This window comes from Lachnoclostridium sp. An196 (genome assembly GCF_002160135.1).
GTDB classification, from domain to species: domain Bacteria; phylum Bacillota; class Clostridia; order Lachnospirales; family Lachnospiraceae; genus Hominiventricola; species Hominiventricola avistercoris.
The window spans coordinates 1-57,033 of the sequence record NZ_NFJZ01000011.1 but is presented as its reverse complement, the minus strand read 5'-3'; the positions used below and the strand labels follow the sequence as shown (position 1 = coordinate 57,033).

The following is a 57,033-nucleotide window of genomic DNA, read 5'->3' as shown; positions in this document are numbered from 1 at the left end:
GCTGGGCAGCAACAATGGTATGCTGATGGTGACTGCCAGCGGCACAGCGGTTGTTACAGATTAATTCAGAATATACGGCAGGATCGGGAAAATGGTCCTGCTGTATTTTTGTCTTGAAACAAACAGTATATAACAGTTGACAACAGCCGCAAACTGTTATATACTGTTTGCAACGAAGGAGGAGAGATATGAAGCTGATCATCAACCATTCTTCCATGCAGCCAATCTACGAACAGATCTCGGGACAGATCAAGGAGCTGATCCTGCATGGAGAATTAAATGAAGAGGAGATGCTTCCTTCGGTACGTTCTCTGGCAAAGGAGCTTCGGGTCAGTGCACTGACTGTGAAGAAATCCTACGATACCCTGGAACAGGAAGGGTTTATCGTTACTGTGCACGGAAAAGGGAGTTTTGTAGCCTGTGCCGGGCAGGAAATCCTGCTGGAGGAGAAGAGAAGAGAAGTGGAGACTGATCTGGAACTGGCCATCCGGAAAGGACGAAGCTGCGGAATGAGCAATCAGGAGATTGCAGATTTATTTCACATAATTCTGGAGGAGTAGAGATGTTGGTTCGATTGCATGAAGCGGAAAAGCGTTATGATTCATTCTGTCTGCAATGTTCCCTGGAAGTCAGGGAGGGATATGTCACCGGATTAATCGGCCCCAACGGGGCTGGAAAAAGTACCGCGTTTAAAATGATCCTGGGGTTGGTCTACCCGGATGCGGGAGAGGCGTCTGTGCTGGGAAAACCGGCCCGCAGCCTTACGGCTTTCGACAAAGAAGCTGTCGGCGCCGTCCTTCCCGGGACCGGATTCAGCGGATATCTGTCTGTCCGTGATATTCTGCCCGTATTAAAGAGTATGTACCGGGATTTTCAGGAGGAAGAGTTTGTAAAAAGGTGTGAACAGTTCGGCCTGCCTTTAGACAAGAAAATCAAAGAATTTTCCACAGGCATGAAGGCGAAGCTGAAGGTGCTGACTGCCATTAGCCATAAGGCAAAGCTTCTTGTATTGGACGAACCTACCGCCGGCCTGGACGTGATTGCCCGGGACCAGATCCTGGATCTGCTGCGGGAATACATGATGCCCGGAGACCGGTCCATCCTGGTCAGTTCGCATATTTCCAGTGATCTGGAAGGGCTGTGCGATGATTTTTACCTGATCGACGGCGGAAAGATCCTCCTGCATGAGGAGACAGACGTGCTGCTGGAAAGCTACGGGGTTCTGAAGATGACGGAAGAGCAGTACCGAACGCTGGACAGGGAATGGATTTTGAAAGTAAAAAAGGAGCCGTACGGATACAGCGCCCTGACCGGACAACGGCAGTATTACATGGAAAATTATCCGGAGATTACCATGGAAAAGGGCAGTATGGACGATGTGATCATGATGATGGTACAGGGAGGGCAGGCATGAAAGGTTTAATGATTAAAGACTGGAAGCTTTTGAAAAATCAGGGAAGATTTTACGCTGTGATTGTAATTTTCGCGCTGATCATTATGATTGCCAACGAAAGCGGATATACGTTTGCCGGATATTATCTGACGTTCCTGGCCTCTTTATTTACTCTGAGTACGTTCAGCTATGATGAAGAAAACGGAGGCACCGGCTTTCTTATGACGCTCCCTGCAGACCGAAAGACCTATGTGAAAGAAAAATTTTTATTCGGGATTCTGCTGACGGGAGGAAGCTGGCTGGTATCCTGCCTGCTGTCGGCTGTGTTCCTGATGATCCGGAAACCGGGTGAAAGCCCGCTGTCGCTTATGCCGCCCATGTTCGGCTTTCTGGCAGTTTTTTCTCTTCTGCTGTTCGCAGCGATTCCGATGATTCTGAGATTCGGCCCCGAGAGGGGACGTCTGGGCCTGGTGGGAGTGATCGGAATAGCTACCCTGCTGTTGATTGCGGTATCACGGACTGCAGGCGGTGCGGCAGAAGCATTAGGGTCGGTTCTGACACGTTATACAGCCATATTCGCAGTTATAGCCGTGGTTCTGTATCTGGCGGTTATACTGGCCTGCTACCGGATATCCGTGCGTGTCATGGAGAAAAGGGAGTTTTAAAGAGTCTCTTCTCGTTGACAAGCGCCCCTCCGGGAGACTATAATACAGATTGTTTGAAGAAATTCTGTAACTACGGAGGGAGAAAATGAAACGAGAGACTTTTGGGTCCAGGCTGGGCTTCATCCTGGTATCGGCAGGATGCGCCATCGGCCTGGGCAACGTATGGAAATTTCCGTACATATGCGGTGAATACGGCGGCGCCGCGTTCATCCTGATCTACTTGCTGTTCCTGGTAATCCTGGGAATTCCGGTGCTGGTCTGCGAGTTTTCCGTGGGCCGCAGCAGCCGCAAAAGTGTGGCCATGTGCTTTGAAGAGCTGGAGCCCCGCGGCACCGTATGGCACCGGCTGAAATACATCGGAATCGCAGGCTGTTATCTTCTGATGATGTTTTACACCACTGTGGCGGGCTGGATGCTGTATTATTGTTTCCGCAGCCTGAGAGGCGATTTTGTAGGCGCTTCTGCGGAAGCAGTGGAGGCGGCGTTTAGCGGCATGCTGGCGGACGCGCCGCTGATGACGTTCTGGACGGTACTGGTCTGCATCCTGGGATTTGTGGTATGTATTTTCGGACTGAACGGCGGCGTCGAGAAAGTAAGCAAGTTCATGATGGCGGCGCTGCTGCTGATCATGGTAGTGCTGGCAGTACATTCTGTGACGCTGGAAGGCGCGGGAGAGGGCGTGAAGTTTTATCTGATCCCGGATTTCCAGAGAATCCTGGAAAACGGCATCGGCACGGCCGTGTTCGCGGCGCTGAGCCAGTCCTTCTTTACCCTGTCGCTGGGTGTCGGCGCCATGCTGATCTTCGGAAGTTATCTGGACCGTTCCAGAAGTCTTACCGGCGAAGCGATCAGCATCACTGCGCTGGATACGTTTGTGGCGCTGACCGCCGGATTTATTGTGATCCCGGCCTGTTTCGCCTTCGGCATCGAGCCCGGATCCGGACCCAGCCTGGTATTTGTGACTCTGCCCAATATCTTTGCCCAGATTCCCGGCGGAGCTGTCTGGAGCGCTTTGTTCTTCCTGTTTCTGGCTTTTGCGGCGCTGACCACGGTAATCGCCGTATTTGAGAACATCATCGCGTTTTACATGGACGGACTGGGCTGGTCCCGCAAAAAAGGCGTCGTGGTGAACGCGGTGCTGATGATTATCCTGAGTATGCCGTGCGTGCTTGGATACAACCTGCTTTCCGGCATCCAGCCTCTTGGAGCAGGCACCACGATCATGGATCTGGAGGATTTCATCGTCTCCAACAACTTGCTGCCCCTGGGAAGTCTGGGGTATGTGCTGTTCTGTACCAGCAAAAACGGCTGGGGATGGAATTCGTTTATGGATGAGGTTAACGCCGGCGAAGGCCTGAAATTCCCGAAAGGCCTGAAGGCGTATGTATCTTACGGCATTCCGCTCATCATTGCGGTGATCTATCTGAAAGGATATTATGATTATTTCAGCGCGAAAGGACCGGTTATGCTGTGGGGATGGATGGCAGCGGCGGTCATCTTCCTGGTATTTATTTTCTACTGCGCGCTGAAGGGCGGCAAGAAAGCGGCAAAAAGATAGAGCAAAAGGTCACGACAAAGATCGTGACCTTTTTAATACATCATAAGATTAACATAATATTTTTATGTAAATTATCGTTCCTCTTTGACCAGTGACAGGAATATGATTCCGGCTGAAGAAAATCGAAGCTTACATAGATGTGGAGCAGGGACCGCCGGAGACTGTGCATTTTATTCTTTTCTCTATTTATCTTTTGAGAACAGCGCTGGATAACTCTCAGTAAAAAATCAGCTTGACAAATGCTCTCAGATTCTATAATATTTTGAATGTCAAAATATTTGAATTTCAAAGTTTTAAGAAGAATTTTTAATTGGAAAAGGGATAAGGAGAGCATGATGAAATTTGAAAATCTGATCACACTGATCAATACGGTATCTTCTTCGAAGCTTACTCAGTTTTCCATCGAGTATGAAGGGTGTAAAATTACTATGAAAGCGGACCGTGGTATGAAAATTACTGCAGTTGCGGCTCCGGAAGCGGCAGTGCCGGAAGAGACACCATCTGTGCGGGAAACAGTTCCGCAGGAGAGCCCGGAAGCGGAAGGAAATGTAGTGAAATCCCCTCTGGTGGGAACCTTCTATAATGCGCAGTCGCCGGATGCGGAGCCGTATGTGCGTATCGGCGATAAAGTTTCTAAAGGGCAGATCCTGGGTATCGTCGAGGCTATGAAACTGATGAACGAGATTACCTCCGAATATGACGGTACGGTTAAAGAAATCCTTGTGGAAAATGAACAGATGGTGGAATACGGGCAGCCGCTGTTTGTGATCGGTTAAGCCAGAAGAGTCAGGAGATGACAGATATGTTTGATAAAGTTTTAATCGCAAACAGAGGAGAAATAGCGGTCAGGATCATCCGTGCCTGCCGGGAGCTGGGAATCCGGACTGTAGCCGTATACTCTGAAGCAGACAGGGAGGCCCTGCATACACAGCTGGCAGACGAAGCCATCTGTATCGGACCGGCTCCGGCGGGCAGAAGTTATCTGAATATGGAACAGATTTTAAGCGCCACAATTGCCAGCGGAGCCCAGGCCATTCACCCCGGCTTTGGTTTTCTGTCTGAAAACAGCAAATTTGTGGATATGTGTGAAAAATGTCATGTAACTTTCATCGGGCCTTCTGCGGATCTGATCCGTCGTATGGGTGATAAGGCGGAAGCCAGAAATACCATGATAGCTGCCGGAGTCCCGGTGGTTCCGGGAACGAAGGAACCGGTGCTGGATGCGGCCAGGGGAAAAGAACTGGCAGAGGGAATCGGTTATCCGGTGATTATCAAAGCGGCTCTCGGGGGCGGCGGAAAAGGCATGCGTATCGCTGAAAATCCGGACGAATTTGAGATTCAGTTCAATATGGCTCAGCAGGAGTCGGAAAAAGCCTTCGGAGACGGCACCATGTATATTGAGAAATATATTGTGGAGCCCCGGCATATTGAATTTCAGATCCTGGCTGATAATTATGGCAATGTGGTGCAGCTGGGAGAGCGTGATTGTTCGATCCAGCGGCGACATCAGAAAATGATCGAAGAAAGTCCGTCCAGCGCCATTTCGGATGAGCTCCGGAAAAAAATGGGCGAGACGGCAGTTCGCGCGGCGAAAGCAGTGGGATATGTCAATGCGGGTACTATAGAATTTCTTCTGGATAAAAACGGACAGTATTATTTCATGGAAATGAATACCCGTATTCAGGTAGAACATCCGGTGACAGAGATGGTGACAGGCGTTGACCTGATCAAAGAACAGATACTGATCGCAGCCGGTCTGCCCCTGAGCATGACGCAGGATGAAATTCACATCCAGGGTCATGCCATTGAATGCCGTATTAATGCAGAAGATCCGGAACGCGGCTTCATGCCCTGCCCGGGAACGATTGAGAATATGCATCTGCCGGGCGGAAACGGCGTACGTGTGGAGACCGCCCTGTATCAGGGCTATACGATCCCGCCCATGTATGATTCAATGGTCGCGAAACTGATTGTGCATGACAGGAACCGCCGCAACGCGATTCGCAAGATGCAGAGCGCCCTGGGCGAGATGGTGATCGAAGGAGTTACCACAAATATTGATTTTCAGTTTGAGATCCTGAATGATCCGGATTTTCAGAACGGAAATGTAAATACGCATTTTATTCAGGAACATTACGGGGAGTAGGATAGAAGATGTTAAAAGAAATGTTTAAAAAGACAGGCCATATCCACCTGCCGGGCAAACTCGCGGAGCCGTCCGTTCCGGAGGGGCTCTGGATCAAATGCCCGAAATGCGGAGAAACCCTTTATAAAGACGATGTCGTAGGAAATCATTATGTCTGCTACCGCTGCGGAGGATATTTCCGCGTAAGGGCCCGCAACCGGATCCGTATGGTGGCTGATCCCAAATCCTTTGAAGAATGGGATAGGGGACTGGAGACTCCGAATCCGCTGCACTATGAAGGATACCAGGAAAAGATCGCAGGGCTGAAAGAAAAGACCAAGCTGGACGAAGCCGTTGTCACGGGAAAGATCCGCATCAATGGAGAAGAAGCGGTGATCGGCATCTGTGACGTCCGCTTCTTAATGGGCAGTATGGGGTATGTGGTAGGAGAAAAGCTGACCAGAGCGATCGAGAAAGCGACGGAGCTTCGCCTTCCCCTGATCCTGTTTACTGCTTCAGGAGGGGCCAGAATGCAGGAGGGAATCGTTTCCCTGATGCAGATGGCAAAGACCAGCGCCGCACTGAGGCGCCATTCTGACGCAGGCCTTCTTTATATCACAATATTGACCGACCCGACTACCGGAGGCGTAACAGCGAGCTTCGCAATGTTGGGAGATATTATTCTGGCAGAGCCGGGAGCTCTGGTCGGTTTTGCGGGTCCCCGCGTGATCGAACAGACGATCGGCCAGAAGCTGCCAAAAGGTTTTCAGAGTTCGGAATTTCTGCTGGAACATGGCATTATCGACGGCATCGTAGAACGTATGGAGCTGAAAGACACCCTGTACCATCTGATCTGTCTGCACAAGGAAGCCGTTCCGGGACACCCGGAGCAGTCTTTGGATGCATCAGAGGAGCTTTATGATAAAAAATCCGGGGACAAGAAGAAACGTCCTGCAAACGCCTGGGAGAGGGTCCAGGCGGCCAGAAGCGCAGAGCGTCCCACCAGTCTGGACTATATAGAACATTTGTTTGACGGCTTCATGGAACTGCATGGCGACCGGGCTTTCCGTGACGACGGATCGATCGTGGGAGGAATCGCATCTTTCCATGGGCTTCCGGTGACGGTCATCGGCCAGCAGAAGGGAAAAAATACGAAAGAAAATATCAGCCGCAATTTCGGCATGCCGTATCCGGAAGGATACCGCAAGGCACAGCGCCTGATGAAACAGGCGGAAAAATTCGGACGCCCCATTATCTGTTTTGTGGATACCCCGGGAGCTTTCTGTGGTATGGAGGCGGAAGAGCGAGGGCAGGGAGAAGCGATTGCCCGTTCTCTTCTGGAAATGTCAGGACTGAAAGTGCCGATACTTTCTATTGTGATCGGAGAAGGCGGCAGCGGAGGAGCGCTGGCGCTGGCTGTGGGCAATGAAGTATGGATGTTGGAAAACTCTACTTATTCTATTTTGTCTCCGGAAGGATTCGCGTCTATCCTCTGGAAAGACAGCAGCCGCGCGGAAGAGGCTGCCGGCAAGATGCGGCTGACGGCGGATGACCTGAAAGACCTGGGCATCATCGAGCAGGTGATTGGAGAAGAAGAGCCTGTCACTGCCGAGTCACTTCCTGAGGTTGCAAGGCGTATGGATGTAAGAATCGAAGAATTCATGGAAAAATACGGGAAAATGAGCGGGGAAGAGCTGGTGCGGCAGCGCTACGACCGGTTCCGCAATATGTGACGATAAAAGATCGACAGAATCCTTTCGGGACAGGGATATAGCTTCCTGGTTATCTGGAAGGATTTTTTATATTCCCTGATAACAAATATAAAATCGAACAAACTTTCGATTTTAATATTGACAAACACACGTTCGATTATTATAATAAAGTCATGCAAGAGAACAAATGTTTGGTTTTTGTTTGAAGGGAGTGTGTCAGAATGTACGCAGCAGATCGTTTGGCAAGGGAAGAGTTCCGGAAAAATCGGAGAGCGGAGACTGTCAGGCTGCAGAGAGCGCGCAGGACTTTTTTCTTTTTCCTGGCGCTGACTTTAATTGTTGTATTTGGGATCGGTTTTGGATTTGGAACTCTGATGACAAGAGCGGAAGAACCGGAGAAAGCGCCTGCTTATAAATATTATTCCAATATAGAGATTAAATCCGGGGACACTCTCTGGGATATTGCGGACACATATATGGACGGAGAGTATTATAAAACCAGATCCGATTACATCAGTGAAGTGATGGAAATTAACGGTCTTTCATCAGACACATTAATATCGGGGGAGAGCCTGATTGTCCCGTATTATTCAATGATTCAGCAATAGATTTTACAGATGCTGTCGTCCTGAAGGAGGCAGCATCTGCGATTTATAAAACGGTAACCGTCTGTATTAAGATTTCATGAAGATTCCTTTAAGATTTCCCCTCTTGGATTGTAGGTCAATATAAAATGTGTTACATTAGATGCAGTAGAGCAGCAATATCATTTTCAGATATTAAACTGCAGACAAAAGAGGAGGTTATTCATGAAAAACAGACTTTACTATTTACTGGCTGTTCTGTATGTACTGATGTTCGCCATCATTCTGTACATAAACGGAGCTTTTTCCGGGGAGTCCATATCTGTCAGCAATCTGGCGATTAATGTCGCTTTCCTGATTGTGATCGGGATTCTGTTCATTATTTCTTTTGTAAGCTTTTCCAGGTTGAACCGCGTGACGGATTCCCTTGTGGATACGGCAGAAGAGATGTCTGCGAAATATGAATCCGTACAGAAAAGCCTGTGGGACGAATACCGCACGAAAAAAGACACATTTTCCAGCCCTGTGCTGAACCGTCAGTTTGATCGGTATCAGAAAAGAATCGCCGCGTCTACAAACGCAAAAGGCACCATATCCCGGGTATGCTCCCTGGAAGAATATATCAATGAAGATTTGCTGGACAACGTGGTCAGCGCTCATTTTAATTCCGCAGTCGGCGGAACGTTGACCGGCCTTGGTATTCTGGGAACCTTTATCGGATTGTCCATGGGCATGATCTCATTTACCGGAAGCGACGTATTTACTATTTCCGATAATATTGCCCCGCTTCTGGATGGCATGAAAGTGGCTTTCCACACATCCGTGTACGGTATTTTCTTTTCTATAGTATTTAACTTTGTTTATCGGAGCCTGATGGCGGACGCCTATGGAAAATTATCCCGTTTTTTGATGACTTTCCAGGAATGTGCGGCTCCTGTGCCGGCGTCAGTGGACGAGAATACCAGCGCCATGCTGATCTACCAGGCGAATACGGCTAATGCTCTGAAACGGATTCTGGAGCTTCTGAAAGGGAATGCGGAAGAGCAGAGCAAAGGGCTGGACCGGGTTGTTCAGCAGTTTGTAAATCAGATGTCGGATGTACTTGGAGCTGATTTCGAACAGTTGGGACAAACTCTGCATGAATCCTGTGAAGCGCAGGGAACCTATGCCAGAAATTTCCAGAGGCTGGAAGAGAGCACCAGGCTTTTACTGGAATCCAGCCGCACTATGAATGAGACGCTGACCATGACGCTGGAACGACAGAAAGAGCTGGAAGAGAAGCTCTCCAGCACCTGTGACGATTTGAGCAATGAGCTTTATACCTTTCATCAGATGAGGGATTTATATGAGAAATAAGAGAAAGAACAGAGCGGTATTCGAGGCTCCCAGTTACTGGCAGTCATATTCTGATATGATGGCCGCGTTGCTTCTGATCTTTATCCTGATGATAGCCATCACACTTGGAATCTACCGGCAGAAGCAGACCGATCTGGAAAATACCCAGATCAGTCTGAATGCCACCAGATCAGAGTTAGAGACATCCCGGGAAGACCTGCAGGCATCCATGGATGCGCTGGAAAAAGCATACGCTCAGGCGAGCAGCACAGAAGCAGAACTTGCTGCGGCATACCGGGAGATTGATGAAGCGCAAGCTGAGCTTCGAGCCACCAAGAGTGAATTGGAAGATATCGTGGGTATCCGGACAGATATTATCAGGGCGCTTCAGGAGCGTTTCAGCAATTCCTCCATGCAGGTGGACTCCCAGACAGGATCCATCGCCTTTTCTTCGGACGTGCTGTTCCGGTATAACAGCTCCGTCCTGACAGAGAACAGCAAGGAGACCCTTCAGGAGATCATTCCCATGTACCTGGGGGTACTGCTGCAGGATAATTTCCGCCCATATATTGCGGAGATTATTATAGAAGGACATACGGATACAGACGGAGGATACCAGAGCAATATGACTTTGTCCTTCAACCGGGCAAATGCGGTTGCGAACTTTTGTCTGGATTCCGATAACGGCCTGACGGACACACAGATTCAGCAGCTCCAGGAACTTATGACGGTCAATGGCCGTTCCTACAGTGAGCCCATCTATCAGATGAATTCCACTGAGGTCGATATGGCTGCTTCCCGTCGCGTAGAGATCAAATTCCGCCTGAAAGAGGATGAAATGATTGAAAAGATCACGGAAGTATTGAATCAGGGATCCGCGGCCGAGGAAACAAGTAACTGATAATCTTGTTGAAATAAAAAGGGTACTTACATAAAACAAGCACCCTGTAGTATAATCTACTTAGAAAGGCAGTCGGAAAAATCCGATGCCCTCAGTAATTGGAATTTATATTAAGAAATAGCATCCAAACTGTGGCGGTAGGGATGCTGTTTCTTTTTGTTGTCTATGTATGTCAGAACAGCAAAAATCACGAGCACTAAATCATGAAGAATAAAAAACCTCCTTGAAAATAGATAAAAACAGTAGTACACTAACAGATATAGAACGCGTCGCAAAATCGCAGTTTTACGACATGATATAGCAAAAACACTTATAAGGAGACATTTTTATGGCATTAACTTATCATGAACAACTGGATCTGAAAAACACTGCTCAGCTCAGAGAACTTGTAAAGGAACTTCCAGCGTTCGCTTCTGATTTCTTTCGCGCCATGGAAATCAAAAAGGCCACCAACACCCGGCGTAATTATGCTTATGATCTGAATACGTTTTTTTATTTCCTCCGCACACAAAACCCATATTTTAAGGATAAGGATATCCGTACACTACCGGTATCCATTCTGGACGACATCCAGCCTGTGGACATTGAAGAATATCTGTCCTTTCTTACTTATTACGAAAGGGACGGTCAGCTTTATCGCAACCATGAGGAAGGAAAGGCGCGCAAACTGGCTACTCTGAATACCTTTTTCGGATATTATCACAAAAAAGGAATGATCGAAAAAAACGCTCCTTCTGTAGTAGATGTTCCCAGGGTCAAGGAGAAAAACATTATCCGTCTGGATGCCAATGAAGTGGCGCAGCTGATCGACAATGTGGAATCGGGAGAAAAACTGACAAAAGCGCAGAAACGCTGGCATGAAAAGACACGTGACCGCGACCTGGCAATCATTGTCACTCTCCTGGGAACGGGTGTTCGGGTCACGGAATTGGTAGGACTGGATATCGGTGATCTGGATTTCGACAATGGCGCCATGAGGGTGATCCGTAAAGGCGGAAACGAAGACATGGTATATTTTGGCGAGGAGGTAGAGGAAATGCTCCGAAATTATCTGGATGAACGTCTGGAAATGACTCCGGAGCCTGGACATGAGAACGCTTTATTCATCTCCCAGAACAATACTCGGATCACAGTGCGTTCCGTAGAACGTCTGGTAAAAAAATACGCTTCTACAGCCACGGCCAAAAGAATCACGCCTCACAAATTAAGGAGTACTTACGGGACCGCTTTATATCAGGAAACCGGAGATATTTACCTTGTAGCGGACGTCCTGGGACATAAAAATGTAAACACGACCCGTAAGCATTATGCGGCCATGAAGGAAGAAAGAAAACGCAGAGCTGCCAATGTGGTTCAGCTCAGGGAAAAGGAATAAGGAATCACGCCTGGTATGACCACAGATTTCGAATTTGCCGGGAAAGGTCTTCGTAGCTCCACACTCTCCCGCTTCTGGCTTTACAGTTGGGATCATTGATCTGAAAACCATCGTCTGTATATCCGCAGATCAGAATAAAGTGTCCTGCAGTGGTAAAATCCCCCGGTCCCATGGCACATATAATCGGATGGCCTGCGTCCAGTTCCCTTTTCATGATCCCTTCATCCAGAGAAAGCTCTGTTCCGGTCAGTCCGAAAGCGGCGGCCCCATCTGTCATAAGCGTCCAGGAGGTTCCGGTACCCTCGACATAATAACCTTGTTCTTCTGAAAACTGTGCCATGGACGCGGGCGTGACAGAATCGTCTCCGGTCAGGGCATGGACAGCCATGGACAGACATGTAGGTCCGCATCCGGACATACCGATATTGGAATTTCCATAGGGAAGATATCCCCATCGCTGATCCCACTGGAGGAAAAGAGGATACTGTTCTTTACGTTCAGCGGCAGTAAGCTGAGGATCTGATTCTGCTCCGCTCTGATCCGGATAACCAGATACAAATTCCAGCATTTCCGGATTGTTGGCAAGCGCGGCCAGCATTTCCGGAGGATACTCTTCCGCTCTGTCCAGTATTTTACGTATGTCACGACTGGTTTTTGCCATACGCTGGAGTTCAGCCAGTACCTCTTCTTCTGTACGCACGACAGGTGAGGATATTTCATAAGCGGCCTCTTCCCCGGCAAACCAACGTCTGACGCCCCAGACGGCCAGGACAGCCACGCAAAGGAACAGGACAAAGCTGTACAGCCGCTGCAGCCTTTTGCGGCGTTTACGTCTTCGCTGCCTCTCTCTTTTACGTTCTCTGTATTCTCTCTGCTCTTCTGCTCTCATTTCTTCACCTCGTATGTTCCGGAGAGATCCCTTCCGGGATAACCGGTCTGCTGTATACTATCTTAACATATTCCCGGAAAGAATCTCCTTAAAGAATTCCGAAGATTTCTTAAGAAATGGCGAAAAACCGGCCATACCACAAAGATATGGCCGGTTGAGAAAACGTTATTTATTCCCCAATTTGCGGAATACAATTTTTCGAATCATATCCACAGGTATCATAGTGAAGGCCAGAATCAATACCAGAACCCATCCGGATACGCCAAAAGGCACGCAGCTGAACATATTTCCAATCCATACGGCAGGCGCTGCCGGGATCAGCGAAATATTGACCAGGCAGAACTGGATACCCAGGATCATGCACATTACTTTCAGAAAATCCGGATTGTCTTTCAGATTTTTGAAAATAGCAAATCCGTCGTTTCTGACATTAAATCCGTTAAACAGCGCGCTGGCAATAAACAGGACAAAATAAGAAGTCATAAACTGTGCGTCTGTCTCAAAGAAAGATCTGGCCCAGTCGGACATAAGATAGAACAGACTCATGAGTGTCAGCCAGATGCCCATAATACCGATCTGAGTCATCATTTCTCTGCTCACAAGGCTTTCATCGCGCCTGCGGGGTTTTTCTTTCATATAGGCTTCCAAGGCCGGCTCATTACCCAGCATCATAGCGCCCAGCCCGTCCATTACCAGATTGACGAACAAAAGATGCGTAACTTTTAATGGTTCTTCTACGCCTAAGAATGGCGCGACCGCGCTGACCAATACTGCAGCCACATTTACAACCAGCTGAAATTTGCAGAATTTCAGTATATTATGATAAATAGTTCTTCCATACCAGATAGCGTCTTTGATCGAGTTAAAATTATCATCCAGGATTACAATCTTTCCCGCTTCTTTTGCCGCTTCTGTACCACTGCCCATAGCGAATCCCACATCGGCGCGTTTCAGTGCCGGAGAATCATTGACGCCATCGCCGGTCATTCCAACCACAAGATTCAGTTCCTGGCATATACGGACCATGCGTGATTTATCAGTAGGCAGAGCCCTGGCAATCACACGGATTCGGGAAAGGATCTGTTTCACCCGGTCATCGCTCATAGAATTCAGCTCGGAGGAGGTCAGACAGATATCTTCCTCCGAAGTCACCAGACCGGCATCCGCAGCAATAGCAGCCGCTGTCTCCAGACGGTCGCCTGTAATCATAACCACCTGAATACCGGCCTCCTGTACTTCCCGGATCGCTGTTCTCGCTTCCGGACGCACATCATCCCGGATCGCTGTCAGACCGATCAGTACAAGACCGTCTTCAATTACATCTTCTTCCATAGGATGAGCGCTGTATCCGAAGGAAAGAACTCTCATAGCCTTGCTGGCAAGCTGATCAATCTTTTCATTCAGACGTATGGTATCCAACGGGCGGATCTGTCCGTCAACGCTCAGATAATGAGTAGCTTTCTGAAGCAGACGTTCCGGCGCACCTTTGTAATATGTTCTGGAGCCAATCTGTGCCTGGCTGAACTTATTCGCGGAATTGAATTTCTGAGCATTAACTACATGAAGGCTTTCATCATTCTGAAGTTCCTGATAGGAATCTTCCCCCAGAAACTTCATCAGAGCCTGATCTGTGGCGTTACCGCCGATTACCCGGTGACGTTCGTCATACATAGAAGAAGAATTCTGCCCGATGGCAATCCTCAGATTGTTGCGGACTTCCGGATATTTTTTCAATTCTTCGAAGGGAATGACCAGTCCGTCCGCCGTGAAAAATTCCACGACTTCCAACTCTCCTTTTGTAATCGTACCGGTCTTGTCGCTGAAAAGTATATTCAGCGCTCCGGCAGTCTCGATGCCTTCTGCTTTGCGGACAAGCACATTGTGGTCCAGCATTTTGCTGGTATTCTGCATAAGGACAATGGAAATCATCAGAGGAAGTCCTTCCGGAACCGCGCAGACAATGATTACGATGGCTATGGTTACCGCATCGATCAGATCCATTAGGATATATTCCCATCCCATATTCAGATAAGGCTCTACGCCTCCTGCCATAGAGACAAAATGAATTACGTAAAAAAGTGCGATCAGAATCGCGCCGATGTAACCGATTTTGGATATCTGTCCCGCCAGGATAGACAGTTTCACCTGAAGCGGAGAAGGCGGCTCCTCCTCCTGCATTTCCAGCGCCATACGTCCCATCATGGTCTTGATGCCGACTTTTTTTACCAGCATGACGCCTTCGCCGTCAAAGACAATGGCGCCCCGGAATAAAGACGACTCATCCACAAAGGTGTCTCCCGTAATTTCGTCCGGAAACGGAGTGTCTGAAGCGGCTGCCGTTTTGGGACACTCTTCTGCTTCGCCGTTCAAGGCGGCATTATTCACATTTAAATGACCTGTGATCAGGATACCGTCGGCGGGGATCTTATCTCCGGCCTGCAGAAGAACCAGATCGCCCGTGACAATCTGATTGATACCCGTGTTGCAGATATTTCCGTTCCGATAGACCTTGATCTCTTCTTCTTTTACAGAATGCTTGAGATCCCGGTATTTTGTATCGCTCGCCACTCCTGTTTTTGCGGTTACCGTTGCCACTATCAGGATTGCAACCAGCGTGCCGGCTGGTTCAAATATTTCCGCATATCCCAGGAAAAACATGACGATCATCAGTGCAGAGATCGCCAACAGAACCCGGATCATGGGATCCTTGAAAGTTTCTTTAAATTCCTTCCAGAATGTGGTAGGTTCTGAGTCAGGGATTTCATTGCTTCCATAAGCTTCCCTGGATTTCTTTACTTCCAGGTCGTTTAACCCATGTAATTCCATATGTATTCTCCTTCAGACAATTTTTACTTTTGAAATTATACTTGAACGATTTGTAAATGAATATTCCACAATATCAATATTTGTCTTATTTTTACCCACTTTGCCAAATCTGTCCCAAAAAAGAAATTTTTCTCTTAAGTTGCAGTTCTCGCGGCAGTTTGATATACTGAATTTGTCGAATGGAGGGAAAGACGTTGGCAGATTCTAATATTACGAAAAAGGCGTTGGCGGAATCGATGAAAACACTGCTCGGCACCATGCCGTTTTCCAAGATCAGTGTCAGTGACATCTGCGAAGTCTGTGGAATGAACAGAAAAAGTTTTTATTATCATTTCAGAGACAAGTACGATCTGATCAACTGGATTTTCCATACAGAATTTTATGAAGCAGCATGCGCAAAACCATATGAAGACGGTTGGGAGTTTATTTTGGGTATATGTAAATACTTTTATTCCAATCATGCATTTTACAAAAAAGCATTTGAAATTACAGGACAGAACTCATTCCGGGATTATTTCCAGGAGATTTTGGAGCCGATTTTATTGCAGTACTCTGCGGAGATGTTTGATTTCGAAGATCCGCCGGAATTTTTTATAACATTTATTTCTGACGCTCTGATTATATCCATGATACGCTGGCTTTCAGCGAGGAGTTGTATGGAGCCGGAAGAATATGTAAGACAGCTGAGGGCGTGCTGCTGCAGGATGATATAAAAACCGGATATGGCGTTTCAGAACCATATCCGGCCCATATTATTTTTTGGTAACATTTTCCAGTATATTCCGGAGATCTTTGCAGCGGATATTATAAGGACTTCCCTGCCATTTTCCCGTATCGGTATATACATAACCTTCTGAATCGAAAGCTACCGCACAGGAGTCATTGGAGATGACACGATCTATCCGCTGTACGTCTGATGTATAATCTACGAGAATAAACGGATATTCCTGCTGTCCGCGGATCTGTGCGGTTTTTTCTTTTCTCAGCATATCTTCTTCAAAAGAAAACTGATCCTCAGGCATCAGAACGCAAAATGAAGCGCCTGTATCTGTGATCTGTTCCAGATACTCTGATTTGAAGTATCTCTCTTCAGCGTCCCTGCTGCACCGCAGATAAATACCGTAAAGAAACTCGTGTTTTTTCAGTTCATCAGCTGCTTCTGCCATCAGTTCGGAACCGTCTTCCACCAGGATCAGACAGTTGCAGGTAGACTCCAGTCTGTCCATCAGATTGCCTAGAATCTTTTCTGCCGTTACAAGCAGTATAAACGCGCAGTCATTATGTTTTTTTAAAATGGAAATATGTTCTTCCCCGATCGAACCGTCTGCGTTCAACAGATAAATAAAAGTCCCAAGTTCCTTTCCCTGACGGATCAATTTATCCAGATCTTCGCAGGGCAAGCCCTTTTCTCCGAAATTCACCTGGTATATCCAGGGTATATTAAAATGAAGTCGTTCCTCATTATCACGGATCAAAGTGGCGCCGACTGTGCAGGCCTGAAAACCAATATTCATACCGATCGTCATCAGACGCCGGTGATCGGTGTCAGACACTACATTTTTAACCAATGTATAATATGCGCTCTGCTCATTCTTCATCATCTCCTGGAGTACATGAAGAAACTCCTGCTGAAATCTTCCTTTTGCAAAATTGATGCCAAGATCAATCAAATTCCGGATACTGCGATCCGGATCTCTTTCGATATCGCGCAGAGCCTTGTTCAGCATGGTCTCAATAATAGTCCGTGCCAAAACCTCCTGTTTCATATACGCATCCCCTTTTCCGGTTTCTCTTATGTCCCTATCATAATATGACCTTCGCAAATATGATAGGGACAAATACCGGAAAATGTCCGGTTTTAATGGGTAAACCGTTCAGTTTCCTTGATGCGGACAAGAGCTCTGGCAAGCGCCGCCTGGGTAATATGATACTCCTGAATACTCTGTTTCTGGCGCATCTTTTCTTCCGCCCGTTCCAGAGCTTCTCTGGCTCTGACCGCATCGATCTCTTCCGGACGTTCCACCGTGTCCGCCAATAATGTGACTCGGTTATGCGCTACCTGACAGAATCCCGGACTTATAACGGCATATGACCACTCTCCGCCATCTTCGATCTGCATCCGCATTTCGCCTTCCCGAAGTGCCAGAATCATCTCCTCATGATGCGCCAGAATCGCCTTCTCCCCATCAGGAGCAGGCACAATCAGGCACCGACAGGGACCTTCGTAAAAAATACGGGTACTGGATATAATTCTTAAAGAAAAACTAGCCATAATATGCTCCTTTCCCTTAAGCGTTCTCCATCATGCTCTTGGCCTTTTCTGCCACTTCTTCAATCGTTCCCACATTGAAAAACGCGGCTTCCGGATAAGAGTCCATGTCGCCGTTAATAATGGCCTGGAATCCTTTGATGGTATCTTTCAGCGGCACATATTTTCCGGGAACGCCGGTGAAATTCTCAGCCACATGGAAAGGCTGAGACAGGAAACGCTGAATCTTTCTGGCTCTGTTTACCGTAAGTTTATCTTCCTCAGAAAGTTCTTCCATGCCGAGGATTGCGATAATATCCTGCAGTTCTTTATATTTTTGAAGCATTTCCTGAACTCTTCTGGCGGTCTCATAATGTTCCTCTCCCACAACATCAGCCTCAAGAATTCTGGAAGTGGATTCCAGCGGGTCTACCGCCGGATAAATACCCTGCTCTACAATCTTTCTGGAAAGTACCGTCGTGGCATCCAGATGGGCAAATGTTGTAGCTGGAGCCGGGTCGGTCAAGTCATCCGCCGGCACATAGACTGCCTGTACAGATGTGACAGAACCGTTTTTGGTGGATGTGATCCTCTCCTGAAGTTCTCCCATTTCTGTAGCCAAAGTAGGCTGATAACCTACTGCAGAGGGCATACGCCCCAACAGCGCGGACACTTCGGATCCTGCCTGCACAAAACGGAATATATTATCTATAAAAAGAAGCACATTCTGATGTTCTACATCTCGGAAATATTCTGCCATAGTAAGTCCGGTCTCAGCCACGCGCATACGTGCTCCGGGCGGTTCATTCATCTGGCCGAATACCAGCGCCGTTTTCTCCAGTACACCCGATTCGTTCATCTCGCTCCACAAATCGTTTCCTTCTCTGGAACGTTCTCCGACTCCGGTAAAAATAGAGTATCCGCCATGCTCTGTGGCAATATTGCGGATCAGCTCCTGGATCAGCACAGTCTTGCCTACTCCGGCGCCGCCGAACAGGCCGATCTTTCCTCCCTTGGCATACGGAGCTAACAGATCAATGACCTTGATTCCTGTCTCCAGTATTTCCACAACCGGACTCTGATTCTCAAAAGAAGGCGGATCTCGATGGATACACCATTGTTTTGCATCTGTAATTTCCCGGCCGCCATCTACCGGCTGTCCCAGCACATTGAACAGACGTCCCAGTGTCTGCTCGCCTACCGGAACAGATATTCCCTTTCCGGTCTGGGAGACTTCCATATCCCGGCAAAGTCCCTCGCTTGCCGAAAGCATGATGCAGCGCACCATATTTCCGCCCAGATGTTTCGCGACTTCCATAACGCACTGACTTCCATGATTATCTACGGTCAACGCGTCTTTAATATGGGGGAGATTGCCTTTTTCAAACAGTACGTCGATGACCGGGCCGGAAATCTGTATGATTTTTCCCTTTTCCATCACACCTGCATCTCCTTTGCTTGATTCTTTTTTTGCTTTTGCGCACGGGCGCCGCTGCAGACCTCTGTAATTTCCTGCGTGATGGCTGCCTGCCGCGCACGATTATACATGATATTCAGATCATGCAGCAGCTCGTCCGCATTGTTGGTCGCGGCTTCCATGGCAACCATACGGGCATTCTGCTCGCTGCAGAAAGATTCTACCAGAGCACCGTAAATAAAACCGGTTATATAACTAAGAACGATCCGGTCGATCGCTTCTTCCGGGGACGGCTGCAGTAAAAAATCTTCCTGATAAACATTTGCCGGCACCTGTATCGGAGAAGACTTGCGAAGCGGAAGAAGCATAGAATCCTCCGTCTTGCTTAAAAGACTGTTTTCCATGCGTGTATAGATTACATGGATTTCCTGAATCTCGCCGCTTAAATATTTTTCAAGAAGCGTTTCTCTGATCCAGCGCGCACGACTGAACGTAGGATGCTGAGCGGTGTAGAGGAAGTTTTCTTCGATATGAATTCCCTTTCCGCTGAAATACTGCCGCCCTAATTCACCTACTACAAAAAGTTCTACTTCTTTGTCAGTATCATCAAGAAACTGCTGTGCAATTTTCAGCACATTGTGGTTATAGGATCCTGCCAGACCTTTGTCTCCGGCAATTACCAGAACTCCGATACGGGAACGAAGTTCCCCTTCTTTCTCAAAAAAACGACTTTCCAGTTCCGGTACGTGCCGCATAACCCTCGCTATGGCAGACTGAAGCGTATAGAAATACGGTTCTGTCGCCGCAAGCGCTTCCCGGGCTTTTCTCATCTTGGTGGAAGAAATCATGTACATGGCGTTGGTAATCTTCCTGGTATCCTGGATGCTTTTTATCCTGCTCTGAATCTCTCTCAGGCCCGCCATTCTACTTCACCACCTGACTCTTATATTCCTTGACCGCATCGATAATTTTATCGGTAAGACTGTCGCTCAGCGTATGCATCTGCTCAATCTCACTGCTGATCTCCGGATGTTTCTGGTCGATCCAGTCCAGGAGATCTCTCTGGAAGGATTTGATATCCTTGACAGGTACATCAATCATCTGCTTATGGGTAGCCGCGCAAAGCGTAATAACCTGTTCATGCAGAGACAGCGGCTGACACAGCGGCTGTTTCAGAAGCTCCATCAAGCCTTTTCCGTACTGAAGCTGTTCCTGAGTGACGGCATCCAAATCCGAACTGAACTGAGTAAAAACTTCCATTTCCCGGTACTGAGCCAGATCAATACGCACGCTCCCGGCTGCTTTTTTCATGGCTTTCGTCTGCGCAGCTCCGCCCACGCGGGATACTGACAGGCCCACATTGACCGCCGGCCGCATGCCTGCGAAGAAGAGATCGCTTTCCAGGAAGATCTGGCCATCTGTAATAGAGATCACATTGGTCGGAATGTAAGCGGATACATCGCCGTCCTGAGTCTCAATAATAGGAAGCGCTGTAATAGATCCGCCTCCCAATTCGTCGCTGAGCCGGCTGGAACGCTCCAACAGACGGGAATGAAGATAGAACACGTCTCCAGGATAAGCTTCACGTCCCGGTGAACGCTCCAGCAGCAGAGACAGAGAACGATATGCCACTGCATGCTTTGAAAGATCATCGTATACAATCAGAACATCCTGTCCGCGGTACATAAAATATTCCGCCAGGGCAGTTCCTGAATAAGGTGCGATATACTGCAGCGGAGCCGGTTCGCTCGCGGTGGAAGAAAGAACGATCGTATAATCCATGGCTCCATATTGCTCAAAAGTACGTACTAGCTTTGCCACGGTAGATGCTTTCTGTCCGATTGCCACATAGATGCAGATTACATTTTTCCCTTTCTGGTTCAGAATAGCGTCGGTTGCAATGGATGTCTTTCCGGTCTGCCGGTCACCAATGATCAGTTCGCGCTGTCCCCGTCCGATAGGGAACATAGAATCGATAGACAAAATACCGGTTTCCAGAGGAGTATCCACAGATTTACGGTCTACAATTCCGGGGGCCTTATATTCAACAGGACGGTAATCCGATGCCTCGATCTCTCCTTTCCCGTCTATGGGAGCTCCCAGTGCATTTACAACACGTCCGATGAACGCGTCACCCACAGGAATGCCGGCCATCCGCCCGGTACGGGCAACTTTTGTTCCTTCTTCAATACCGGTATCTTTTCCAAACAGAATACATCCTACCTCGTGGGCACGGATGTCCTGTACCATACCTTTTAATCCTCCGTCAAAAACGAGGACTTCTCCATACATGGCATGGTCCACACCGTCAATATAAGCGATACCGTCGCCGACTCTGCTGACTACACCGATTTCCTGGCTTTCAATGTCCACCCCGTCCAGGCTTCCCTTCAGGATGCTGATAATTCCTTTCTGGGCCAGCAAATCTCCCTCTGCCAAACGCATAGAAGCCAGCTCTTTCTCCAGGAGACGCTCTCTTCCCTTCGTACTCCAGTCATATTCCTGGTTGCCTGCGCGGAGAATAAACCCGCTTCCGATCGACTGGTTCTCCTTTTGCCGGAACTCCAACGGTCTTCCAGGATATTTTTGTTTGAGAAATTTGCGGATACCGTCCAGCTGAGAGTCACTGGGAGCAGTCACATATTCCAGGACACATTCCAGCGGAGTTCTCTCTTCTTCCGGCTTTTCCATATATGATTTCAGGATAGAATCCAGAGATCCCAGACAACTGTCATCTGCCAGTTCCAGTATAAAATTCCGGACTTTTTCCGGAAAGATTTTCCGGATAATGTCCTCCTTTTTTTCATGGGGGACGGTAGGATTCTCCAGTTCATCCTGTATCTGGGGAACTGCCTGCAGGATATCCAGCGCATGCTGCAATACATCAGGCTGGATGCGGGCTTCCGCCAGCTGTTCCAAATAATTATTCATTTTCTCCATGACCCGCCTCACCTGTTTTAGTCAAAAATTCGTCATAAAGAGAGCTGTCATTTCCGGAGGACTGCATCGATTTAACGGCAGTATTCAGGATCAGAGAACGAATCTCCTGTTCTGCCTTGGAAACAATCTTGTCTTTCTCCAGAACAGCCTCTTTTTTGGAATTTTCCACAATCTGTTCAGCCTTTTTATTGGCTTCTTGCAGAATATGGTTATATTCCGTTCTGGCATCTTCCTGTGCCTGGTTCATCACTTTGGTCTTTTCCGCCTCAATCTGCGCCTGAGATGCTGCATACTTATCCTTTTCGGCGGCAGCTTCATCCTGGAGTCTCTGCGCGTCCGCATAACGGGACTGTATAGCCTGCTCTCTCTGATCGATGACACGGTTGATCCTCTTAAAAAGAAATATCCGGATAATCGCATACCAGATCAGCAGATTGATGATGGTAAAGACCAGATTTATATCAAGTCTTAACATGCAAACATCCGCCTTTCTTTAACCTAAGAGGATAATAATCAACAGGGCGATAACGAAACCATAAATAGCGGTTGCCTCGGCCAGCGCCGCTCCCAGAAGAAGGATTTTCGTAATCTTTCCGTCAGCCTCCGGCTGTCTCGCTACAGCTTCTGCCGCTTTGGAAGTTGCAATACCAATACCTACTCCTGCGCCAATACCAGTCAGAACGGCGATCGCCGCGCCAATCGCAATTAATGTACTCATAACTCTTTTCTCCTTTTACACTTTTTTACTCAATAGCTTCTTTGATAAATAATCCGGTCAGAAACACAAAAACATATGCCTGAATCAGACCGTCAAACAGGTCAAAGTATGCGCTGAATACCACCGGAAGAAATACCGGCAGAACGCTTTCAATCAATTTCATAATGACAAATGCACCCAGCACATTTCCAAATAGACGCATACACAAAGACAAGGGTTTGATTATCAGCTCAAGAATATTAATGGGAGCCACGATGGCCACCGGTTCCGCGAAGCTCTTAAGCCAGCCTTTTGCGCCCTTTTTACGGATACCTGCATACTGAATGAGAACAATACTCATAATAGCCAGAGCTGCTGTCACATTCAGATCTTTTGTGGGAGGTTTAAATCCCAGAATACCGATCAGATTGGCAATTCCAAGATAGATCAGGACTGAAGCAAGATAAGGCGTATACCTTTTTCCCTCTTCCCCGATGAAACCGCCGCACAGATTCTGGACCCAGCTTACTGCAAATTCCAGGAGCAGCTGTCCCCGACCGGGATTCTCTACCTTCAGATTCCGGGTCAGCAGCAGACAGACGATCAGAATAACGGCCATGATAATCCATGTGACTACGACAGATTCCGATATGCCTATGCCGCCAATGGAGAATACTGTCTCACACTGCAGTTCTTCTATCAGCTTTTCTCCCAAATTGCCCATAACTGCACTTCCTTTCTCTCAAAATTCTGTACTTCATGCAATCTATAAATTATACTTGCCTGAAATCCCGAACTCTATTATAATACGAAAAAAAGAAATGTATAATCATTTTTTTTGCGTATATCCATAGAAAAAAGGAATGGTTCTTTGAATAAGACAGATAATAAAATAGACATCAGTTACGATTATTATAAAATATTTTATGAAGTGGCTAAAAGGAAAAATATCACTCTGGCAGCACAGCATCTCTGCCTGACCCAGCCTACGATCAGCAAATGTATTCAGAACCTGGAGCATGATCTGGAATGTCAGCTGTTTTACCGTTCTCAGAAAGGCGTTACCCTGACTCCGGAAGGGCAGCTGCTCTTTCGTCAGGTCAGCCGCGCGTGCCAGCAGATGGAACTCGCCAGAAATATGCTGCAGGAATATGTAGACGGACAAAGCGGCAAAATTGATATCGGCGCCAGCGAACTGACTATGCGGTATTTTCTGCTTCCTTATCTGGAACAGTTCCAGCATCGTTATCCGAATGTAAATATCCGGATTCATACTTTTTCATCTCCGTTTCCAGTTACCTCTCTGATGCCAGGAGGGTTGGATTTTGCCCTTCTGACTACTCCTCTGGATGTGCCGAAAGGGATGATGGTCACGCAGGTGGCTGATTTTCAGGATATTGTAATTGCCGGCAGCCATTTTACAAATCTTCAGGATCAGACGCTTACGCTGAAAGACCTGCTGCAGTATCCCCTTGTCTGCATGGAAAATGGAACTACGTCCAGAAAGTTCTGGGACGGAATTTTTCAGAGCCAGGGGCTGGAATTACATCCCAACATAGAAGTAAATTCCAATGATCTGATCCCGCCTACTGTCCTGCATAATCTGGGAATAGGCTTTACCCCGTATAAGTTCGCGCGTTCCTTTTTACTGAACTGCGGGCTGATTCAGCTTTCTCTGGATTTTCAGATTCCAAAACGGCACATCTGCATTGTGTATAATCCAAAAAAAGAACTTCCTTCTGCTACGAAAGCGCTCCTGCATATGCTGAAGAAAGCAGATGAGGATACGCTGGCGCAGTTTTCCACGGATACAGGAATCGCGTTTTAATCCGTTTGCTTTTCCCGAACATTTGTGCTATACTGGTAAAAACGAATGTTCGATTCACAGGAGGATCTTTTATGGGATATGGAAAAATCACGCCGAAGCAGCAGGAAATTCTCGATTTTATCAAATCGGAAATTTTACATAAAGGTTATCCCCCTGCTGTGAGGGATATCTGTGAAGCAGTCCATCTGAAATCGACTTCTTCGGTTCACTCCCATCTGGAGACTCTGGAAAAAAACGGATACATACGCAGGGATCCGACCAAGCCGCGTGCCATTGAGATTATAGACGATACTTTTCAGCTTACCCGCCGGGAAGTGGTCAATGTACCTCTGATCGGTACCGTGGCGGCCGGACAGCCTATCCTGGCTCAGGAAAATATTGAAAACTATTTTCCTGTTCCTGCAGAATACATGCCGAACAGCGAATGCTTCATGTTGAAGGTAAAAGGCGACAGTATGGTAAACGCGGGTATCTTCAACGGTGACCAGATTCTCGTGCAGCAGCAGAACACTGCCAATAATGGAGATATGGTTGTGGCACTGATCGATGATTCTGCCACAGTCAAGACCTTTTATAAAGAAGACGGACATTACCGCCTGCAGCCGGAAAACGATTCCATGAGTCCGATCATCGTGGATGAAGTGACGATTCTTGGAAAAGTTTTTGGAGTGCTTCGGATATTTTAATAATAAGGTGAACGTCAACGGCGGCGCGTTTTATGCGCCGCCGATATTTCATTCTACGGAATATTCAACAGAATCAATAACCAGACAGTTCACATCGACAAGAGTATTTCCGCCCAGCGCACCCTGGTCATCGTCAATTATTTCGGCATAATATGTCCCGCCGGGAGATACAATAGACCGGATGACGGTAGTTTCTCCTATGTTTCCGAACAATAGCATTACAAATCCGGTAAAACCGACCGGCAATATTATGAAAAGCAGATAATATCAGAGTAATGATTTTCAAAGCCAGCGGTTTCCCGTATTTTACAGTTAAAATACAACAACATACAATACAGATGAGCATGCACAGTATAATCCATATTCTGCTGCTCCTGCTGCATTCAAAAATACAAAACACAGCATTAACCAGAGATAATGGCGCTGCCAGAGCAAAGAGCACGGAAGATACTTTGCCTGCATCCGCAGTAACAGCCGCAGTGATTGCCAGCAAAGCCGTTATTACGGCAAATACCAAACAGCTCCCGAGTTTAAAAATATATCCCAGGCAGGAGCAGAGGATCGTTCCCAGAGGCAATAGAATAAGCAGGAAAAACAACAGGTATCCCGAAATATTTTTCATTTTTTCCATCTTTTCACCTTATTTACCATCAAGATATTCTTCCAGCGTGATCCCTTTTTCCATGATCTCTTTTGCCGCCGTCACTCCTACGTACCGGAAATGCCAGGACTCATAGGACACTTTTGTGATATCCTCTTTGTCTTCCGGGTAGCGCAGGATAAAGCCGTACCGGCTGCAGTGATCCTGCAGCCACTGAATCTCTTCTGTGCGCGCCTGCTTTTCATCCAGGATCTGATAATCTTTCGCCACAATATCTACGGCCAGCCCGGTGGCGTGTTCGCTGCATCCTACAGGCATGGTTTCCTGCACCACTTCCTCGTAGGCTTCTGACGGTGAACTTCCCTTTTTCATCAGAGCCTCGATATCTTCATCCAGCAGTTCGCGCTGGCGCTCCATGCTTCGGTAGCCGGAAGCGACCCAGAATTCCAATCCTTCTTTTTCACCGTCCTGCAGCATGCTGAGGAGGCTGTCATAGATCTCCCGATCCACTTCTACCCCATAATCCCTTAATTTGACCAGATCAGGCTGATAGGTTTCTTCCAGAGGATGATCCTTATTTACCAGTATAATTTCTTCTGTTGTGTCTGAAATATCGTTTTCCTTCTGGGTAGAATAAGCAGGAATCACATCTGCAAATCTTTCTTCCTGCCGGGAAGATATGTTGTCCGGATGATTCTGCAGAGAATGGAGTGCCAGAGTGACAGTCCTCCATCCGAATACAAGAAAAATGACTCCGACAATTACCGTCATTGTCCGGCGGAAACGCATCCTTCTGATCCTTCTTTTCCGTTTTTCTCTTGATCTGTTCATAACTGATAATCCCCTTATCATAAGTTTTAATATTAATTTTCCGGAACTGAAAACGTGTCTCCAATGCTTTGCAGTCCGATGCCTATCCCCCGGTACCCCCGGCGGCCTGCAGTGAGCGGCCGTTGTTCCATAGTGACTTCTTTTTCTCCGAATGCCAGATGCATAGTTACCGGATACTTCTGTGCATATGCATCTGCCCAGGAAACTATTTCACAAAAATCAGCCTCATAATAATAAGTACACCCATCCGCAGCCATATACATATTATCCAGAAGGATCCTCTCTGCGTCCTGATCGAATGCTGCCGAAACCTGATCCAGAATTGAACAGAGATAATCTGTGTATGGATTATATATCCAGGCGTAGTAGATTTTATAATTGTCTTCGTTCACAAGAAAGTAATAGTCCTGGTACAACATGTCTGTGTAATGAACAAGCCAAAAATTCAGCATATTTTTCACATGAGAATTTTCGCCGGATGTATAGACCAGAGAATAATACTCGGCTGATTCTGCGTGATACAGCCAGTCCAGAGTGCTCTCATAATCTTCCCCGTAAACAAAAGCTTCGTTTATTGAAGATTCCTGCCCCATAGCCGCATACCTGTCCGTGATGCCGGTCAGATTCGGAAGCATACCTGATTCCTGGGCATTAAACACCTGATCATAGATTTCCTGAAGCATCTCTTCATTTAGTCTGGTTGTCTGCCGGTCAAAAGATGTGATCAAAGTCAGTTCACCCTTCCCATTTATCAGACTGCGAAATCCCTCGTCATTTCCCGGCAAATCATATGAACTAGGCTCCATATAGGAAAACTGATCCCGGTCTGTCAGGCTGATCCGGTTCAAATTCCGAAGATCCAGACTGCGGCTGATATAACGCGGAAGAAATATGACCCCTGCCGCCAGAAGAACAGTCCCGGTCAGACAAATAGTAAAACTACGTTTCATTCGCCGGATCCCTCCTTTCTACCGGGGAACCATAAGGCAATAGAAGTGCCTTTTCCCGGTATACTGGAGATTTTCCATCTGGCACCGTGAAGATCCAGTATCCGGCTGCAAAGTGTCATGCCAAGTCCTGCTCCGCCCTCCTTGCGGGCGCGGGATTTATCAACCATATAAAATGCTTCTGTGATACGGGCCAGTTCTTTTTCTTCCATACCGCATCCGTTGTCGGAAATACTAAGCAGATATCCTCCGGCCTGGTTCCTGCCCCGGATCCGGATCTGCCCGTGTTCCGAGACGGCCTTTCTTGCATTGTCTAAAAAGTTGGTAAGCATGGATACCAGCAGATCCCGGTCCCCGATCACCGTTCCCTTTTCTATATGGGCAGTCAGACAAATCTCCTTTTCTTTCCTTCCTGTTTCTGTCAGGCGTACGGCATCCTGAATGAACTCTTCCGCTCCCAGCGGCCGGAAATCATATTCCTGTTTTCCGGTTACAATCAGCTCCAGCAATTTAAATGAAAGGCTTTCCAGGCGTTTCCCTTGCTGGAAAATATAATTGACTGCTTCAAAAGTTTCTTCTTTTGTACATTCTACGGTCCGGAGCATGTCCGCGTATCCGATGATGGAAGTCAGGGGCGTCTTCAATTCATGGGCGAAAGACGCAGTAAAATCCTCCTGCCTGCGCGCCTGTTCCTCCAGCTCCTGCATTTTTTCCGAGATAGTATCAGCCATCTCATTAAAATCATGGGCCAGTCCGGCGATCTCATCACTGCCCTGCTCCCTGGCACGCGCACCGTAATCGCCTCCTGTAAAGTCCCGGGCTGTACTGGAAAGCTCATGAATGGAATGCGTCAGGATATGGGTCACCAAATATACCAAAACTGCTGTAACTACCGTCAATATCAGGACTACGACAGTGTACCAGTCATAATAAGATTCTCTGTCAAGATAAATATCCGATATATCTTTCATATTTTCCAGATAATAAATATTGTTATTGAGCACGGAACGGCATGCATAGACAAGCCACGTTCTTTTATTTTCCCGTATTAGAGTATAACCGCTGGGACTCTCCTCTGTCAGCTGGATCCAAAGAGGACTTTCTGCTCCTGTTTCCTGATTCTGATAAATCAGCCCGTCGCTTCCGTAGACTCTGTAAATGTCTCCTGTCCCCGCCAGATTCTGCACTACAGAACTGGCAGTCACAGAAATGATGCCGTCGTTTTGATAGGACATTTCAAATGCCATCTGAAACATCCGGTTGTCCTGTTCTCCTTCTTCCAAAGCTTTCTGATAAGATTTCTCAAAATTTATCTGTATCATCCAGATACCAAACAATCCGAAGGAGACTAAAAACAAAGTGGTAAATGAAAAATAGATTTTCCAGAAAAATTTCATAATCAGGTCTCCAGACGATAACCGACTCTATAAACAGCACTGATATGGTCTTCCCACCCCAGTTTTTTCTTCAGCCTCTGCACATGCAGATCTACCGTGCGGCTGTCCCCGGTGTATTCACGTTCCCATACCTGTTCGTATAAAGTTTCCCGGTACAAGGCAATATTGGGGTTTCTTGCAAAAAAGAGCAGCAGTTCATATTCTTTTGGTGTCAGCAGAACCTGCTTTCCGTTCTGGAAGACAATCCGGGATGAAAGATCGATCTCCACATCCAGGACATGGATCCGTCTCCCGATTTTCTGGCAGCGCCGGAGAACCGCTTCCACTCTGGCTAAAAGTTCTACGATCTCAAACGGCTTGGTAATATAATCTTCTGCCCCCATCTTAAGTCCTGTTACTTTTTGTCTGGTGGAACTCATGGCAGTGATAAAGATCACTGGCACATCCAGGCTCTTTGCGTATTCCATCACTTCATATCCATTGATTTTGGGAAGCATAATATCCAGGAGCAGTAAATCGTATCTTTCATTTTCCAGACGGTTGGATGCTTCTTCTCCATCATATGCACACTGGCAGTGATAGCCTGCCTTTTTCAGATTTACCCGGATCAGATTTGCGATCGGCTCTTCATCCTCTGCAATCAGTATTTTTATCATATCCTTTTTCTCTCTCTTGTTGATACCCCTATTGTCCTACAGGATTGTATCATATTTGCATCTTATGGGAAAGAAAAAAAGAAATGCAGAAGAACCGGCTCTTTTTCATGTTCCGGCCGGTTCTCCTGCATTTGATAAGGGATTTTGGACATCTTTACTATACGATATCCTGACATATAGCTCTACCAAATTTGTGTAAAATATTGTAAAACTTCCGTAAAATTTCCCAGAATCACGCGGCCTGATATCGAAAATCCAGTCGGATCAGACGGTTGCCGTTTTCATCCTGCGTAATTCTCATATAAAAAAGATCCATATTTCTTGCCTGAAACTCCATGACAGCCTGCTCCAGAGATATGACGCGGTATGGTCTCGGCCAGTGACCGCCGCAGGGAATAGAAACTGCATTTTCAGGATCCCAGAGCACCAGAGAGACAATACGGGCATGGCACGCCAGCGCCAGATCAACGGTGCGGTTAAGGCCAAGATATTCTGCGCCAAGGTTGATCAGAAGAACTTCCGAGTCTCTGACTACGGGATTGTGATAATCCAGCTCATAGATTTCCTGTTCTTCGTACTGCTCCAGCTGCTGTCTGTGAAGGGCGTCTAATAAAGCGTACATTCACTGATCACTCCTCATTTTGATTTCTCTTAAATATTAGAAGCAGTTTGTATCAAAAAAGTTTCATAAAAATTAAGAATTTTCATCTTCTTCTTTTTCAAGTTCTTTTTTCTTCCCCTGGATCAGCAGGATACCGCCTACGATCAGGACACCGGCCACGATAAATCTGGGGATCTGATATAAAAATCCGGCGAATGCCGCAGCAAATCCGGGAGACATCCAGGCGTCAACCATGGACACCAGCCATCTCACAGCCGGTCCCCAGAAAATAGACAGGCCCAGAAGGATCATGGCCCATGCAGCAATGTCCCGTCTGCGTCCTTCCAGCCATTTGGAAGTAAATATCTGATCCAGATGGAACAGATATCCGTCTTCCAGCGCGTAAAACTCTTCGTCGGGAAGCCCTGCTTTGTTATGAGTATCAAAAAAACTGTAAAACCACAGAATCGGAAGCCCGTAAGCTGCCGGATACAGCCCTATCCAACTGTCGCAGGCCAGCAGCACAGCGCACAGCGTCATGATGCTGACTCCTTCCCTCAGAAATCCCAGATACATCTCTCCTGCTCCCGGTATCAGAGAACAGATAAAGGTCCAAAATCTACTTTTTCGTCTTCTCATTGTTTACCTCCTGATCTTCAATATTCAACAGCCGGATCCCCAGGTCCTTCAGAAAATCGCCTGCCTGAGATCCTTTTTCTTTCATGGTTTCGGTCAGAGACACCGGCTTCCGTACAAGTTCCGAGGCAGTCAGATCAATATGAATCTGGAAAAACAAAAGACACAGAGACGCTGTCAGCGCGAATCCCACTTTCAGACTATACAAAAGCAAACGGGTTTTTTTTGACAGCTGATATACAGTTTTTTCCGTCTGCATTTCCAGAGAACCGGTTTTATCCAGGATCTCGTCTTTCAGATAAGCAGGCGGCGCCGCCGGATCTTCTTCCAATATGCCGGCAAACCGTCCGGCACAAAAACTGCAGGATGCGATATGCTCCATCATGCCGCGGCACTCCGGGGCTGCCAGATCCGCAGTCCTGAGTATATGCAGTTGTTCTTCGGTCAGATGTCCATGAAATTCACTCATTTGGAGATCCCTCCCTTCATCAGTTTTTTCAGCTGGGCTTTGGCACGGTAAACCTGTGTCTGGACGCTTTTTATATTGCGGCCTTTCTCCTCCGCGATCTCCCGCACACTTTTCTCTTCATAGAAATGTGCTTCCGCGATCTCATCGTAAGGAGGAGAAAGCTGTCGGCAGAGCGCTCTCACCATCTCCCTGGACTCATTCATCAGGTACTGACCTTCCGGCCCGCTTCTGTGATCAGGAATTCCCATCAAGGTTTCTTCCTCGAGCTTTTCCGGTTTCCGTTCTCTGCTCTTTAGAAAATCCAGACATTTATTGGTGGCGATACGGCAGATCCATGCTTTTTCATGCGTCCCGTCGAACTCCTCCCATCTTTTCCAAGCTGACAGGAAGGTTTCCTGGGTTAGATCCTGTGCATCGAACGGATTCCCCGACATCCGCAGACATATGGTATATACCAGTTTCTCATAAGTCTCAAGAAACCTGGAATAAGGTTCTTCCGTATGGATATCGTCCGCCTCCCTCCTGAATATTTTCGTCGTTCATATGTAACAGTTCTGGGCGGCACATTTTCTCCCATTTTCCCGCCGTCCTGAACTATTACATTTATTATAACGACGGCAGACGGAAAAAGTCTTCAACTTTTGAAAAAAATATTGTATACTGCTTTTGGCGGACACCGCCGGGAGGAGGAACATGCGATGAAATTTATCTATCCTGCTATATTCCGCAAAACGGATGAAGGAAGCTACCAGGGCTTTTTCCCTGACCTGGAATGTTGCTACGCAAAAGGGGATACGTTGGAAGAGGCTGTAGACGATGCTAATGAGGCGGCGCGCTGCTGGCTGACCAGCGAATTAGAAGAGGAAGAATGGATGCTTCCTCCTGTGAGCGATCTGAAAGATCTGGAGTTAAACGAAGGAGATGTGGTGCGGAATATTGCGGTCACGATCCGGTTTTATGAGGGCTGGGATGAATAATCCCGGCCCTTTTCCGGATGTTATTTTAGAAAATAGAAAGGATCCTCATCGGTATGATGAAGAAAATGCATCATCAGGTATCCGCAGTTCATGGACACCCGTTCTTCCCGAAGAATGCGTGCTACCTCTGTACGGTCGGCCAGAACTATATCCAGATCTTCACTATCCTCCAGTCCGGCCCGGCTGACCTCTCCGTCAGCATATCCGTAAACTGTGACGCAGGATTCGTCCGTCATGCCGATGGTGGTGTAGAATGGCTTGTGATACATTTCCTCCACCTGGAGCGGCTGAAAATCAAGTCCGGTCTCCTCTTTCAGCTCCCGCGCTCCCGCCTGGGCATAAGTCTCTCCTTCATCCACCAGTCCGGCCGGAAACTCGTAAATATAGTCATCTATAGAAACCCGGTATTGGCGGACCAGAACCAGACGGTCTTTTGCTTTCCCGTAGACGCAGTAAATGATAACGCCATCGGGATGATTCTGGTGAGTCTTCATCTTCAGATCCTTGATCTCCGGCGCTCTGGACGCCAGATAATACATTCTGCGGTTTCCTGTCCGATCTTCAAATTCCACATCGTACATATTCAGAAAACGATTATCTGTCGTCTTTTTTACAGACAGTATTTTCATGGCTTTTTATGCCTCCAGTTCTTCTTTCGTGGTCTCATGACCGTCTCTCCAGATACGCTCCAGATCGTAAAACAAACGGTTCTCTTCATCAAAAATATGAATAATAATATCCTGATAATCCAGAAGAATCCAGTTTGCAGTCTGGTATCCTTCTACCTGTTTGGGTTCCATGCCGGCTTTGTACAGAGCTTCTTCCACTTCATCCGCCATTGCCTGTACCTGGTTCCGGTTGTTTCCGGACGCGATAATAAAGTAGTCAGCCAGGACCGTCACATCCGAAATATCGATGATCCTGATATCCTTTGCTTTTTTCTCCTCCAGTGCATGGACAGCCAGTTTTGCTGTTTCTTTTGAATGCTTCGGTACCATATAGTTCCCTCCTGATTTGATTATATATGATTTTTATAATATTCGTAGGTTTGTCTTGTAATATCGTCGGTTTCGTCATCCCCCTGATCCAGATACTCTACTGTATCTTCCAGAATACGGAGCAGAGCCATATTCAGATCTTCGAAAGCCAGCTGGCGGATCTGCGGCAGATTCGGCGCCTTATCCCGTTTCGGCTCAATATAATCCGCAATATAAACGATCTTTTCCAGAAGCGTCATCCCAGGTCTTCCTGTCGTATGCCAGCGGATGGCGTCCAATACTTCTTGATCTTCGATGTCATATTTTTTACGTGCCAGGAAAGCGCCCAGCTTTGCATGAAGCATAAAAGGGTTTCTGCGTTCCAGATCAGTGATTTCCAGATGATTTTTTTCTGCCGTCTTCAGTTTTTTTGCATTAGGCATGCATTTTGCACAGTCATGCATAAGGCCGGCCAGCATGGCTTTTTCCAAATCACAGCCATACCGCATGGCCAGCGCGGCGCACATATACATTACCCCGGTAGTGTGCTCGAAGCGGCTTTCATCCATCTCTTTTTCCAGTTCCTTTTTCAGGTCTCTGATACTAAGTGCATCCGATCTGCGCATCCTCCCTCTTCCTCCTGTATACAAACCATTTTTTTTAATATAATCCGCCACTTTCAGCGGGACCATACCGGAGATGTCTTCTCCGCAGGCAATCCTTCTTCGAATCTCACTGGACGCGATATCCATATTCGGAGTATCCAGGAGCCTGATATCCGCGCCATAACGGTTCTCTAATTCCTCCACCTTTTCTTTCATCTGCGCCCGGTGCCGATGGTCCCTTACGGCGGCCAGGATCACGCAGTCCCGGCTGATCAGCTCCGGTTCCCTCCACGCATCGAATTCAAACAGAGAATCCGCGCCCATGATAAAATAAAACAGCATATTGGGATAAGCGCTTTTTAAATGCTGAAGCGTTTCAAAAGTATAGTGGTATTCTTTTCTGGACGTTTCCAGATTACAAAATTTCAGATACGGCGTATCTTCGATCGCCAGCTGAATCATCCGAATCCGATGACGAACATCTTCCTGACGGATCTCGCTTTTATGCGGTGGATTTCCATTGGGAAGCATCCAGACCGCATCTAGAGAAAACTGCCGGTACGCCTGTTCGGCAAGACTTAAATGGGCATTGTGGATCGGGTCAAAGGTTCCTCCCATGATGCCGATCCTTTTTCTTTTATTATCCATACAATGATTCATGCTTTCGGCAGAATTATTTTCTTCTTGTCATCTTTTCCTTCTTTATACAAAACGATCTTTTTACCGATCACCTGCACGACCTGAGCGCGCGTACGCTCCGCAATCATGCCTGCCAGCTCTTTTGGATCATCCAGGCAGTTCTGCAGCACGCTGATCTTGATCAGTTCCCTCGCTTCCAAGGCCTCCTGCACTGCCTTCGTAAATTCCGGCGTCAGGCTGTTCTTCCCGATCTGAAAAATCGGATCCATGGTCATCGCCAATCCTTTTAGATATGCTCTCTGTTTGCTTGTCATCCTGTCCTCCTGATATCTCTAGCGGAAATATTCGAAACTGAGTCCGTACATGCGGACAGTATCTCCTTCCTGGATCCCTGCTTTCTCCAAATCATCCAGTATGCCTGTATCTTTCAGGAATTTCTGGAAGAAAGCGAAGCCTTTCTCTGAATCCAGGTTCGTGTAGCCCAGCATTTTCTCTATGCGGGGGCCTTCCACAATATAAGTGTTCTCTTCTTCTGTGGATTTCTCCACTGTATAAGGAAGATTCTCCCGTATCAGCATATCCTCCGGGAAAAATTCCTGTTCAAAGACGACAGTTTTGTCATCCATGGTATCGAGCAGTCCTTTTACATGGTATAAAAGTTCTTTCAGACCCTGGCCGCTGACCGCTGAGATCGGAAATACGCGGATCCCTTTGGGTTCAAATTCCAGGCGGATCCGTTCTATCGGATCGTTTTCGATATCCCAGATGGCGTCGATCTTGTTGGCCGCGATCACCTGAGGTCTGGCCGCAATCTCCGGATTGTAGGCTTCCAGCTCTTTGTTGATCGCATAAATATCGGCAATCGGATCTCTTCCTTCCACGGAAGCGGCATCCACCATATGGATGATGACCTTTGTCCGCTCAATATGACGGAGAAAATCCAGCCCCAGCCCTACGCCTTCCGAAGCGCCTTCGATCAGGCCCGGGATATCGGCGATGACGAAACCGTCGCCGTCCAGATCCACCACGCCAAGGTTGGGACTCAGCGTCGTGAAATGATAGTTGGCGATCTTGGGCTGCGCGTTCGTAACTCTGGAAAGCAGAGTGGATTTTCCTACGTTGGGAAATCCCACCAGCCCAACATCCGCGATCACTTTCAGTTCCAACAGAACTTCCAGTTCCTGGGCAGGCTGTCCCGGCTTGGCATACTTGGGCACCTGCATGGTCGCCGTGGCGAAATGCTGGTTGCCGATGCCGCCTTTCCCGCCTTTCAGCACTACCTGACGGCGGTTCTCCCCGGACATATCGGCGATCACCTTGCCGCTGGCCGCGTCCTTGATGACCGTGCCTTCCGGCACTTTCAGGACAATGTCCTGCCCGCTCTTTCCATGGCAGTTCCTCTTGCCGCCCTCTTCACCGTCCTGCGCTTTGTATTTGCGCCGGTGGCGGTAATCTGTCAGTGTATTCAAACCTTCGTCCACTTCAAAGATGACGTCGCCGCCTCTTCCGCCGTCGCCTCCGTCCGGACCGCCGTCCGGGACAAACAGCTCTCTGCGGAAGCTTACGTGGCCATCGCCGCCTTTTCCTGAACGAATGATGATCTTCGCTCTGTCTGCAAACATATTTTGCCTCCTGTCTCCTGTTTATTATATCGGGTGTTTCCCGGCCGCGCAAGCAATATGATAAAAAAGGCTTCAAATCCTTCGATTTGAAGCCTTTGCCATTGCGGATTATTCTGCTGCAGCTGCAACCGGAACAACAGAAACCCGTTTTTTGTCTCTGCCCTTTCTCTCGAAACGAACTACTCCGTCAACCATCGCAAACAGTGTGTCGTCTCCGCCGCGTCCCACATTCACGCCCGGATGAATCTTGGTTCCGCGCTGTCTGTAAAGGATATTGCCGGCTTTCACAAACTGTCCGTCAGCTCTTTTCGCACCCAGTCTCTTGGACTCGGAATCTCTGCCGTTCTTGGTAGAACCGACTCCTTTCTTGTGTGCGAACATCTGAAGGTTCATATTAAACATAGGTCTACACCTCCCTGTGATCACAATATGGAAATATCAATAAGTTATTTGTTGATTTTTTCAATCTTAACAGCGGTGTACTGCTGTCTGTGACCGTTTTTCTTATGATATCCAGTTTTTCTCTTGTACTTGTAAACAACGACTTTTTTTGCTTTTCCGTCGCCGATTACAGATGCTTCTACGGTAGCGCCTTCTACTACCGGAGTACCTACGGTCAGGGTGTCGTCGCAAACCGCCAGAACCTGATCAAACACATAGCTGGAACCAGCTTCTGCGCCCAGTTTCTCAACGCGGACCACATCGCCCTCAGATACTTTATACTGTTTACCACCTGTTGCAATAATCGCGTACATATGGCACCTCCTGTAATTTACTCGCTGGCTTTGGCGCTGCAAAAACGCAGACTTTCAGCCCCGCCATGCGGCATCTGTTATATATTAACAGGATATAGGCAGGCTGTCAAGCGGATTTTTCCATTTTTACTCCTCATTCACTTCCACCGTCAGATATTCTGTCCCGTAAGACTTTTCAATATTTTCAAGTCCCAGCACCAGCGCGTCCATCAAAAGAGCCGCCTTGTCCGACACGCCGGATGTGAATTCCCAGTTCTGGATCATACCGTCTTTGCAGTCGCAGGTAAAAGCATCCTCTGTAAATTCCTCAATGGAGTTGATCGTATTGATCACCAGAGCGGATACTGCCGCGCAGACAATATCCTGTCCTGCCTCCGCATATTCCGCATGACCGTCAATGCTGAATTTCCGATAATTTCCCTGCTTCTTTTCCACGTTTACCTGTATCATAGGATTCCGCACTCCTTTGCCTGTTCTTTCAGTGTTTTTCTCTTCTTTTTACGGGTCAGTTCCATAAGGCCTAATGCAGTCAGGTCCACGGCGGCAGCTTTCTGAGGATCCCTGCGCAGCAGACGCCGCATCTCTTCCAGCAATTCCTGCCTGTCTTCCGGCAGGGCCATATCGATAAAATCCACCAGGATGATGCCGGACAGATTCCGGAGGCGCAACTGCCTGGCGATTTCCAGAGCCGCTTCCCGGTTAATCTTCCGGATCGTATCTTCTTTTTGTTTACCCCCGGTGAACTTCCCCGTATTTACGTCGATCACGGTGAGCGCTTCTGTGGGCTCGATAACCAGATAGGCCCCGGATTTCAGCCAGACTTTTTCCTTCAATGCTTCCTCCAGACCTTTTTCCAGACGATACATGGCTTTCAGAGGAAGCATCCGGTCTTCGTACAGCCGGAGCTTTTCCAGATCTTCCGGCATTTCCTCTTCCATAAACTGCCGGATCTGCGCATAGAGATCTGTGTCATCCGTGAGTATTTCCTGCAGGATATTTTCCCTGCTTCCGAGAATCGTATCCAGATAGGGCGGGCGGCTTTTCCATACACAGGAGCATGCCAGACGGTGAACTGCCCGGGTACGCAGGTACTCATACTGTGATAAAAGCCGACGGTGCTCCATCTCCAGTTCCTCTGAGCATGCTTTTGCCGCATTGGTGCGGACGATCCATCCCGCGTCATCCTCTGCCCATTGTCCGGTCAGAGCCTTCAGCCGCTCTTTTTCCTCTGCGCTGAATCTGGAAGAATACCCCATCCTGCGGTTTCCGGCAGTCAACACCAGATATTTTCCTGACAGATTCAGATTCGTCGTGACAGAAGGAGCCTTGCTCTTGACAGCTTCTCTGGAAACCTGTACCAGAAGAAGATCCCCCTCGGCCAGCTGCTCTCCCTTTTTCATGCATGCCCAGACCGGTTCCTGCACATCCTCCAGAGGAAGATAGCAGATCATGCCCCCTTCTACCTCTACAAAAGCAGCGCGTATATTTTTTGCTATATTCTTCACTCTTCCCACGTAGATATTGCCGAGCAGGGATTCCTTTCCGCGGGGAATCAAAGACAGTTCCGTCAGCGTATTGTCTTCATAATACGCGTCTGCCAGCACATCCGGACGAAGGAAGGTGAGTATCCTACGCCCTTCCAATCTCTTCTCCCAACATTTCCAGCGGGATCAGGCGCCGCTTCTCTTCCGTTCCCTGATCGGCATAGAGTTCTCTGCGGTGGATCATCAGTGAAAATGGAGACAGCTCCATCCCTTCGCTTTCAGAGAATGCTTTCATCAGAAGTTCCGGTTTCAGATTGCTTGCGCTTCCCGCGGACACCTGAAGAAAAATAACATCGCCGCAGATATTCCAGTCATAGATCCATGGACGGATATCCAGTTCTCTGGAACCTTTTTTCCCCTCTTTTATCACAGTGACGGACGAACGTCCCATAAATATCCGGAAGCGTTCCTGCCATCCGTCTTCCGGAGCGTATCCTTCCCGAAAACGCACATCGTAGTCTGCGGCGGCCACACTGGCCATGGCATTTCCTGCCTTGTCCGGAAGCGCGCGCCAGCTCAGCACCTCGATTCCCTCGACCATCACCGCGTTCAGACGGGATACAGCCTCTGCGGAGGAAGGAGATTCTTCCACACGTACGTCCATATATTCGCCGTTGCTGGTAAGTCCTACGCCCAGAGGAGACGCGAAGGACATGATCATATGGGGACTGAACCCTTCGGAATAACAGACAGGAATCTCTGCCCGGCGCATGGCCTTCTGAAAGTAACGCATGACATCCAGATGTCCGATAAATTTAAGATTCCCGTATTTTCGAAATTTCACTCTAACGTTCAAAGCAGACACCTCCTCCGTAGACAGCGGCGCCGCAGCCGGAACAGGACTGACGGCAGTTTTCCGTCACCGTTCCTTTCTGAGCCCGCTTCCACTCTCTTTCCAGGAACCGGCGGCTGACGCCGATATCGATGAAGTCCCAGGGGAATACTTCCTCCATGGCGCGGGGACGTACGGTATAAAAATCCATGTCCACGCCGCATTCCTCGAACGCCTGCAGCCAGAGATCATTATGGAAATATTCGCTCCAGGAATCAAACAGGCAGCCTTTCTCATAGGCGCGCAGAATAACGCTGGCCACTTTCCGGTCTCCTCTGGCGAGGATACCCTCCAGTACTGTAACATCCGCCTCATGCCAGTTATATTTGATGCTTTTGCGGTTCAGCTGATCTTTAATCTCATGATTGACCACATAGGCACGGTGCAGAAATTCTTCTTTGGTGCACATCTGCGCCCACTGGAACGGTGTGAACGGCTTTGGCACAAAGAAAGAGGTGCTGACAACGATCTGACATTTGCCGTTTCTCTGATCTTTTGGAATCTCATAATATCGCTCTGCGATCTTCTCCGCCAGATGAGCGATCCCTTTCATATCTTCTTCTGTCTCTGTGGGAAGCCCCAACATAAAGTAAAGCTTCACACGGTTCCATCCGCCTTCAAAGGCCTGTCCCGCGCCAGTGAGGATCATCTCTTCTGTCAGGCCCTTATTGATCACGTCGCGCAGCCTCTGGGTACCGGCTTCCGGAGCGAAAGTCAGGCTGCTTTTGCGCACATCCTGTACTTTGCTCATCACATCCAGGGAGAAGGCGTCAATCCTGAGGGACGGCAGGGAGATATTGATGCCCTTGGAGCCGAATTCATCGATCAGAAAATTCACCAGTTCTCCCAGCCTGGAATAGTCGCTGGAGCTGAGAGAACTGAGAGAGATCTCCTCATGTCCGGTATTTTTCAGCATGGCGTACGCCGACTTTTTCAGCATATCCAAATCCCGTTCTCTGGTAGGCCGGTATACCATGCCCGCCTGGCAGAACCGGCATCCGCGGATACATCCCCGCTGGATCTCCAGAACCACCCGGTCCTGAGTGGCCTTGATAAACGGAACCACCGGTTTCTCCGGATAATACGTATTGGTCACATCTGTGACGACCTGTTTCTGCACCTTTGCCGGCGCTTCCGGACAGACCGGCATCATCGCTTCGACAGTTCCGTCTTCATGGTAAGAAACCGTATACAGAGAAGGCACATAGATTCCGGGAACGGACGCCGCCATCTTCAGGAAATCTTCCCGGGGCGCTCCGGAGGCCTTCCATCTCTTATACAGATCCATCAGTTCAAAATAGTGGGTCTCTCCTTCTCCGATATAGAACAGATCGAAGAAGTCCGCCAGCGGTTCCGGATTGTAGGTACAGGGACCGCCGCCGATCACAAACGGATGTTCTTTGGTACGTTCCGACGCCATCAGCGGGATCTGCGCCAGATCCAGGATCTGAAGAATGTTGGTATAGCACATCTCGTACTGGATCGTGATGCCCAGGAAATCAAAATCCTTCACCGGATCCTGGGATTCCAGGGCGAACAGAGGGATCTTCCGCTCCCGCATGATCTTGTCCAGGTCTACCCAGGGGGAATAAACGCGTTCACACCAGATATCGTCCCGGCGGTTGAACATATCGTATAAAATCTGAATTCCCAGATGGGACATGCCGATCTCATAAACATCGGGGAAGCACATCGCGAAGCGTACATCGACCGTTTTCGGGTCTTTCATGACCGCATTTACTTCGCCGCCGATATAGCGGGCAGGTTTGTCTACCGTTAATAAAATTTCATCGCTTAAAGCCAGATTTCTCATGATATAACACCTTTTCAAGTACTTGACAATTTGCATAAATTGTACTATATGGATAATGATATGTCAAAGTATTATTCCCGCAAGGTTATGCTGCCGTGATTATACGGGATCAGTTTCAGGAGGTATTTGGTATGATGATCAGACAAGAAGAGAAAAGAGACTATCATGACATATATGCGGTAGTAAAGGCCGCGTTTGAAAGCGCGGACCATTCCGACGGCAATGAACAGGATCTGGTGAACGCGTTAAGGCAGAGCGACGCTTATATTCCGGAATTGTCTCTGGTCGCGGAAATAGACGGCAGGATCGCAGGCCATATCATGTTTACCAAAGTTCAGATAGGGGCAAGCGTCCAGCTGGCGCTGGCTCCGCTGTCCGTTTTGCCGGAGTATCAGAGACAGGGAATCGGCTCCGCCCTGATACGCGAGGGCCACAAACGGGCAGGGAAACTGGGCTACGGATATTCCATCGTCCTGGGAAGCGAGGCATATTATCCGAAAACAGGGTATGTTACTGCGAAAAACTACGGGATACTCTCTCCTTTCGACGTGCCCGATGAAAATTTTATGGCATGCAAACTGGATAAAAATGCGCCCGATGTCTCGGGGATCGTTCAATATCCGAAAGAATTCGGTATCGAATAAAACCAGAGCCTTCCTATCTTTTATATTCTTGTAAAAATCTCCGCAGGGACCATTGAATTCATCCAGCGCCAGCGGAGTAACGATGATGCCGAGAGAAATAGAATTAATGAGGGCCCCTCTCTCCACTTTAAAAGACTGCTATTCTTTCGGCAGCGCTAGCGCCGCCAGCTGCTCCAGCACGCTTCCCGCCCCGCTTAAGGAGATGGAACCCACCCGGTCGCAGATGCGCTCCAGATACTCCAGCTCCTTCAGCCGGTAAAGCACCTTGTTTTCCTCCATCAGCTTCGCGGTATTCAGCAGGCTCCTGGTGGAAGCGACTTCCTCTCTGCGTGTGATCACGTTGGCCTGTGCTTTTTTCTCAGCCACAAGAACGGTATTCATGATGTCGCGGATCTCCCCGGGCAGAATGATATCCTTGATACCTGTGCTCAGGATCTCTACGCAGAATTCATCCTGGAGCTTCCGGATCTGTTCCAGCAGGAAACGGCTGATCTCTTCTTTCTGGGCCAGCAGTTCATCCAGCCGGTATCCGCCCACATACTCTCTGGCCAGCAGCTGGATCCGTGTGTACAGAAGACTTCCCACATTGTCGGTCTTCTGTACCAGCTCCAACGGATTCGTGATACGGTAGCTGCACAGGATATTCAGACGAATGCCCACCTTATCGGAGGTCAGGATCTCCTGGCCGGAAATCTCCAGCTGCTGTACCTTTAGGCTGTACAGCTTCATAGTTACTTCATGGGCATAGTTCCAGTAGAAATACGTGCCGGAAGCGAGCTGCTTTTCAAAACGTCCGTCTATGTACAAAAGTCCCGTCTCCCCTTCTCCGACCACAAGTCTCTTGCAAAGACGCGTCGGGATCAGATGACGGTACATGGCCGGAACCTGTGCCTCTGTGATCTCGGCGCCGGTTACATTGATCAGCCGGATCTCATTCTTTTCGAACACATTCCAGTACAACGCCTCGCCTTCGATGATGACCTGCTTATAGACGCCGTTTACCAGATGAAAACCGATACAGTCATCCGGAATCTGAACCCGTACTACACGGGACGCGAATTCCGGCTGTTCCATCAGGATTTCCACGGGCAGTCCCTGGGAATCTACTTTCCCGGTCATTTCTGTTATCTTAAGCTCTTCGCCAAACAAGCTCGAAATTCTGTATCTGCCTGCAAATAAGATTTTCTTCAGAACACCGTTTTTTAATAAATAACCGCATTCCTGCGCCTTTATGATATACTTCATATTTTCTTCTCCTTTCATGGAAGCGCATCGGGGCTTTCCCGCCCCGGAAACGGGGACAAAGCCTTCCGGGGTTTCAAAAAAAGGGAGGACTCTGCCGATCGCGCAGCAAAGCTGTCTCTTTTCTTCCTCTCCGGTATCGGGCTTATGTGCTGCCTTTTCCGCAGGCCGGGTCTCTGAACGGGAACTTCCCGCCAGTCCCCCGGGGAATGGCCCTGAACACATGACTTCCGTTGTTGTCGCAGCTTCCCGCTGCAAGGGTGACGGATTTGAACCGCCTGTGCCACTATAGACGACCGCTATAACCACTTAGCTACCTGTACTCCTACAGGGAAGGATTCGAACCTCCGACAAATCGTTTCTCTCCGCTGTTTTCGGCATACCGTCGGCCTATCGGGCCGCGGCACCGCTCAGGCCATAACCTGAAGCCCCTGGAAAAAAGCGGAATATATTTCCACCGGAATCATTTTTTCCGGGAGAAACCACATTAACCTTTGACCACGCCGACCGTGCGGAGACGGCGGACCGGAACTACCAGATCCTTCTGATTTTCCATGACCTGGTCAATATCCTTGTACGCGAACCGGCTTTCTTCGGCCACATCTTTTTTATTCTTCTTTCCGAGCACGACTCCCTGATCTTTCAGATCCACCATCACTTCTTCGCAGGTAAACGCTTCCATGGCCCCTTTACGGGAATATGCGCGGCCCGCTCCATGAGAGGATGAGCAGAAACTCTCCGGATTGCCAAGTCCCCGCACCACGTAGCTGTAAGAACCCATGGCGCCCGGGATCACCGTCAGTTCGTCTTTCCGGGCCCGTACGGCCCCTTTTCGGTGCACCCAGACATTTTCTCCATAATGATTTTCCAGTGCAGCATAATTATGGTGGCAGTTAATCTCTTCCTCATATTCCAGATTCAGGTCTGTGTAACGCCCGATCCATTTTTCCAGCACCGCCTTCACGGCCAGCATCATTTTTTCCCGGTTTTCCCGGGCAAATTCCATGGAAAGGTTCATCCAGTTCAAATACTGCCTTCCCTCCTGGGTATCCACCGGCAGAAACGCCAGCCGGTACTCGTCGGGAACCCGGCTGTACCAGCGGTTGTTCAGCTCTCTTGCTTTCTGGTGAAAATAATCACAGACCGTTTTTCCAAAATGGCGGCTGCCTGAATGGATCATCACAGACAGGAAACCTTCCTCATCCTCCTGGAGTTCGATAAAATGGTTCCCGCCTCCCAGCGTTCCGATCTGAAAATATCCTGCCTCCAGCTGCCCCAGAAGTTCTCCGTCTTCTTCATACAGGGAAAACTCTTCCATCGCCTTATCCAGTGTATAGCAGGGCATTACCGTCTTATGATGGGCAAAACCCACGGGGATATTGCGGAGAATATCTCCTACGATTCCCTGAACCAGATTTCCGCTGCCCGTCATGGTTTCTTTCAGAACCGATACCGGAATGCTGGTCTTTACATAAGCCATACCGCAGCCGATATCCACGCCGACTGCATTGGGGATCACCACATTTTTTGCGGCTATTACGCCTCCAATGGGCATTCCCTTTCCTGTGTGGGTGTCCGGCATCAGACAGACCCAGCCATGGAGGAAAGGAAGTTCCGCCAGATGATATGCCTGTTCCAGGCAGGAGGCCTCCAGATCCTTTTCGCTTTCCAGCCATATTTTGATGGGATAAGATCCCGTTTTACTTTCGATTGCAAACATGTTTTTTCTCCTTTCCTCTTGCTGATGACTTTATTATAGAGGCAATGATTTCCAGAATCATTTAAAAAAAGATGCGAGAGCTTGAGGAAACCTGTCCCATATATTATAATTTTTGTAACTGTTTTGTTTACTGCAAGGAGCTGCTGCATGGCCGAATTTCAGGAATTAATTAAAAGCTTTGACCGCATCCGCGATTATATGCGCCAGTTTTTCCTTTACGGGTTCAAGGTCCGGGGGGAATACGGAGAAAAGAGCGGGCGCACTTATGACAATGAGCGCCGCCGTATAGAAAACTATCTGTCAGGATACATACATTCTGATTATACTTCCAAAGGAAAACAGGTCTCCATCCGCATGGACAGCAAACAGATTCTCAGCAATCCGCTCTATGCGGCCTGGAAATCCAAAAGTTTCACAGACCGGGATCTGCTGCTGCACTTCTTTTTGCTGGATCTGCTCTCCGACGGAAACCCGCGCACGGTACCGGAGCTCTGTGACGACATTTCTCTGCGCTATGGGGAGACCCTGGATGCTCAGATCATAAGGCTGAAATGCCGGGAATATGAGTCTCTGGGAATTCTTCGTTCTGAAAAAAGAGGAAAATCGCTTTCCTATCAGCTGGCTGAACCGCTTAATCTGGAAAAAGATACGCAGCTATGGAACGTCATACAGAACGCTGTAAAATTCAGCTCAGAGACAGCCCCTTTCGGGGTCGTGGGGAGCACGATTCTGGACCGGGAATTCCTCAGCAATGATCTGTTTTGCTGGAAACACTATTTTTGTGTACATACGTTGGAAGACGAGGTCCTGCTGACGATTCTTTCCGCCATGCGGGAGCACCGTTTCCTTTCTTTTGAGAACCGCAGCAGCCGGTCCGGAAAATCTGTGCAGCTGACGGGCCTGCCTCTGCAGATCTTTGTGAGCGCGCAGACTGGAAGGCGCTATCTCTGCGTCTACTTTCCTCCGAAACGACGCTTCAACTGTCTCCGGCTGGACTGTATATTTAACCCCAGAGTGCTGGAAATCTGTCCGGAATATGAGTTTCACAGGGAAAATCTCCGCCGGAACCTGCCTTACTGCTGGGGTGTTTCTTTCGGCGGCCGAAGCCGTATGGAGACCCTGTGCATGACCCTGTACATCGATGAAGCCGGCGAAGGCCACATCATCAACCGGCTCAGGAGGGAAAGACGCGGAGGCGAAGTTCAGCAGGTCCGGGAAAATGTATGGCTTTATATGGGAACTTTTTTCGATACGAATGAAATGCTGCCCTGGATCAAATCCTTTACCGGAAGGATCCTGGATCTTCAATGCAGCAATCAGGCCGTTCTGGATAAAGTAACCGCCGATCTGAAAGCGATGTATCAAATGTACGGAGAAGAGGAAAAAGATGAACGCAAAGAAAACAACGGCTGAAACTTTCACATTGTTTGAAGAAATATACGGCTCTTACTTTCAGGCAGTGCGGCGCATATTGGAGCAGTCTTTTCATACCCCGCTCACTTTGCAGGATATGTACCGTCTGGTCCGGGCCTGCGCTTTTGAAGAAAGCGCTTCTGTCATTGTCCCAAAACTTACAAAAGGACCCTGGTCTGCCCTGCTGAAAAGGGATGGGGAAAAAACTTGGAAATCCGCGCTTCGGACTTCTTCCCTGAAAATGCCTCTGACTTCGCTTCAGAAATCCTGGCTGAAAGCCCTCTTAAACGACGTCCGCTTCCGGCTTTTTTTCACAGAGGAACAGTTGACGCGTCTTTCAGAAGAACTAAAAGAGATCCCTGCCCTGTACCGGCAGGAGGATTTCCGCTGCTTTGACCAGTATGCCGATGGCGACTCTTACGAAGATCCGGCTTACCGCACAGTTTTCCGGACGATTTTACAGGCCATAAGCAGCCGGAAGCCTCTGTTCACTGCTTACTCAGGGAAAAAAGGCAGACACATGACGCTGGAAATACTGCCCTGCCGTCTTCAGTATTCGCAAAAGGACGATAAGTTCCGCCTGCTTGGCATATCCGTCCATCATGGACGCATCGGGGCGCCCATGATCCTGAATCTTGCGCGTATAGAAGGCTGTCATTTATCCAGAAATCCGGTCCCTGCCGGTTTTGACTGGAATACACCTTTTTTATCCGAAAACAGACCGGAGCCGGTGCAGATCCGCATTGCAAACGAACGGAATGCCCTGGAACGGTGCATGCTTCATTTCGCCAATTACGAAAAACGGACGGTATATGACCCCGATACAGATACCTGGCTTTGTTCTCTCTACTATGATCCGTCCGACGAAACGGAACTCCTGATCGAGCTCCTTTCTTTTGGCCCGGTCATCCGGATCCTCGGCCCAGAGAACTTTCTGAAGCAGGTGCGTGAACGGGTAAAACGGCAGTATGAACTCTTTTTTTAAAAATAACCAGCCGGTAATTCCGTCGCATAGATGGAACCCCGGCCGGGAAATCGCATTTTCAGTTGCAAAAGGTAAGGATTACATCTCGATCAGCTCATATTCCCGTGTGCCCATACCCAGCTCTTCGGCTGCTTCAATGGTATGGATGCCGTTGCGGCTGTTGACCCGCTCCATGAAATGATCACGGCCCGGATCGTCGGAATGAATAACCAGATCCATGCATGCCTGATCGATGGCCACCGGATCGGTGGAAGCCAGAATACCGATGTCTTTCATACAGGGATCTTCCGCTACCGCGCAGCAATCGCAGTCTACGGAAAGATTTTTCATAACGTTGATAAAGACGATATGATCCTTAAAATGATCGGTTACGCTGGATGCCGCATCCGCCATGGCCTCCGGGAATTCTACGCTGCTGGCATGCTGTTTCCACGTTTCATAACGGTCGTCCGTCTTTCCCGCCGAATGGATCAGAGCTTTGCCCGCGCGGGATGCGCAGCCGATTGCCAGCTGTTTCAGAGCTCCGCCGTAGCCGCCCATGGGATGGCCCTTGAAATGAGCCAGTACCAGCATAGAATCGTAATTCTCAATATTTTTACCCAGATAGTTTTCTTTGAGAATTTTGCCGTTTGGAATCGGCCACACTACATCCGGCCCCTCCGCGTCCATCAGATCCACGTCAAAATATTTGTTCCATCCGTGTTCTTCAATCAGCTTCAGATGAGACTCTGTATTGTCGCGCACTCCTCCGGTGGCATCGCCGTATGCGGTATTGCATTCCACGATGGTTCCATGGACTTCTTCTACCATGGGACGCCAGAATTCCGGATGCAGGAAATTCTGGTTCCCCTTTTCACCAGAATGTACTTTTACTGCCACTTTCCCCGGAAGTTCCACGCCAAGCGCACGGTACATCTCGACCACTTTTTCCGGAGTGATTTCTTTTGTAAAATAAACCTTTGCCTTCATGTGCTGCTCCTTTCTGCCCTGATATATTCAATAACTCTATTATAATTCTGTCTGGATGCAGTGTCAAATTTTCAATCATTAATAAAAAGGTTCCTCCACTCCGGTTATGGCTCAGGAACAAACTTTTATGATTCCGGTATTTCCACTACAGTCTGTACTTCTCCACGGTCAAGATAACGCAAAGTGATGGAATTACCCTCGCTGTAGCGGATGATCTGCGGAAACTGTGCCACTGGAATATCAAATATTCTCAGGTTTCCCTCCAGAATCACATAATAGTGAGAATTGCCATCCAACACGATCTGCGTGAGAGACTGAATCCTTCCGGTAACCTGGAATGCTTCCTCCATCTCATTCGCGGTCATTTCTTCCGCACCGATCAGTTCCAGATAAGCCCGTTCGCATTCTTCTACCGTATCGCCAATGGCCACATTTTGGTATCTGGTAATATTTACCATGGCATACTGTTTCACCAATCCGGCCGCGTCTTTCAGCGCCATGAAATAGGTCGGCTCTCCCGCCACATTCAAGAGCAGCGGGAAAGTTGCCTGATAACCAAGATGCTGTACCTGCCCCTCCGCCGACGACATGGCGGAATATTCTTCTGCTCCCGGACACGCGTAGTATCTGGCTTCCATGGTTCTCTGATTCATCAGAACAAAGCCCACGTTGGACTGATCGCCGCTGACAGACGTAACTCCGGTGTATACCCACACATCATCTTCCATAGCCAGATAATTATATCCATCTGTTGTTTTCAGGCATCCTTTCTGCCCAAGCACACTGTTCAGAAAGCCGTTGGCATACAACCCATAATAATCATAAAGCTGAATAAGCAGATTCGCCGAATAGACGGAATCCACCCACTCGGGGCATTCTTCGATGTCATAGCAGACAGTATCTCCTGTAATCGCATTGCACAGCACTACTTTTCCGATAGTCTGTCCGCCGAACAATCCGATATTAAACTGCTTCACAGGACAGATCCAATACGGCGTGCCCTCTTCATCAATTTCAAAACTTAATCTGTCAAAAATAAATGTAGGATACCGGAATCGCAGATGACGATAGATATTTCTGTTAAAATATTCCGCCTGAGAATATTTAATATACTGTCCTTCTTCCAGACGTACGCACTGTGTATCCTGCGTAGCCATATCGATCATAATATACGCCGGAATACCTTCCCTCATATTGGTCAGCCACTTGACAGGACTGGCATAGACCAGCGGCGTGACCCGCACTGGTTTTCCCTGATAATTAATCTGCGTATACAATTCACTGACTTCAAACTGTGATACCATATCGACCAGAGTACCCATCATGCGGTTTCCTAAAAGCGATGCGGAACTTTTGTCCAGGAGAGGAATCTCGTTATAATCCACCTCCTCAATATCTTCTGTAAAAGTGCCGTCTTCTACTTTCATAAGATCATGATATTTTCTTGAATTAATTATAGGCGACGACAGTACGCTTCCTACCACATAGATGACAATCAGCGTTCCCGCCAGAATTAACGCTGCTTTCAGTATCTTGATATCTTTAACCGCGTATCCTTCCCTGAGCTTTCGGATACTAAGAAGTCCGCCGAGTATCACAACCAGAGATACGATAAACAGCCAAAATCCATTGGAATGGATGTTAAAAGCCGGAATTGTCACATAGTAATAAATTCCTGCAGCCAGAAGTAGTACGGCTCCCAGGAGCAGCTTGAATTTCAGTTTCATTAAAAACAGTCTCCTTCCCTGCCCTGTTAGTTCCGGACAGATATATTTAAGAAGAAGTATAAACGATTCTCTATCTTTTCACAACCATAATCTCCTGCGATTTCTTACAGTTGACAAAGTGCGTATACAGTGGTAGTATTGTTTCGTGAAAAATCTGTTTCAGGGCGAGGTGCAATTCCTCACTGGCGGTGTTCGGCAGTTGCCGTGAGTCCGCGAGCCTGATGTGAAGTATCACAGAAGGCAGAATGGGTGTAACTCCCATACCAACGGTATAGTCCGGATGAAAGAAACGAAATTCAGTTCTGTTTGGTTGTCCTGAAATATTTATATTTCAGGATTTTTTCACGTTCAGGACTCTATTTTCCTGTCAGATTCTTCAAAACATATTTTTAGGAGGAATTTGAAATGTCACACGAAATCACACAGTCAGCAACACAGGGAAACACGTTGAAGGTCGTAAAAATGGGCTTGCTGGTGGCTTTGTCCATCGTACTGGTCTACCTTGTGCACTTCCCTATATTTCCGGCGGTCGCTTTTCTGGAGTATGACCCTGCCGATATCCCGATTCTGATCGGTACTTTCGCTTTCGGCCCTGCGGCGGGATTGATTCTCACGGTCGTCACCTCCGTGATTCAGGGACTTACGGTCAGCGCGGCCAGCGGCCTGTACGGTATCCTCATGCATGTGATCGCTACCGGTGTGCTGGTAGTGACTTCAGGAAGCATCTACTGGAAACATAAAACGAAAAAGAGATCTGTGATCGCCCTCGCGGCAGGCACCTGCGCCATGGCTGTCGTCATGATCGGCGCCAATATGATCATCACCCCCATCTTTATGGGTGTGCCGGCAAGCGCTGTATGGGCCCTGATGCCGTTCATCGTCGGTTTCAATGTAATCAAAGCCGGCATCAACAGCCTGGTTACGTTTGTCCTTTACAAGAGAATCTCTCCGCTTCTGCATCAGTAATATCAGAGCGGACACGAAAAATCCCTGCAGTTTATGCTCTCGTATCTGCAGGGATTTTTATCAAAGATAACTTTGTAATGCTTCCGCGCTTTCTTCCGGAATCTGAAAAACATAATCCGTCATAGAATCCGTCGAATCCAGACTCAGGCTTTGCTCTAAAAACTGAGAAAATGATTCCGCCGGGCCCAGTTCCAGCCTCACGCAGGAACTATCCTCGAAAAGATACAGCCTGCATAGTTCCTCCATACGCAGATCCTCTTTTCTCTGCCCCAGTTTCCGGGTCTCTTCACTCATAAGAACAAACTGCCCGGAGACAGTCCCGTCCTCTGGAACGCTTCCCTTCTCCCAGTTTCCGATATCCAGATTCCGGATAAAATCTTCAATGTCATCCGGATCATCCAGCGCCCGGACCGGGCTGTCGCTGTTTCCTGCGTAAATCTGGATTTCCTGTTTCTTTTCATTCTGCTCTTCCGCCGTGTCTCCCGTGCCGTCCGACGCGCAGCCGATGAGCAGAATACACGCCATTGCCGCCAGTAAAATCAATTTTTTCTTCATGATACATCCTGCCTTTCTTACTCCGTTTCCTGTCTCATAAGAAGGCGATAGGCTCTCAGAATGCCGGTCATATAAATACAGAGGAAGATACCGACTCCTGCCGCGGCCAGACCGGCGGCAAAGATGATGTCATCCACCAGCGGAACCCAGGTCGTGATAAGCGGACAGATCAATATTCCCGCCGCGATCAGGACGATTCCTGTAAGCCGGAGAAGATACGCTGTCTTTTTCCGTTCGGAAAATGCCGCGTTCAGGTCCGCTTTCACCTGTTCATCAAAGACCAGCGGTTCTTTTTCGATTCTCCGGTAGGGATTATCCGCCAGCTTTACCGAGAACAAAAGCACGACGCTCACGATCATGAGCACCAGGTACAGGATCATTCCCGGTTCTGTCCACCATATGGAGAGGCAGAGCCCTCCGGATATCAGTCCCCATGCGAGCCCGGTCCGGAGAGATTTTCTCTGCCGGAAAGCAAGGAATCCGTCCGCCGTCTCCCGGCTCACATACATCCCTTTCTCTTCATTCTTTCCTTCCGCAAGATCTTCGCTCTGTCCTTCTCCTTCATTTAAAAGATAGTCCAGAGTCACATGAAAGATTCTCCCCATACGGATAATCTTCTCCGTCTCCGGATACCCGCTGTCCCGCTCCCATTTACTGACCGCCTGGCGGGACACGCCCATCTGGTCCGCGAATTCTTCCTGCGAAAGACCTGCCTCTTTCCTGAGCTTTTGTAGTTTCTCTCCAAATGTCATATCGACTGCCTCCTTACGCTGTCAGTATATTTCCATCAGGCCGGAAACGCCACCAAAATGCGGTTGCAAATGCGCAACATGAGGTTGCGGTCGTGATTTTTTTAAGATTTACCGGCGGATCATCTCCACAAACCAATCTTCAAACCGTTTTTCGTCAATATCCATGCACACACTTACGTTGGGAGCGCAGCAGATCTTCATCTTCCGTTCCAGATTCGTCACCAGCGCGCCGGCGGCAATTCCCTCTGTAACTACTTCTACATAATGGTCTTCCATCCGGAACATGTCCGGTTCCAGCATCAGGGCAATGGTACAGGGATCATGCATGGCAAGTCCTGCGTCCACATCTCCATCCCGATAATGAGTGAGCAGGGAATACAGCATATGACCCGCTCGTCCGCTGTCCCGCATTTCTGCAAGGCGGTCCTTATGAAGCAGCGCGCGTTCTGTTACATCCAGTCCCGCCATCCGGATGGGCACTCCGGAGCGGAATACCATAGCCGCCGCATGAGGATCGATGTAGATGTTGAATTCCGCCGCAGAGGTCGCGTTTCCCCGGTAGATGCCTCCGCCCATCATGACGATCTCATCAATCCGCTCTTTCACCTCCGGATACATGGCAAAAAGCAGCGCTATGTTGGTCAGGGCGGCGATGGCGACCAGGGTTGTCCTGCCTTCCGCCTCCATAATCACGCGCCGCATGGCTTCTACGGAATGTACCGGCAAAGGTTTTTTCTGCGGTTCCGGGAAATCATATCCGTCCATCCCGCTTTCTCCGTGAATATCCGGGCTGCTTGCCAGCTCGTGCAGGAGCGGACGCTCACAGCCGCGGGCCACCGGTATATCCGCGCCGAAAAATTCTACCAGCTTCAGCGCGTTTTTTGTGGTCTTGTCCACGTCCACGTTAGCCGCAGTGGCGCTGATCAGCCGTATATCAAATCTTTCACTTATGATTGCCAGCGTAATCGCTGCCGCATCGTCGATCCCCGGATCTGTGTCTATGATGATTCTTCTCTTGTCCATTGTGTGCCTCCTCGTATAGCGTGTAATTTAATCTTCAAAGGATTCATGAATCAGAATATAGCGAATTCCCAAAGGAGTTGTTCTGTCACACACTACCATGGGAATCCCTTGTTCAATTTTATTATATAATTCTCCAAAATCGGTACCCTTCCACAAACTATTGATTATCGGCCGCATTTATATTATATATAAAATATGGCAGTAAGTACAGTATAATTGCTCCGACTTTTATAATAGACCTCGGAGGTGGAAAAGTTTTGACCAGGAAAGAAGCGTACCGGATCCTCGGGCTTCCGGATGGAGCAGGAAAAGAAGAAATTAAGAAAAGATACCGGCAGCTGATGATGCAGGCACATCCGGATATGAATCTGTCCTCAGCCGGACATCTGACCCGTCAGGCTCAGGAGATCAATCTTGCATACGCGGCGCTGAAAAAACTTCCGGAAAATCATCCTTCGGAAAACCAGAAAACGAAAAAAAGCGGCGCGCCCGGCAGGAAGCACGGGGATGCCTGGAATGCGCCCGTCAACATACACGCCTACCGGGAACGGGAAATCTTTCATTATGCAGAAGATCCTGAGGGAGGCGTCCTGGGAAATATCTGTATTGCACGGGGAAAATATCTCTGGACCACAGACGAGGATTTTCCATTGTTCCTTCTCAGCATCTACCGGTGCAGCAAAGGTATCCTGGATGAGACAGACGCCATGCTCCGTCAGGATCCCTCTCCCGCCCTGCGCCGGGACGTACAGGCGGAACTTGCCTATCTGCTGGCACAGCAGTTTATGGACAGTACTGTTTTGCTCCATGAACTTGCCCGGGAAGTAAAGCCGTCAAATACCGGAGAACATGTCTATCATATCCCCTCCATGCTGGAAATGTCCGGCCGGAAAATATCCGTTCATCCGGGAGAACTTCTCTTCCCTGCCGGTGTCCGCAGGCACAGGCTCTATCTGAAGAACCAGTCCGGCCATGAAGCGGGTTATCTGTCCTTCCATGACGACCGGCTGTACTATATCGTCATCCCTCTGTTTGAGCAGGGGATCGTCCAGGTCCGGCTGCAGGTATCGGAAAAACCGTCTTCATCCGGGAAGAATGTCCGCCCGGGATACAGGAATCTGGATCTCTGGATCAGGATGTCCCGTTTGGCCGGCAGCCGGATGCCAGAAAATCTTAATCTTCAGATAGAACATCTGTTAAAAAAATATTCACGTGGCCTGAACTGACTTATATTTTAGTGTGGAAGTAATTGACTTTTCATCAGACGATTGTTATATTGGAAACTCAGATATGTAAACAATTTCTGCATAAGAGGTAGACGACTATGTTTCGTGAAATGAGAAGAAAGAAACAACAAATGTCAGGAGACGCCTGTGATGAGCTTCTGTTCCAGGGGACTTCCGGTGTGCTGGCCCTGTCAGGAGACGACGGTTATCCGTATGCTGTCCCTATCAGTTACGTGTACGACGGCGAGAAGATCTATTTTCACTGCGCAAAATCCGGCCACAAGCTGGATGCCATAAAAAGGAATCCCAAAGCATCCTTCTGTGTAATCGGGCAGGATCAGATCGTTCCGGAAGAATACACTACCTATTTCCGGAGTGTGATCGCCTTCGGTACCATACGGATACTGGAAGACAATCATGAAAAAATGGAGGCCATCGAAAAACTCGCGGTCAAGTATGCTCCGAAAGATACGCCCGAAATCCGCAAAAACACCATTGAACGGGAATGGACTCCGTTATGTATGCTGGAAATGACCATCGATCATCTCACCGGAAAAGAAGCCAAAGAACTCAAACGTAACAGTTCAGGACGGCCCTAGCCGGGCAAGAAGATGTGCCGTCCTGAACTATTAACCCAGCGCATCGATCTCACGGTCGATGCGTTCTTTTAGCTTTCCGATATGAAAGCCGTCAACAGTCCGGTGGTTGACTTCAACTGACAGATGAACCATCAGGCGACCCTGCTCTTCATAATACTTTCCCCATGCAAGATGCGGCACCGTATCATCTTTATCCAGCTTATGCTCATTGGTCAAAGCAGTAAAATCAAACCAAGGCGTACAGGAAAAATAGATCAGTTCATCGGTTTCTTTCTCCTGATCCAGAAATCCCGTCTGTGCCTCACTCCGCTCCTTTGCGTGACGGCAAAATTCCATATAGTCTTCTTCCCAGGGCATCGTAATGATCTGAAAGAGTTCTGAACCTTTTTTCAGATAAGTAAAACTGGGATTTGTCTGATCCAGCATCACCACCTGGCTATCCCGGACGCGAAGCAGGAAATTCGGAACCGAGTTGACTGCTTTTGTACACACCCAGATCATCAGATAATAGAAAGAAATTCCCTTATTTTTAGAAACTTCTTTCACTTTTGTCACATCTACCGGGATCGTAATAGAGTAAAACGGATAATCAGCCGCTGAAAACAGATCAAATATCTCTTTTCGATCCCACGTATTCTGATCAATCACTTTCATAATGACAACTCTCCTCTGAATGATTTTCTACTCTGTATACTCCTGATAGATGGCTACGTGGTCATAGATACAGCGCCAGCTGCTGTAGGTATCCGCAGTCACGCAGATATAATGTTTGCCGCTGTCAGTCACTTCATAGCTGGCCGCGCAGCTGCCGGACTGTGCCACATATCCTGTCTTGGCGCAGACAACTTCACCGTTCGTCTCTTTATCCTCGATCCTGCGCAGGAACCAGTTGGAGATAGTGATCCCTTCCGGATGCTGTTCCGTCGGGGATGTGGTGTAGGTATGTGCGGACAGCACTTCCCTGCAGAGTTCATTCTCCACTGCCGCCTTCAGGATGACAGCCATATCATAAGGGGTACAGTAGTGATTTTCGTCATAAAGACCGACACAGTTGGTGAAATGAGCCGTATCAGAAAGGCCCAGTTCGTCCAGTTTTTCATTCATCAGATCCACAAAGCCTTCCAGAGATCCTGACACATAAAAGGCAAGACCAGCCGCCGCATCTGCACCCGATGGAAGCACGGTCCCGTAGAGAAGGTCTCTAACGGTCACTGTCTCGCCATCGCCAAAGCCCACCGCGCTGCAGTCATTGGAATAGCTGTAATCTGTGATCTCTCTGGTGATCGTAAAGGTATCTTCCAGATCGGCAACATGCTCTGCCGCCACCAATACCGTCAGTATTTTCGTCATGGATGCCGGAATCATCCGGTCGTTGGCATTTCGCTGGGCCACCACCGTATTATTGTCCAGATCGACGAGCAGCGCGTAAGTGCTCAGCACGGTCTCTGCGTTGACAGCCGCCGCGCTGTCCGCGCCTTCAAAGGTATAGCCGGACGCGAACGGGATGTCCGGATTTGCCGCCGGTTCCTCTTCCTGCTCCTCTTCCGCCGTATCTTCCATATTCGACGCAGTTTCTTCTGCAGTCTCTCCTTCCGTATCTCCCGCCGAAGCCGTCTGAACAGAGGGTGCAGCTTCTGCATCAGTCGCTTCCAAATTTTCTGTATCTTCCTGTACAGATGCCTGCGCAGGCGGTTCTTCTTTGGTTGCTGTATTGCCCAGCAGTCTTATGCCGCCCACGCCCAGGCATACGATCACAACCGCTCCTGCTATGAGCAGCATCTTTTTACGTCTTTCTCTCAGTCTTCTCATCTCCCGGATCTTTGCTCTTTTCATCTCTCTTTGCTGCTGTCTCAGCCTCTCCTCTGATTCAAAATCCCGCACGTCTTTTCCTCCGTCTGCTTTTATGCATAAACGATCCGCATAAGAATTAGATCTTATGCGGATGCCGTATCTTCTTTCTGTGCATTTATTTTAGCAGAACTGCGGATCGATTTCAATCGGGATTTCCTGTCGATTTATGTCCCAAAAATGAAATTTTAAATTCCACCTCTTCTACGGGTAGTAGCGTTTACTTCTGCACAGTTGATATTTACTCTTTCATACATCCATGGTATGGTTATCTCTCCTTCTG

Annotated in this window: 60 protein-coding genes and 1 riboswitch (1 of these 61 only partly in view); of the genes, 22 read left to right on the top strand and 38 right to left on the bottom strand. The window is 48.4% G+C overall.

The window, feature by feature from the left end:
* The 12 genes from B5F29_RS12900 to B5F29_RS12845 all read left to right on the top strand — a co-directional run.
* Window positions 1-64: the 3' end of a putative heavy metal-binding protein gene (locus tag B5F29_RS12900; protein ID WP_087155029.1), read on the top strand. The gene continues 257 nt to the left of window position 1, outside the view; only the last 64 of its 321 coding nucleotides appear in the window; its start codon lies beyond the left edge, outside the window; the stop codon is at window positions 62-64.
* A 124-nt stretch (window positions 65-188) separates the two neighbouring features.
* A complete protein-coding gene (locus B5F29_RS12895; RefSeq protein ID WP_087155028.1) occupies window positions 189-560 on the top strand; it encodes a GntR family transcriptional regulator in 372 nt (123 codons plus the stop codon).
* 5 nt (window positions 561-565) lie between these two features.
* Window positions 566-1,414, top strand: a complete 849-nt coding sequence (locus B5F29_RS12890) for an ABC transporter ATP-binding protein (protein WP_087155103.1) — start codon at window positions 566-568, stop codon at window positions 1,412-1,414.
* Complete coding sequence (locus B5F29_RS12885; protein WP_087155027.1) at window positions 1,411-2,058, top strand: ABC-2 transporter permease; 648 nt, start codon at window positions 1,411-1,413, stop codon at window positions 2,056-2,058. The genes B5F29_RS12890 and B5F29_RS12885 overlap by 4 nt, the downstream gene beginning before the upstream one ends.
* An 85-nt stretch (window positions 2,059-2,143) precedes the next feature.
* Window positions 2,144-3,616 carry a sodium-dependent transporter gene (locus B5F29_RS12880; RefSeq protein WP_087155026.1) on the top strand — a complete coding sequence of 491 codons (1,473 nt, stop codon included), beginning with the start codon at window positions 2,144-2,146 and terminating at the stop codon, window positions 3,614-3,616.
* A gap of 335 nt (window positions 3,617-3,951) precedes the next feature.
* Window positions 3,952-4,392 carry an acetyl-CoA carboxylase biotin carboxyl carrier protein gene (accB, locus tag B5F29_RS12875; protein ID WP_087155025.1) on the top strand — a complete coding sequence of 147 codons (441 nt, stop codon included), beginning with the start codon at window positions 3,952-3,954 and terminating at the stop codon, window positions 4,390-4,392.
* Between the two features lie 26 nt (window positions 4,393-4,418).
* Window positions 4,419-5,762, top strand: coding sequence for an acetyl-CoA carboxylase biotin carboxylase subunit (locus B5F29_RS12870; protein ID WP_087155024.1), 1,344 nt, complete (start codon window positions 4,419-4,421; stop codon window positions 5,760-5,762).
* A gap of 8 nt (window positions 5,763-5,770) precedes the next feature.
* Window positions 5,771-7,474: an acetyl-CoA carboxylase carboxyltransferase subunit alpha gene (locus tag B5F29_RS12865; protein ID WP_087155023.1), complete on the top strand. Its 1,704-nt coding sequence runs from the start codon at window positions 5,771-5,773 to the stop codon at window positions 7,472-7,474.
* A 200-nt stretch (window positions 7,475-7,674) separates the two neighbouring features.
* On the top strand, window positions 7,675-8,061 hold the full coding sequence (locus tag B5F29_RS12860; RefSeq protein WP_087155022.1) for a LysM peptidoglycan-binding domain-containing protein: 387 nt from the start codon (window positions 7,675-7,677) through the stop codon (window positions 8,059-8,061).
* 201 nt (window positions 8,062-8,262) lie between these two features.
* The gene (locus B5F29_RS12855) at window positions 8,263-9,393 is read left to right on the top strand and encodes a MotA/TolQ/ExbB proton channel family protein (protein WP_087155021.1); all 1,131 of its coding nucleotides are present in this window, start codon (window positions 8,263-8,265) and stop codon (window positions 9,391-9,393) included.
* Window positions 9,383-10,273, top strand: coding sequence for an OmpA family protein (locus B5F29_RS12850; RefSeq protein ID WP_087155020.1), 891 nt, complete (start codon window positions 9,383-9,385; stop codon window positions 10,271-10,273). Before B5F29_RS12855 ends, B5F29_RS12850 begins: the two co-directional genes overlap by 11 nt.
* Window positions 10,274-10,601: 328 nt before the next feature.
* Window positions 10,602-11,648, top strand: coding sequence for a tyrosine-type recombinase/integrase (locus B5F29_RS12845; protein ID WP_087155019.1), 1,047 nt, complete (start codon window positions 10,602-10,604; stop codon window positions 11,646-11,648).
* A 4-nt stretch (window positions 11,649-11,652) separates the two neighbouring features.
* Here B5F29_RS12845 and B5F29_RS12840 read toward each other — a convergent pair whose 3' ends face one another.
* Window positions 11,653-12,537, bottom strand: coding sequence for a C39 family peptidase (locus tag B5F29_RS12840; protein ID WP_242955664.1), 885 nt, complete (start codon window positions 12,535-12,537; stop codon window positions 11,653-11,655).
* Window positions 12,538-12,702: 165 nt separating this feature from the next.
* Window positions 12,703-15,363, bottom strand: coding sequence for a calcium-translocating P-type ATPase, PMCA-type (locus B5F29_RS12835; protein WP_087155018.1), 2,661 nt, complete (start codon window positions 15,361-15,363; stop codon window positions 12,703-12,705).
* 194 nt (window positions 15,364-15,557) lie between these two features.
* Here B5F29_RS12835 and dhaS point away from each other — a divergent pair, with 194 nt between their 5' ends.
* Complete coding sequence (dhaS, locus tag B5F29_RS12830) at window positions 15,558-16,076, top strand: dihydroxyacetone kinase transcriptional activator DhaS (RefSeq protein ID WP_087155017.1); 519 nt, start codon at window positions 15,558-15,560, stop codon at window positions 16,074-16,076.
* A 39-nt stretch (window positions 16,077-16,115) separates the two neighbouring features.
* Here dhaS and B5F29_RS12825 read toward each other — a convergent pair whose 3' ends face one another.
* From B5F29_RS12825 to B5F29_RS12790, 8 genes are all read right to left on the bottom strand, one after another.
* The gene (locus tag B5F29_RS12825) at window positions 16,116-17,129 is read right to left on the bottom strand and encodes a hypothetical protein (protein WP_087155016.1); all 1,014 of its coding nucleotides are present in this window, start codon (window positions 17,127-17,129) and stop codon (window positions 16,116-16,118) included.
* Window positions 17,130-17,221: 92 nt separating this feature from the next.
* Window positions 17,222-17,635, bottom strand: a complete 414-nt coding sequence (gene atpC / locus B5F29_RS12820) for an ATP synthase F1 subunit epsilon (protein WP_087155015.1) — start codon at window positions 17,633-17,635, stop codon at window positions 17,222-17,224.
* 16 nt (window positions 17,636-17,651) lie between these two features.
* A complete protein-coding gene (gene atpD / locus B5F29_RS12815) occupies window positions 17,652-19,049 on the bottom strand; it encodes a F0F1 ATP synthase subunit beta (protein ID WP_087155014.1) in 1,398 nt (465 codons plus the stop codon).
* Window positions 19,049-19,951 (bottom strand): ATP synthase F1 subunit gamma, encoded by a 903-nt coding sequence (gene atpG / locus B5F29_RS12810; protein WP_087155013.1) that lies wholly within the window; start codon window positions 19,949-19,951, stop codon window positions 19,049-19,051. Before atpG ends, atpD begins: the two co-directional genes overlap by 1 nt.
* 1 nt (window position 19,952) lies before the next feature.
* Window positions 19,953-21,968 carry a F0F1 ATP synthase subunit alpha gene (atpA, locus tag B5F29_RS12805; RefSeq protein ID WP_087155012.1) on the bottom strand — a complete coding sequence of 672 codons (2,016 nt, stop codon included), beginning with the start codon at window positions 21,966-21,968 and terminating at the stop codon, window positions 19,953-19,955.
* Entirely contained in the window at window positions 21,952-22,443 is a 492-nt protein-coding gene (locus B5F29_RS12800) for an ATP synthase F0 subunit B (protein WP_087155011.1), read from the bottom strand. The genes atpA and B5F29_RS12800 overlap by 17 nt, the downstream gene beginning before the upstream one ends.
* Window positions 22,444-22,461: 18 nt before the next feature.
* Window positions 22,462-22,686, bottom strand: coding sequence for an ATP synthase F0 subunit C (gene atpE / locus B5F29_RS12795; protein ID WP_087155010.1), 225 nt, complete (start codon window positions 22,684-22,686; stop codon window positions 22,462-22,464).
* 25 nt (window positions 22,687-22,711) lie between these two features.
* Window positions 22,712-23,389, bottom strand: a complete 678-nt coding sequence (locus B5F29_RS12790; RefSeq protein WP_087155009.1) for a F0F1 ATP synthase subunit A — start codon at window positions 23,387-23,389, stop codon at window positions 22,712-22,714.
* Between the two features lie 147 nt (window positions 23,390-23,536).
* On the opposite strand from B5F29_RS12790, the gene B5F29_RS12785 reads away from it, so the two are divergent.
* Both B5F29_RS12785 and lexA read left to right on the top strand, forming a co-directional pair.
* Window positions 23,537-24,493 carry a LysR family transcriptional regulator gene (locus B5F29_RS12785; RefSeq protein ID WP_162608433.1) on the top strand — a complete coding sequence of 319 codons (957 nt, stop codon included), beginning with the start codon at window positions 23,537-23,539 and terminating at the stop codon, window positions 24,491-24,493.
* 71 nt (window positions 24,494-24,564) lie between these two features.
* Window positions 24,565-25,179 carry a transcriptional repressor LexA gene (lexA, locus tag B5F29_RS12780; protein ID WP_087155007.1) on the top strand — a complete coding sequence of 205 codons (615 nt, stop codon included), beginning with the start codon at window positions 24,565-24,567 and terminating at the stop codon, window positions 25,177-25,179.
* Between the two features lie 640 nt (window positions 25,180-25,819).
* On the opposite strand, the gene B5F29_RS12770 is transcribed toward lexA, so the two are convergent.
* The 8 genes from B5F29_RS12770 to B5F29_RS12735 all read right to left on the bottom strand — a co-directional run bounded on the left by B5F29_RS12770 (window position 25,820) and on the right by B5F29_RS12735 (window position 31,823).
* Window positions 25,820-26,611 carry a M15 family metallopeptidase gene (locus B5F29_RS12770; protein WP_162608432.1) on the bottom strand — a complete coding sequence of 264 codons (792 nt, stop codon included), beginning with the start codon at window positions 26,609-26,611 and terminating at the stop codon, window positions 25,820-25,822.
* A 32-nt stretch (window positions 26,612-26,643) separates the two neighbouring features.
* Window positions 26,644-27,561, bottom strand: a complete 918-nt coding sequence (locus B5F29_RS12765; RefSeq protein ID WP_087155004.1) for a hypothetical protein — start codon at window positions 27,559-27,561, stop codon at window positions 26,644-26,646.
* A complete protein-coding gene (locus tag B5F29_RS12760) occupies window positions 27,558-28,955 on the bottom strand; it encodes a sensor histidine kinase (RefSeq protein WP_087155003.1) in 1,398 nt (465 codons plus the stop codon). Before B5F29_RS12760 ends, B5F29_RS12765 begins: the two co-directional genes overlap by 4 nt.
* A 2-nt stretch (window positions 28,956-28,957) precedes the next feature.
* A complete protein-coding gene (locus B5F29_RS12755; RefSeq protein WP_087155002.1) occupies window positions 28,958-29,611 on the bottom strand; it encodes a response regulator transcription factor in 654 nt (217 codons plus the stop codon).
* A 232-nt stretch (window positions 29,612-29,843) separates the two neighbouring features.
* Window positions 29,844-30,233 carry a hypothetical protein gene (locus B5F29_RS12750; RefSeq protein WP_087155001.1) on the bottom strand — a complete coding sequence of 130 codons (390 nt, stop codon included), beginning with the start codon at window positions 30,231-30,233 and terminating at the stop codon, window positions 29,844-29,846.
* Between the two features lie 72 nt (window positions 30,234-30,305).
* Entirely contained in the window at window positions 30,306-30,851 is a 546-nt protein-coding gene (locus B5F29_RS12745) for a hypothetical protein (protein ID WP_087155000.1), read from the bottom strand.
* A complete protein-coding gene (locus B5F29_RS12740) occupies window positions 30,832-31,317 on the bottom strand; it encodes a hypothetical protein (protein WP_087154999.1) in 486 nt (161 codons plus the stop codon). The genes B5F29_RS12745 and B5F29_RS12740 overlap by 20 nt, the downstream gene beginning before the upstream one ends.
* Window positions 31,314-31,823, bottom strand: a complete 510-nt coding sequence (locus tag B5F29_RS12735; RefSeq protein WP_087154998.1) for an RNA polymerase sigma factor — start codon at window positions 31,821-31,823, stop codon at window positions 31,314-31,316. The genes B5F29_RS12740 and B5F29_RS12735 overlap by 4 nt, the downstream gene beginning before the upstream one ends.
* Window positions 31,824-32,015: 192 nt before the next feature.
* Between B5F29_RS12735 and B5F29_RS12730 the strand changes: the two genes are divergently transcribed.
* Window positions 32,016-32,294, top strand: a complete 279-nt coding sequence (locus B5F29_RS12730) for a type II toxin-antitoxin system HicB family antitoxin (protein WP_087154997.1) — start codon at window positions 32,016-32,018, stop codon at window positions 32,292-32,294.
* A 20-nt stretch (window positions 32,295-32,314) separates the two neighbouring features.
* On the opposite strand, the gene B5F29_RS12725 is transcribed toward B5F29_RS12730, so the two are convergent.
* The 11 genes from B5F29_RS12725 to B5F29_RS12675 form a co-directional block, all read right to left on the bottom strand.
* Entirely contained in the window at window positions 32,315-32,923 is a 609-nt protein-coding gene (locus tag B5F29_RS12725; protein WP_087154996.1) for an NUDIX hydrolase, read from the bottom strand.
* A gap of 6 nt (window positions 32,924-32,929) precedes the next feature.
* On the bottom strand, window positions 32,930-33,292 hold the full coding sequence (gene rsfS / locus B5F29_RS12720; protein ID WP_087154995.1) for a ribosome silencing factor: 363 nt from the start codon (window positions 33,290-33,292) through the stop codon (window positions 32,930-32,932).
* Window positions 33,293-33,312: 20 nt separating this feature from the next.
* Window positions 33,313-34,524: a nicotinate-nucleotide adenylyltransferase gene (gene nadD / locus B5F29_RS17090; RefSeq protein ID WP_162608431.1), complete on the bottom strand. Its 1,212-nt coding sequence runs from the start codon at window positions 34,522-34,524 to the stop codon at window positions 33,313-33,315.
* Window positions 34,525-34,532: 8 nt separating this feature from the next.
* Window positions 34,533-34,829, bottom strand: coding sequence for a ribosome assembly RNA-binding protein YhbY (gene yhbY, locus B5F29_RS12710; RefSeq protein ID WP_087154993.1), 297 nt, complete (start codon window positions 34,827-34,829; stop codon window positions 34,533-34,535).
* A gap of 18 nt (window positions 34,830-34,847) precedes the next feature.
* Complete coding sequence (obgE, locus tag B5F29_RS12705; RefSeq protein ID WP_087154992.1) at window positions 34,848-36,137, bottom strand: GTPase ObgE; 1,290 nt, start codon at window positions 36,135-36,137, stop codon at window positions 34,848-34,850.
* Between the two features lie 108 nt (window positions 36,138-36,245).
* Complete coding sequence (gene rpmA / locus B5F29_RS12700) at window positions 36,246-36,539, bottom strand: 50S ribosomal protein L27 (RefSeq protein WP_087154991.1); 294 nt, start codon at window positions 36,537-36,539, stop codon at window positions 36,246-36,248.
* 44 nt (window positions 36,540-36,583) lie between these two features.
* A complete protein-coding gene (gene rplU, locus B5F29_RS12695; protein WP_087154990.1) occupies window positions 36,584-36,892 on the bottom strand; it encodes a 50S ribosomal protein L21 in 309 nt (102 codons plus the stop codon).
* 126 nt (window positions 36,893-37,018) lie between these two features.
* Window positions 37,019-37,342: a ribosomal-processing cysteine protease Prp gene (locus B5F29_RS12690; protein WP_087154989.1), complete on the bottom strand. Its 324-nt coding sequence runs from the start codon at window positions 37,340-37,342 to the stop codon at window positions 37,019-37,021.
* The gene (locus tag B5F29_RS12685) at window positions 37,339-38,535 is read right to left on the bottom strand and encodes a ribonuclease E/G (RefSeq protein ID WP_242955662.1); all 1,197 of its coding nucleotides are present in this window, start codon (window positions 38,533-38,535) and stop codon (window positions 37,339-37,341) included. The genes B5F29_RS12690 and B5F29_RS12685 overlap by 4 nt, the downstream gene beginning before the upstream one ends.
* Window positions 38,522-39,232, bottom strand: coding sequence for a TIGR03936 family radical SAM-associated protein (locus B5F29_RS12680; protein WP_087154988.1), 711 nt, complete (start codon window positions 39,230-39,232; stop codon window positions 38,522-38,524). Before B5F29_RS12680 ends, B5F29_RS12685 begins: the two co-directional genes overlap by 14 nt.
* Entirely contained in the window at window positions 39,222-41,081 is a 1,860-nt protein-coding gene (locus B5F29_RS12675; RefSeq protein ID WP_087154987.1) for a TIGR03960 family B12-binding radical SAM protein, read from the bottom strand. The genes B5F29_RS12680 and B5F29_RS12675 overlap by 11 nt, the downstream gene beginning before the upstream one ends.
* A 131-nt stretch (window positions 41,082-41,212) precedes the next feature.
* Here B5F29_RS12675 and B5F29_RS12670 point away from each other — a divergent pair, with 131 nt between their 5' ends.
* Complete coding sequence (locus B5F29_RS12670; RefSeq protein ID WP_087154986.1) at window positions 41,213-41,725, top strand: GNAT family N-acetyltransferase; 513 nt, start codon at window positions 41,213-41,215, stop codon at window positions 41,723-41,725.
* Window positions 41,726-41,863: 138 nt separating this feature from the next.
* Here the strand turns inward: B5F29_RS12670 and B5F29_RS12665 are convergent, their stop codons facing one another.
* Both B5F29_RS12665 and B5F29_RS12660 read right to left on the bottom strand, forming a co-directional pair.
* Window positions 41,864-42,970, bottom strand: coding sequence for a slipin family protein (locus B5F29_RS12665; protein WP_087155100.1), 1,107 nt, complete (start codon window positions 42,968-42,970; stop codon window positions 41,864-41,866).
* A gap of 484 nt (window positions 42,971-43,454) precedes the next feature.
* A complete protein-coding gene (locus tag B5F29_RS12660) occupies window positions 43,455-44,687 on the bottom strand; it encodes an RtcB family protein (protein WP_087154985.1) in 1,233 nt (410 codons plus the stop codon).
* A 147-nt stretch (window positions 44,688-44,834) separates the two neighbouring features.
* Here B5F29_RS12660 and B5F29_RS12655 point away from each other — a divergent pair, with 147 nt between their 5' ends.
* Both B5F29_RS12655 and B5F29_RS12650 read left to right on the top strand, forming a co-directional pair.
* A complete protein-coding gene (locus B5F29_RS12655) occupies window positions 44,835-46,100 on the top strand; it encodes a WYL domain-containing protein (RefSeq protein WP_087154984.1) in 1,266 nt (421 codons plus the stop codon).
* Window positions 46,075-47,085 carry a WYL domain-containing protein gene (locus tag B5F29_RS12650; protein WP_087154983.1) on the top strand — a complete coding sequence of 337 codons (1,011 nt, stop codon included), beginning with the start codon at window positions 46,075-46,077 and terminating at the stop codon, window positions 47,083-47,085. Before B5F29_RS12655 ends, B5F29_RS12650 begins: the two co-directional genes overlap by 26 nt.
* Window positions 47,086-47,163: 78 nt before the next feature.
* Here B5F29_RS12650 and B5F29_RS12645 read toward each other — a convergent pair whose 3' ends face one another.
* The gene (locus tag B5F29_RS12645; RefSeq protein WP_087154982.1) at window positions 47,164-48,054 is read right to left on the bottom strand and encodes a DUF362 domain-containing protein; all 891 of its coding nucleotides are present in this window, start codon (window positions 48,052-48,054) and stop codon (window positions 47,164-47,166) included.
* Window positions 48,055-48,179: 125 nt separating this feature from the next.
* Complete coding sequence (locus B5F29_RS12640; RefSeq protein WP_087154981.1) at window positions 48,180-49,781, bottom strand: hypothetical protein; 1,602 nt, start codon at window positions 49,779-49,781, stop codon at window positions 48,180-48,182.
* 151 nt (window positions 49,782-49,932) lie between these two features.
* Window positions 49,933-50,077, top strand: a riboswitch (FMN riboswitch).
* A 109-nt stretch (window positions 50,078-50,186) separates the two neighbouring features.
* On the opposite strand from B5F29_RS12640, the gene B5F29_RS12635 reads away from it, so the two are divergent.
* Entirely contained in the window at window positions 50,187-50,747 is a 561-nt protein-coding gene (locus B5F29_RS12635; protein ID WP_087154980.1) for an ECF transporter S component, read from the top strand.
* 60 nt (window positions 50,748-50,807) lie between these two features.
* Here B5F29_RS12635 and B5F29_RS12630 read toward each other — a convergent pair whose 3' ends face one another.
* From B5F29_RS12630 to rihC, 3 genes are all read right to left on the bottom strand, one after another.
* Window positions 50,808-51,302, bottom strand: a complete 495-nt coding sequence (locus B5F29_RS12630; RefSeq protein ID WP_087154979.1) for a hypothetical protein — start codon at window positions 51,300-51,302, stop codon at window positions 50,808-50,810.
* Window positions 51,303-51,319: 17 nt separating this feature from the next.
* On the bottom strand, window positions 51,320-52,054 hold the full coding sequence (locus B5F29_RS12625; protein WP_087154978.1) for a helix-turn-helix domain-containing protein: 735 nt from the start codon (window positions 52,052-52,054) through the stop codon (window positions 51,320-51,322).
* Between the two features lie 108 nt (window positions 52,055-52,162).
* Window positions 52,163-53,077 (bottom strand): ribonucleoside hydrolase RihC, encoded by a 915-nt coding sequence (rihC, locus tag B5F29_RS12620; protein WP_087154977.1) that lies wholly within the window; start codon window positions 53,075-53,077, stop codon window positions 52,163-52,165.
* Window positions 53,078-53,334: 257 nt separating this feature from the next.
* Between rihC and B5F29_RS12615 the strand changes: the two genes are divergently transcribed.
* Together B5F29_RS12615 and B5F29_RS12610 are read left to right on the top strand one after the other, a co-directional pair.
* The gene (locus tag B5F29_RS12615; protein ID WP_162608430.1) at window positions 53,335-54,303 is read left to right on the top strand and encodes a J domain-containing protein; all 969 of its coding nucleotides are present in this window, start codon (window positions 53,335-53,337) and stop codon (window positions 54,301-54,303) included.
* A 98-nt stretch (window positions 54,304-54,401) separates the two neighbouring features.
* Window positions 54,402-54,902 carry a pyridoxamine 5'-phosphate oxidase family protein gene (locus B5F29_RS12610; protein WP_087154975.1) on the top strand — a complete coding sequence of 167 codons (501 nt, stop codon included), beginning with the start codon at window positions 54,402-54,404 and terminating at the stop codon, window positions 54,900-54,902.
* A gap of 30 nt (window positions 54,903-54,932) precedes the next feature.
* Here the strand turns inward: B5F29_RS12610 and B5F29_RS12605 are convergent, their stop codons facing one another.
* Window positions 54,933-55,556 (bottom strand): CatA-like O-acetyltransferase, encoded by a 624-nt coding sequence (locus tag B5F29_RS12605; protein WP_087154974.1) that lies wholly within the window; start codon window positions 55,554-55,556, stop codon window positions 54,933-54,935.
* Window positions 55,557-55,583: 27 nt separating this feature from the next.
* Window positions 55,584-56,783, bottom strand: a complete 1,200-nt coding sequence (locus tag B5F29_RS12600) for a D-alanyl-D-alanine carboxypeptidase family protein (RefSeq protein ID WP_087154973.1) — start codon at window positions 56,781-56,783, stop codon at window positions 55,584-55,586.
* Between the last annotated feature and the right edge of the window lie 250 nt (window positions 56,784-57,033).

Bases quoted from the DNA above. Each gene is read 5' to 3' on its own strand.
- B5F29_RS12895 (WP_087155028.1), top strand. From the start codon at position 189: ATGAAGCTGATCATCAACCATTCTTCCATGCAGCCAATCTACGAACAG.
- B5F29_RS12885 (WP_087155027.1), top strand. From the start codon at position 1,411: ATGAAAGGTTTAATGATTAAAGACTGGAAGCTTTTGAAAAATCAGGGA.
- B5F29_RS12880 (WP_087155026.1), top strand. From the start codon at position 2,144: ATGAAACGAGAGACTTTTGGGTCCAGGCTGGGCTTCATCCTGGTATCG.
- accB (WP_087155025.1), top strand. From the start codon at position 3,952: ATGAAATTTGAAAATCTGATCACACTGATCAATACGGTATCTTCTTCG.
- B5F29_RS12870 (WP_087155024.1), top strand. From the start codon at position 4,419: ATGTTTGATAAAGTTTTAATCGCAAACAGAGGAGAAATAGCGGTCAGG.
- B5F29_RS12865 (WP_087155023.1), top strand. From the start codon at position 5,771: ATGTTAAAAGAAATGTTTAAAAAGACAGGCCATATCCACCTGCCGGGC.
- B5F29_RS12860 (WP_087155022.1), top strand. From the start codon at position 7,675: ATGTACGCAGCAGATCGTTTGGCAAGGGAAGAGTTCCGGAAAAATCGG.
- B5F29_RS12855 (WP_087155021.1), top strand. From the start codon at position 8,263: ATGAAAAACAGACTTTACTATTTACTGGCTGTTCTGTATGTACTGATG.
- B5F29_RS12850 (WP_087155020.1), top strand. From the start codon at position 9,383: ATGAGAAATAAGAGAAAGAACAGAGCGGTATTCGAGGCTCCCAGTTAC.
- B5F29_RS12845 (WP_087155019.1), top strand. From the start codon at position 10,602: ATGGCATTAACTTATCATGAACAACTGGATCTGAAAAACACTGCTCAG.
- B5F29_RS12840 (WP_242955664.1), bottom strand. From the start codon at position 12,537: ATGAGAGCAGAAGAGCAGAGAGAATACAGAGAACGTAAAAGAGAGAGG.
- B5F29_RS12835 (WP_087155018.1), bottom strand. From the start codon at position 15,363: ATGGAATTACATGGGTTAAACGACCTGGAAGTAAAGAAATCCAGGGAA.
- B5F29_RS12825 (WP_087155016.1), bottom strand. From the start codon at position 17,129: ATGAAACAGGAGGTTTTGGCACGGACTATTATTGAGACCATGCTGAAC.
- atpC (WP_087155015.1), bottom strand. From the start codon at position 17,635: ATGGCTAGTTTTTCTTTAAGAATTATATCCAGTACCCGTATTTTTTAC.
- atpD (WP_087155014.1), bottom strand. From the start codon at position 19,049: ATGGAAAAGGGAAAAATCATACAGATTTCCGGCCCGGTCATCGACGTA.
- atpG (WP_087155013.1), bottom strand. From the start codon at position 19,951: ATGGCGGGCCTGAGAGAGATTCAGAGCAGGATAAAAAGCATCCAGGAT.
- atpA (WP_087155012.1), bottom strand. From the start codon at position 21,968: ATGGAGAAAATGAATAATTATTTGGAACAGCTGGCGGAAGCCCGCATC.
- B5F29_RS12800 (WP_087155011.1), bottom strand. From the start codon at position 22,443: ATGTTAAGACTTGATATAAATCTGGTCTTTACCATCATCAATCTGCTG.
- atpE (WP_087155010.1), bottom strand. From the start codon at position 22,686: ATGAGTACATTAATTGCGATTGGCGCGGCGATCGCCGTTCTGACTGGT.
- B5F29_RS12790 (WP_087155009.1), bottom strand. From the start codon at position 23,389: ATGGGCAATTTGGGAGAAAAGCTGATAGAAGAACTGCAGTGTGAGACA.
- lexA (WP_087155007.1), top strand. From the start codon at position 24,565: ATGGGATATGGAAAAATCACGCCGAAGCAGCAGGAAATTCTCGATTTT.
- B5F29_RS12770 (WP_162608432.1), bottom strand. From the start codon at position 26,611: ATGAACAGATCAAGAGAAAAACGGAAAAGAAGGATCAGAAGGATGCGT.
- B5F29_RS12765 (WP_087155004.1), bottom strand. From the start codon at position 27,561: ATGAAACGTAGTTTTACTATTTGTCTGACCGGGACTGTTCTTCTGGCG.
- B5F29_RS12760 (WP_087155003.1), bottom strand. From the start codon at position 28,955: ATGAAATTTTTCTGGAAAATCTATTTTTCATTTACCACTTTGTTTTTA.
- B5F29_RS12755 (WP_087155002.1), bottom strand. From the start codon at position 29,611: ATGATAAAAATACTGATTGCAGAGGATGAAGAGCCGATCGCAAATCTG.
- B5F29_RS12750 (WP_087155001.1), bottom strand. From the start codon at position 30,233: ATGTACGCTTTATTAGACGCCCTTCACAGACAGCAGCTGGAGCAGTAC.
- B5F29_RS12745 (WP_087155000.1), bottom strand. From the start codon at position 30,851: ATGAGAAGACGAAAAAGTAGATTTTGGACCTTTATCTGTTCTCTGATA.
- B5F29_RS12740 (WP_087154999.1), bottom strand. From the start codon at position 31,317: ATGAGTGAATTTCATGGACATCTGACCGAAGAACAACTGCATATACTC.
- B5F29_RS12730 (WP_087154997.1), top strand. From the start codon at position 32,016: ATGAAATTTATCTATCCTGCTATATTCCGCAAAACGGATGAAGGAAGC.
- B5F29_RS12725 (WP_087154996.1), bottom strand. From the start codon at position 32,923: ATGAAAATACTGTCTGTAAAAAAGACGACAGATAATCGTTTTCTGAAT.
- rsfS (WP_087154995.1), bottom strand. From the start codon at position 33,292: ATGGTACCGAAGCATTCAAAAGAAACAGCAAAACTGGCTGTCCATGCA.
- nadD (WP_162608431.1), bottom strand. From the start codon at position 34,524: ATGGATAATAAAAGAAAAAGGATCGGCATCATGGGAGGAACCTTTGAC.
- yhbY (WP_087154993.1), bottom strand. From the start codon at position 34,829: ATGACAAGCAAACAGAGAGCATATCTAAAAGGATTGGCGATGACCATG.
- obgE (WP_087154992.1), bottom strand. From the start codon at position 36,137: ATGTTTGCAGACAGAGCGAAGATCATCATTCGTTCAGGAAAAGGCGGC.
- rpmA (WP_087154991.1), bottom strand. From the start codon at position 36,539: ATGTTTAATATGAACCTTCAGATGTTCGCACACAAGAAAGGAGTCGGT.
- rplU (WP_087154990.1), bottom strand. From the start codon at position 36,892: ATGTACGCGATTATTGCAACAGGTGGTAAACAGTATAAAGTATCTGAG.
- B5F29_RS12690 (WP_087154989.1), bottom strand. From the start codon at position 37,342: ATGATACAGGTAAACGTGGAAAAGAAGCAGGGAAATTATCGGAAATTC.
- B5F29_RS12675 (WP_087154987.1), bottom strand. From the start codon at position 41,081: ATGAGAAATCTGGCTTTAAGCGATGAAATTTTATTAACGGTAGACAAA.
- B5F29_RS12670 (WP_087154986.1), top strand. From the start codon at position 41,213: ATGATGATCAGACAAGAAGAGAAAAGAGACTATCATGACATATATGCG.
- B5F29_RS12665 (WP_087155100.1), bottom strand. From the start codon at position 42,970: ATGAAGTATATCATAAAGGCGCAGGAATGCGGTTATTTATTAAAAAAC.
- B5F29_RS12660 (WP_087154985.1), bottom strand. From the start codon at position 44,687: ATGTTTGCAATCGAAAGTAAAACGGGATCTTATCCCATCAAAATATGG.
- B5F29_RS12655 (WP_087154984.1), top strand. From the start codon at position 44,835: ATGGCCGAATTTCAGGAATTAATTAAAAGCTTTGACCGCATCCGCGAT.
- B5F29_RS12650 (WP_087154983.1), top strand. From the start codon at position 46,075: ATGAACGCAAAGAAAACAACGGCTGAAACTTTCACATTGTTTGAAGAA.
- B5F29_RS12645 (WP_087154982.1), bottom strand. From the start codon at position 48,054: ATGAAGGCAAAGGTTTATTTTACAAAAGAAATCACTCCGGAAAAAGTG.
- B5F29_RS12640 (WP_087154981.1), bottom strand. From the start codon at position 49,781: ATGAAACTGAAATTCAAGCTGCTCCTGGGAGCCGTACTACTTCTGGCT.
- B5F29_RS12635 (WP_087154980.1), top strand. From the start codon at position 50,187: ATGTCACACGAAATCACACAGTCAGCAACACAGGGAAACACGTTGAAG.
- B5F29_RS12630 (WP_087154979.1), bottom strand. From the start codon at position 51,302: ATGAAGAAAAAATTGATTTTACTGGCGGCAATGGCGTGTATTCTGCTC.
- B5F29_RS12625 (WP_087154978.1), bottom strand. From the start codon at position 52,054: ATGACATTTGGAGAGAAACTACAAAAGCTCAGGAAAGAGGCAGGTCTT.
- rihC (WP_087154977.1), bottom strand. From the start codon at position 53,077: ATGGACAAGAGAAGAATCATCATAGACACAGATCCGGGGATCGACGAT.
- B5F29_RS12610 (WP_087154975.1), top strand. From the start codon at position 54,402: ATGTTTCGTGAAATGAGAAGAAAGAAACAACAAATGTCAGGAGACGCC.
- B5F29_RS12605 (WP_087154974.1), bottom strand. From the start codon at position 55,556: ATGAAAGTGATTGATCAGAATACGTGGGATCGAAAAGAGATATTTGAT.